This is a genomic window from Dyadobacter sp. CY356 (assembly GCF_021440195.1).
Classification (GTDB): domain Bacteria; phylum Bacteroidota; class Bacteroidia; order Cytophagales; family Spirosomataceae; genus Dyadobacter.
On the sequence record NZ_JAJTSZ010000010.1, the window covers coordinates 1 to 57,671 of the forward strand.

Sequence of the window (57,671 nt, forward strand, 5' to 3'; positions counted from 1 at the left end):
TATGAACTAATCTCATCACTCGTTTTTCCGGTAAGATAAGATCAAAATGAACCGTAAAAATTTCCACTGATATGACTTTAATTCTCATAGAGAAAAGCTAGCCCTTACGTTCAGCATGTTTTGAAAAAATAGAAATACAAAAGATCTTATTGAACATAAAAGTATATTAACTTATTTTCGGGGAACTACTTACAGCAGTTTTGGGGCGAGACTCAGTATGTTAACCAATAAACTTATATGCCACCTTGTCTCAAAAAACGATAAAAGTGACACGCTGTCACTTTTACAATAGTCTCAAAAAACGAATACAAGTTCGGTTGTCCGGAATACTACATTTCAGATTAGAATTTTTATAATGAAAATGTTTAACACCAGCTTTAAGTGACAGGCTGTCACTTGTAAACGATAGTCTCAAAAAACGAAAGGGATTAATTACGATAGTCGTTCAATGAAATTCAAAATAATGCTAGACGTATTGTACTATGTAGTGCTGAGATATTACTCTCAAAAAACCATACTGGATAAGGCGGTAGACCAGCCTGGCATATTATGTATGTAATTATAGCTACAAATAAGATCAGCCCGGAGGATAAATTATTCAGGGCTGATCTTAAAGAATCTTAAAGTGCCTGCCATTTATATTGCATAAGATGTAACATTTTATGCCAAAAGTCCCTCCATTCCAAATGCTGTCAAAGCATTTGAATACTCAACATTGACAGCGTCGTTGGCTCTTTTAATAAATGCTCCTGTGGAGGGGTCAACAACTGTTCTTAACGGCCTTTGCCCTTTTGGCAAATTGATCAGCTGTACCACTGCATCTGCCACATCCTGCGGATCGGGTTTGACAGTTTCAAAAATCTGACTGATGGCAGCTAACATTTTATTCGGATAGTCCAATATCGCTTTGTAATCGTCGACGACAGATGTGTCTGAGCCAGACTGTATTTTCTGGGAAATTTCGGTTGGAAAAGTGCCGGGTTGAATAATTGCTACATCCACTCCCAGAGGTCTTAGTTCGTAATGCAGCCCTTCGCTTAATCCTTCCAAACCAAATTTAGAAGCACTATATACCGTAGAAAATGGAAATGAGACTGTTCCAAATCCACTTGAAACATTGATGATCAAACCATCTGACTGCTTGCGCATGGCTGGTAAGACTAACTTAATCAGTCTCCAAGGGGCGAAAACATTGATATCGAACATTCGCTGTACATCAGCAGTAGTAGAGCTCTCAGCCACACCGAACATTGCGGCACCTGCATTGTTGACAAGCACGTCAATCGCGCCTTCCGCTGCAATAATAGAATCAATGGCATTATTTACACTCGCTTCGTCTGTAAGCGATACATCCAGAACAGTCACGTTTTCTATTTGTGCCAGGGCTTTGGCTTTATCAGCGTTTTTTCCTTCGGTATCTCTCATGGTTGCATAGACTTTGTGCCCCAAAGCTGCAACACTATTTGCTGTAAGCCATCCAAAACCGCTATTTGTTCCTGTTATTAATACGACTTTTTTGCTCATTATTTTATTGATTAAGTTTATGATGCAAAGGTCGGCATCAAAAAGGGCCCACCTTTTACCAAATGGTAAAAAGTGACTTTAACGGATGTTTCTTCTTATTCTGCTTAGTGATTGTTGTGTAATTCCCAGGTAAGAAGCAATATGAGAAAGCGGAATGCGATTGAGAAGACCGGGGAATTGTTCTATGAAAGATAAATAACGGGTGGTGGCATCTTCTGAAACCAACGGACTCCTTCTTCCGATCGTTTTTAGCAAACAATTTTTTAGGATCAGATTTGCAATCGCCTCCCAGCCAACGATTGTATTTCCGATCTGGTCCCAATCTTTTTTTGAAAAAACAAGCATTTTGCAATTGGTGACTGCCTGTATATACTCGGAAGTTACCATTTGTGCCTCAAATTTTTGCTGGTCCGAAACAAAGTTGTTTTCGTCAACGAAATGATGCGTGATCTCTTCTCCTTTATTGTTGTAATAACAAAAGCGGACGACACCCTCAGTTAAAAATCCAACGTACCTTGGGACCTTTCCGGCCTCAGAAAAATATTCTTCCTTATGAAGTTCCAGCATTTTTACTTTACTCATAATGAAATCTGTTTGCTGCCTGTTCAGATTCCCAAACTGTAATATGTAATTGATGAGCTCTTCCATAAATTAAATTTCGAAATTGTTGCGGATTTTTCATTTACCATATGGTAAAAAGTTCAGTCAGCGATTCAACCCATTATCTTTTCAAGTCGGCAATTGTCTGTTGTTTTTAGAATATTGCTCAAAATTTATACCGTGATTCAGAATAATAATTGAAATTTCGGTTTTAATATCCTTTTTAAGCATCGGGCGTATACGCCCCTGCTTACTTGCGAGATATAATCGGCATGTAAATTTTTGGTTTGAGCAATTCTTCTTTTGCGTAACTTGCCTTTATTCTGTCTATCGCTGGTTAGTGTCTACTGCTTATTAGCTAAATGATTACAAATGATTAGCCCCATAAGTATCATTTGCAGCATGCCCGTTGTATGGCATCCACCTGGTCAAATTCGTAGATAAGACTTGCAACAACAGGTTAAGTGTTTTTTCTGACCGTTGAAACAAAGCAATGAACATTGTTTCAATGGAGAATAAAACAGAAAGCCCATGCAGCTCACTTCAAATCATGATCGACAATGCAGTGAAAGTACCGTTTAAACTGACAGGTAATGATCTGCTGTTCAAGCTTTGTATGGTCAGGTGCCGTCCACTGGCAGAAGTAGGGTCATCCTAGTGGAATTTCATTAGAATAATGAATTTATCTGAGATTTGCGTTTATTTATAGCCCAAGATTGCTTTAAACAGAGTGTTTTATGATACATTCATTAGTTTGCATATTTTGTTAAAACTTCACAAACAAAAATCTGATCTGTTATGTTGCGAACTAGCCCCTTTCTTTTGTTTGATGGTAACTGCGCCGAAGCAATGAGTTTCTACCATCAGTGTTTAGGTGGAGCATTGACACTTTCCAAGACAGGTGATACGCCTATCAAAGATCAATTTCCTGAGCAGAAACACGAAAGAATTATTTATGCACAATTGAAGGGGGATACCTTTGATATCTCTGCTGCTGATTGGATGGCTTCGCCTGTTTTTGAGCCGCAGCAAGGTAATACTACAGCTATATACCTTACCGGCAGTTCCTACAAAGAACTTAAACCAATATTTGATAGTCTTGCGGATGGAGCGGATAAAAATGAACAAACCTTTATGGAATTAAGAGAAGTTCCCTTTGGGGTCTATGGCCAACTCACAGACAAGTACAACGTCTCTTGGGTTTTTAGAGCAGAAGCGTCCTGATTTTTCACTTAAATTTTATTTACCGTAATAGATGTCCATTTTCATGCATTTATTTGGTGTTTTTTAGTGTGACTTGCTAGAAGGCTTGCAGCTTTGGTAAATTCTATTGAAGTAAAATTTAAGCTTTATTGTTCATTCGTTTTATATACAAAGTAAGTTAATAGAATATATAGTTATAAAAAATCATCATTAGTTAATATTCTTCCAACTTTTTATCTTAAATTGTGTCTGGTATTTTGGTAAGTAATGACCAGATAGTGACTTGTACGCAGCCTAGCCACAAACGATATGAAAAATCACTTATACTTCACTTTCATAGCCGTGCTTTTCCACAATGTATCGATTAGTTTTGCTCAAAGATCGGCACAGCTGGCTATTGACCCTTTGACAAATGCGTATAGGCTGATCAAAATCAAGGATCGCCCGGCAAACGCCAGAACTGCCGATTTCAATATAGTACAAACCGTGACACCATATAGTGTCCGGCCGGAAAGTATGATTAATATACACCTGAATTTTGGCCTCGATTTGGATATAAACAATGTGTCTACCATCGACTTTAACCTGTCACCGGATTGTGGAGAAAATTGTAATGCCCAATCATTTGCCGACTCATGGCTTTCATCCAAGGCAGTGAATAAAACAGCCAGGACAGTTGATTTTGTAATGGGTGGCATGCTTCCAGGCAAATCTTACCGCTTGCGGACCTTTATCTTTGGCCTGGAAGGAATGCCATGCACGGGAACCGAACTTCCGATTATCACTTTCAGCACCCACCCGGCTGGCTTTTCTCAAAAGAAAATGCTGTTGGTAATTAACCGCGAATGGGAAAGTACTGCCTCGGTTCAAAATAAACTTGACCAGTATATTTCAGACGTGCAAAGCGCAACGGCAAATTTGATCGTTCAGAAGTATTATATTGATAACAACAGCACCGACAAGATTGGACTTTATGAGTACATTAGGCAACACTTTTTGACAGATAACATTTCGTACCTGTTTTTTATCGGGGATAATGCTTCTACATACTCCTTCCGATATCTTCTTGATGATCTAGGTAATGTGGCCAATTCTTCTGGAACCATCACTTTTCAGCAGTATACCCACCCACTTTATCAACATTACACATATGATCCGGCATACTATTACCTTCAAAGCTGGAAGTATCAAAATACTTGTTTTGATGCACCTGAGGAGGTAAGGGATGCTGTTTTTCAGCAGCGCAATTCGCTGATGTCGGTCGGGATGGTCATACCGGCATCTAATCTTACACCGGAAACCAAGGCAGAATATCTTGTGAATTATTTTGAAAAACTGCATCGTTACCGGCGTAAAGAAGTCACATTTAATAAGTCTGTTTTATTATCTGACGGGTTTGCCAATGAACAAAATGCAGTAGCGATGGCAGAGGCAAATGGCCGTTGGCAATCGGTCGAAACTTTAAGTTTTGGACGCCCCAAGGATAGGGATTATTCGGGTGAAGATCCTGTCTGGAAAGGAGATTTTCTAAATAAACTGGAAAATAATTCCTATGAAATCTTGAGTTTGAATTTGCACGGAGCTCCTGATTATCAGTCTTTTGGTGTATACAAACAGGATATCAACAACCTGACAAAATTAAATACGCAGCTGATCAGTCTGAGTTCATGCAATATTGGTAATTACAAGGCTTACAGTTATTTGGGAGGAGAATACCTGGGTAAAGGAAATGTGATGAATGTGCACGCATACTCTGATTTCCTTTTTCTGTTTACATCAGATGATGATAGCGGATTGGAATACGAATACAGAACCAATGGCGCATTCCCACTGATGGCCGCCGGGCATACCGTAAGTGATGCATACCGCTATGCGGCCGGGTACGCGGAAAGTGAGGTGATCCTGGGAGATCCACTGGTCAAATTTCAGGATGCAGTTCCGCTGCCGGCCGTTCTTGCAAATTTCACCGCGATTAAAGAAGGGCAGGCCGCGCAGCTAAACTGGTCTACCACTTCTGAAAACGGCAGTGCATACTTTCAGATTGAAAGAAGTACGTCGGGCACAGACTGGAAAGTACTAGGCAAAGTAATGGCAGGCGGAGCTTCGGGTTCGAATAGCATTTATCGTTTTTTAGATATATTTCCACAAGCTGGCGAAAATCTCTACCGGCTTAAATTGGTCGACGGCGATGGATCATTTGCCTATTCACAACTACGCCGCCTGATCTTTGAAAAGAGCTTTTTTGTATACCCAAACCCGGTTTCAGATCGCATCCTTTTCAGTCCAGCATTGCGGGATAGAGCCATCTCAGTGACAATAACCGACAAATCAGGAAATATGTTGCTGCAAACATCGAATATACCCAATGAGGGGATTTCTGTAAAGTCGATTGCATCAGGTCTTTATGTGCTAACAATCTTCTATGACGACGGCAGTGCTGAGGTAAACAAACTTGTGATAACAAGATGAATAAACAGGATACTACCTGTTACCCGCAAATTTCCTGAATCCAGGCTGTTAACGCAACAGTTATTTAGACCGGAATCAAATGTCTGGCTCCCTTTATGCTTCGAATCGTTATTGTCAAGAACTTATTTCTGATCCTATAAAACAGAATTACAAAGAATGGCTAACAGGACTTTCTTAGAATATACGTATTAGTGAGAAGGCCAGAGGATAGGATGCTTGCAGGCAAAACTTATCAATATACAAAGCAAGAAGGGAGCACAAGCAAAGCCTCAGAAGTGCTAATTGATATTGGCTTTGCTTTTTTTATCAAGGCAACATACGAGCTGCAAGGGTACAGATTTAATCAAGGATGGCTTCTGTATCCTGAAAATACAAATGTGTTTTGGGGGTGGTGACTGTTTATTTCACATTTAATGACATGTCAAAGGCTTTGGAATTATATTATGATGAATGAAGCAAGAATCCTGAAAATTTCAATATTCTAACAGACATGGCTACTATTTTTATGAAAAAATATTATCAAGGTGGAGACTGTAAACTGAATCGTGTCAATTTTTGCTGGCTAGTAAAAGATAATTTATTAATGAACCTGCATACGTCAACCTGGACAATTCCAAAATCCGTCTCAAAAAGACGAATATTTAATTTATACTTTTCCGATCTGGCTAGAAATTGGAAAAAACTAGTAAGTAGTTCGTGAAGTTTTTAACTGGCAAATAATAAATAGATTTCCGTAAGACAATCCAGCCGCACGTTTACCAGTTAGTGCAAACCAAAGTTACGAAGTGAAAAATGACGGTTTCAAGCCTTCACTTCGTCATCCGGCTATTTACCGCGGCCTGCGGTCGCTCCTTAAACCGCCGTCTGGGCCTGAATCCTAGGGGGTAAACCCCGTCATTTTTAATTCGAGTGGGACATGCGATTGCCCTTTGGCACAAAGCCGGGGCGGCCCAGCCGGGCTTAGCTAATTCAAATGTTTTCACTCATGAAAAATCAAGCAAACAATCCAAAAATTTATGTAGGTACCTATGGAATGTACAATTCAGGATCGCTTTTCGGACAATGGTTTGATCTGTCAGATTATGCTGATGCAGAACAATTCTACAAAGACTGCTATGATTACCATAGAAATGAATTTCTCAGCGACGGCTGCCGTCCGGAGCTAATGTTTCAGGATTGGGAATGTATTCCAGGCTTTTTGATTTCAGAATGCAGTCTGCACGAAGATACTTTCAGATATTTTCAAGCTGTTTCGGAGATGGATGTAAACAGCGCAGAGGCTTTTGAATTATACTGCTCAAATATCATATCCTGGCCAGCCAATGGAAATGATCTGGAAGAAACACTTGAAGGTTTTAATGAGGCCTATCAGGGATATTATGGTGGAGTAATGAAAGATCCGAAAACCGAATTTGCTTACCAGTATATTGAAGACATTGGCCTTTTGGAAGGAGTGCCACAGATGTTGGAAAGATATTTTGATTATGAAGCTTTTGGAAGAGATATGTTTTTAGGAGATTACACCGAATACGAAGGTCATATTTTCCTTGATATATAGGAAAGATTATAGAGTCTGACGGCAAAATCGTTGTCAGACTCTATTGATTGTAATTTTCGTAGCGATTGAATATATCATTTGATTTTTCATAAACAACTACTTTGCTGGTTGACAATTGAGCAAAAAGCTAACATTTATCGAAGTGAACGGCTTGCTTTGGGCAAATAATCATGCTGACCGGGCATAGCGCGCTTCTTTTAACAATTAAGTAGCGTGATATTCTCAAACAAACAGTTGTATGATTTGGTCTGGCCCAGATTCTGTGGCCGCTTTTTCGAGGAAATATTTTATTTAAGATAATGGATTTGGAAAGGCCTTTCATACCTGTGGGTAGTACTCTGCCGGACCAGGGCTGTCTATAACCGATATCAACAGGCCAGGCATTATTTCGATCCCTGGTTACAGCAATTTCTTAGTTGAAAAATTCTCGCAGTTCTTTGGCTTTTAGGGTCATTATGACTTATTGAGCTAATTGACACCAAACATTAAGCTTGTTCTGATCCTTCGCGCAGCTCCGGTTGCGATGTTAGTAAAAAATGTCTTTACCTAAATTCACTTTGGTTTATTATAATAGATTTTCAATCACCACGCGCCGGTCTGGTATGGCTTAACGCGTGGTGAAATCATTTGCAGCCTACACTATTCTTTGAGAAGCAATCCAGGATACAAGGTGCCATCGGCAGTTGGCAAATCCAGTTTTAGAAGTTTTGCAACTAGGGGCGCTATGTCCTGCAAACCCATTTCCGGAACTACTGCGCCTTGCTTGATACCTTTTCCAAAAGCAACGAATCCGGTTTGTATTTCTTTAAAATCCGGGAAAAACCCGTGGGTGCCTCCGCTGGCTGCACGCATGAAATCGCCGGTGGCAGCGCCGCTAATCGTAATGCCCTGCACAGGGGCTATGGCCAGTGAAGCGTTTGGATCCGAACCAACAAGATCTAATGCAACGCGATCTTTTACTGCGAAAAGACTTTTTTGGCTAACAGGCAACTGATCCAGGATCTGCTTTACTTTTTCAAGCGTTTTTGTATCATTTTTATCTTTTAAATGTAAAAATGCAGAGCCGCCTGAGCTGTGGAAATAGGCTTTCCAGTTTGTCTTGTTATTCGGATCATAAAGTCCGGCTTTTGCCAGCAGAATGTTGGGAGCAATCGCGGTGTGGATGTTGACAAATCCGTGATCGCCGGTAATGATAAAAGTAGTTTTGTCTTTAATGCCGGCCTTTTCCGTAGCCTCAATAATGGCCTTAATGCCGCGGTCAACACTTGATAACGCAGCCCTTACTTTGTCACCGTCGCGGCCCTGCTCATGTTCGAAATGATCAACCGCAACCAGGTGCACAGCCAAAAACGAAGGTTTGTACTGGCGGATCAGATAGCTGCTGATCCTTGACATATTGTCGTCAATGCTCAGATAATCGCCATCGAAATCAATTTCTTCAAGCTTGCCGGTCGCATTTTTCTGAATTTCTTCGTAAAGGCCTTTGGGAAATGAGTTTTCGGAAAGCGCTTTGCCCATGCTGCGTTTTCCGCCTTTTGTTTCAGGCAGATACCAGAACTCTGGAATGTTATAGGTGGCGGGGCTACCCACAGAAACCGGCCAGAAAACCGAAGCTGTTTTAAGTCCTTTTTCTTTGGCAACACTAAAAATCGTAGGTACTTTGATCGTGCTGTAATCCCAGATCCATTTCCCGGTTACTTCAAGTGGTTCAGATGGGGTATTGTAGTAAACACCATGTTTTATAGGTTTTACACCTGTAATGATGGTTGTGTGCGAGGGGTAGGTAACTGTGGGAAAAACGCCTGTAACGCCGTCAGAATAAGCACCTGTCTGCATGCCCTGGCGCAGGTTTACCATCGACCAGTTTGCGTCTTTGTAAAATTCAGGTCTTAACCCGTCAATACTGATCAGGATTACGTGAGAATCCTGGGCAAAAGAAGAAAAGGACAGGGCGAAAAGACCTATTGAGGCAAATATCTTTTTCATTTTACAGATTGGTTATTAGAAAGAAATGTTGCCGGCCACAATGACCGGCAACATGTAATAAAAAAAGCTTATTTTAAATTAAAACCCGTATCTCAAACCAAGCTGAATCTGGTAAGGGTTACCGTTCAGGGTGGATACACCTGTTCCGGCGCTCAGGTTGTACACATATTGGTTTGTGGCCTTATCGAAGCTTTTGATCGAGTAAAGATTTTGTTTGCCAAGGTTTTTACCAACGCCCCAATCTTTGTTCAAAAGGTTGGCAACATTGAAAATATCTACCGAAGCTTCCAGGCCATGATTGCCAAACAATTTAAAACGTTTCGCAAGACGAAGGTCAAATACGCCGTAGAAACCATTGATACCACCATTACGCTCAGCCATTTTGCCTTTGTCGCGGTTGATATAATCCTTAATACTTTGCTCAGCGTCCGGATTGTCCAAAATAGCCTGAAGTCCTTTTTTGATATAATCAGGTGTAGAAGAACTATTTGGATCATAAATATAAGCCAGGTCATTTGAGGATACAAAGTCACCGTTTATATTACCATTAACTGCCATAGAATAGCGCGTCCCACCAATTCCTGAGTAGCGAAGACCAATCGTCACGCCATAAATGCTTGGTGCAGTACCATAGAAAACGACCTTGTTTTTGAATTGGTTGTTGGCATAAGCCATCTGGCTCAAATTACGCGGATCGTCAGCAACCATCAAGTCAAGTGTTGCAGTGTTGGCTACGTTTCCGTTGTAGGAAGTATTGTCTTTCGAATCGTTCCATGTGTAAGACGCAGTAATTTGTCCGTCTTTGAAGTAACGGAATGTTCCGTCTATCACGACTGCATATTGATTTTTCTTTCCGTCACTGGTCAGTTCAAGAACGCGGCCAACATTTTTCGTTTTACGTCCGTTCAGCCAGTTTGTTGCGCCATTGCTCGCGTTAATACTTGAAGCAGGTACAAAAACGCCACGATTAGCTTCGGCTGCAATTCGGAAAAATGGATCTTCAACCATATTGCGGTCCACATACATATAATTGTTACGAGCCCATGAAGCATAACCGCTCACACCTACACGCAGACGGTCGCTGAAAAAGTGGTTATACGAAAGGTTTGTTTTGTAAAGAACAGGAATCTTGGCATCAACATTGTTCATGTTGATTGTCACCAAACGCTCTACGCCAGGAATGTTGAATAAATCAGCGCCGGGAGCCGTCGAAGGATCTGCACGGTAGCCTGGGAAGTTTGGTTTTGGCACCAGACTGCCCTGCAATTCAACCGAGGCAACTTTCGTACCATCAAACAACATGTTGTTGATCATCGAGTACGGGTTTAGCTGTGAGCCAAAAACACCTGCACCAAAACGGACGATATCTTTGCTGCGCTCATTTACGTCCCAGGTAAACTGTACACGAGGCTGCAATTGCGTTGTGTTAATTTTGTTGTCTGTACGAAGGTTAAGTTCGTCATATACTACCTGGCTGAAATTCGCTTTATTCAGGTACTGCGTATTATCCAGACGTAATCCCGCCATCATTTCAAGACCGCGTGCGAGTTTGGTATCCATTTGGGCGTAAAGGCCAGTTGCCAGAGAGTTCACGATCGAGCTTGGATCAGCACGAAGGTTGATCTCTCTTGCGTAACGGTATGGAGTCTGGTTATTGAAGTTATCCAAACCTGTGAAGTAGAAACGTCCATTCATTTCACTACCGTAAACCGACTTCATGCGGTTAAACATTAAGTCAATACCGAAAGTAAAGTTGATTTTTCCAGTGTTGTAGTACAGGTTGTTGACAGCCTGATACGTTTGCCCTTTAAACCATTCAGGCGAAAAACGCTGACCACCGATCTGGATTGAAGTGTTGTAGTTATTTGTTCCCGCTGTCGATGCTACGTTTTCAACAATCGCGCGTGGAATGCTGGCCGATGGCAACTCCGAGCTAGGGATAACCGCTTCATCCTGATAGAAATGCTGCAATTTCAACTCGTTCGTAATTTTTGGACTTATAATCGTTCGAAGGGACGCCATAATGCTGTTATTGAAACGCTTACGGTCGATATAAGATTCGTACGCATTAATGGCCGTGTTGTCGCCTTCCGAGAGTCTGTCCATTTCTTTAATAAAGTTATTGCGGACCGTCAAAAGGTTTTTCGCGTTCAGCTGCCAGTCAATTCTTGCGAAAATAGCATCAGTTCCTTTTTTCTTTGGAAACGAACCAAATTGCGGGTTGTCCGACACACCATATTTGGTTCTTGCAATATTCAGGAAGTTATCCAGCGTCTGCTGTGTAACACGGTTAGCAGCAACATCTGCGTCTGATTGCAGGTTTGCAATAAGAAGAGGACGCTTATCAGCCTGGTGATCCCACGCTACAAAGAAATGCGCTTTGTCTTTTTTCAGTGCTCCACCCAGCGACATACCGAACTGGTTTGTAGAGAAATCCTGTGTTCTTTTGTTTCCTCTCAAATCATATGGACTTGAAAGCCAGTCCGCACGCATAAAGTTAAATACGCTACCGGTCAATTTGTTTGTTCCCGATTTGGTCACCGTGCTGATCGTACCACCGCCCGCACGACCCAGTGTAACGTCGTATTCGTTGGTTATTACCTTGAACTCGCGGATTGCCTCCATTGAAATTGCGTAGGCACCTCCGGTTTCGCCACCGGCAATTGTGCTCCGTGAGCTCATACCATCAATGGTGTAGTTGGTAGAAGATCCCAGCTGCCCGCCAAGGCTGTTACCGTTGCTCAATGGCGAAAGTTCAATAAGCGAGGTGAAATTCCGGCCGTTTACTGGTAATTTGGTTAAATCTTTCGCCGTGATTTGCGTTGATGCGCCCAGCGTTACGATTGTGTTTTTAAGTGAGTTTGCCTTGATGTCAACAGCCTGCAGTTCAGTTGCGCTGCTTTCCATTGCAAAATTCAGTCTGAGCTGATCTCCCTGATTCAAGGCATAACCTGTTTTCTTTTGTTCTCCAAAACCAATAAACGAAACAGTTACCGAATAGGGTGAGCCTAGTGGAAGCTGTTTGATAATGTAGTCACCGTTGACATCGGTAACCGTACCGGCTTGAAAACCGGTAGATTCATTTCGTACCAAAACGGTCGCGCCCGGTATCGGGCCTGCACTTGCTTCTGATACTTTTCCAATGATTGTTGCTTCATTTCCCTGGGCGTTAATGTCTGGCGAGCAGAGCAGCATTGCAAGGGTCACGATGAGTCCTGTAATTAATCGTTGCATTTTGGGTGAGTTAGATGAGTAATAGTAGTTTTTAAAGTTCTTTAAGGGTTTTTCAAGCATAGACAGTTGCGCAGCTACTATGGATGAAGGGGGGAGGGTTACTGGGTGCAAAAGTAGGTAGCCAGTGTTAAGGCTACGTTAAGGGTGGATTAACCAACAATTAACCTTTGAGGTTTTTAGTATTAAACCAATATTGCCATTTGCCTGAATCATGGAAAAGCCATTACTTCGGCCTCTACATATCTTACCTAATGCATGGAAAGCAGACCATATCTCAGAGAGATCCAACTACCACCTGATGCAGTTCCGTCCTTAGACATGTATCCGTTTTCCTTGCCGGTTATCAGAACCTTTTCCTCTTTGCAGTTTCATCCGGATATGACTTTTTTTGTAGGTGAAAATGGAACCGGCAAATCCACGTTAATCGAAGCCATTACATTAGCCTTTAGCCTCGAAGGTGGGCCAAAAAGTATTCAACATATAACGCACGATAATGCCTCGTCACTATTTATGCATTTGAAGTTGGTTCGAAGCTTTAAATTGCCGAAAGATTATTTCTTTCTCCGGGCAGAAAGCTTTTATAACATTGCGACTTGCATGGAAGAAATGAATAATCCTGATTATCTCAGGGGTTACGGGAGAACATTACATGGACAGTCTCACGGAGAGGCGTTCCTTGCTGTTTTAACGCAAAAATTAAAAGGTAACAGGCTCTATATTTTTGATGAACCTGAGGCGGCATTATCACCCAACCGGCAGATGTCTGGCCTGGTTGCCATTGATCAGCTCTTTAAAAAACGTTCTCAGCTAATAATTGTCACCCATTCACCTATATTATTAGCATACCCAAATGCTAAGATTTACCATTTAGACAAAAATGGGATAAGGGAAATGGCTTATGAAGATAAACCTCAATATCAAGTTACAAAAGGGTTTCTAAACGATTATAAACGAATGTTAGATATTCAATATGATAGGTTAATCTGAGTTAAACAAAATAATTAAGAAATACTTACTTATATCTAAACGAGAAAGGAAAGAATGTAATCACATTTCGGCCGTCCCGAACTAAACATCTGCCAGACATTAAATATGAAATTAGAAGAACTACAAAAGAGTTTTTTACCAAAAGAAATATTTTTAAAACTTGTTCGCGACATTCCCAGAGAAAACTATGCTGAAAAATTAGAACTATTGGATGATTATATAAATCAGGTAAAAGATTTCTTTGATCCGGACATACTATTTGTCCGATCCAATAATGAAATAGGATTTATCTATTGGGAAGCTGAAAAATATGATCTAGCCATCATACATTATGAAAAAGTATTAGAGATTCTTGGCCCTGCTGATTACCCATTCTTATATTTTAATATCACATATATTTTAATTGTGTGCTATCGTTCATTAAAACAATTCAGCCCTTCGATGCAGTGGGCCGATATCGCTATAAATAACCTGACTTGTACAGAATCTACATTTAGTGATAAGCTAAGTACTTTGTCTGCGTATATGGACTTACTAAATGACGCTGGCAGGCCTTTCAATGAAAAATACACTCCAATAATTGATAATGTAATCCAGGAGATGGAGTTTCCACCAGTTTCTGTTGTTGACCCATTGGAGAGGATAAAAATAATTAGCCAGGAACACAAAAAGTGGAATCAACGATTAATGAAGGTGAGCCTAATGAGTACGGAAAACAAAGAAGAAAATATAACTGCTCTAAAAGATTATATTGCTACTTGTGAAATTGGCTGGTATAAAAAGTATGCTGCCCGGAAACTTCAAGAAATAGAATATATAAGCTAATCATAAACTGAAAACACTCAGATATTGCGTAGTGAATAATGGCAGACCCATGGATATGGATGTGTATGATGCAGTCACGTGGAGCTCAGTTATACCATTGTTCGAAATTTCTGTAAGCAAAGGAAATATCCCTGTAAAAATTCCCTGATTTACCCGGGGAAGATGGAAGGAAGGCCGCGAGCTTGCCATCATGAAAAGCATTTGATTAACACGTCTACAGACTGCATCTTACCCCGTTGATGAAAGTTAGCGGGGTAAGATGATCGTTTGATAATTGTCAGGCCAGCATTAATATGTAGTGGAGCTTGGCATTGTTTTATGACACACAGATGATTAATTGATAATCATGGCTCTGCCCTTTTTAAGCAAAGAAAAACACTATTTAGAAAGATTTCTGCATGCAAATTTTGGTTGCATTTACAATTAAGGGTCTTTTCTAAAACATTTTAATTCTTTTTCCCTTATTATTTATTGGCAGATACTAAATGATTCAAAACCACTGTCATTCATTGTTTGATGATCGTTAAGTAGTGCTATTAACGCTGTAATTAGGCATTTATCTGTAATTAAATTTCTTTCACAGATTTCAGTTTTGTAAAATGATGCATGCAAGATGTTAATAGCCAAGACCTTTCAGAAAGTAGGGTTCGATAATGTAAAGTTTGAATAAGTTAATATTCAAAGATGATTTTACTTGATGAGCTCAAAAAGAAAAAATTCTTTGATTGATTCCTCAGTCTGTATTGTTACCATTAATTTTCCGAATCTAAAACTGTATTCAATACCTAATTCTTTCAAAGCCTTAGTCGTCTCATTTAGATTCAGGTTCGAAAGGATATTTTTCTGATAATATTTTAATACTTTATCTTCCCAGTCCGGATCTGTGAATGTATTTAAATATAGAAGATATTTCGTACTATCAATCAGGCCTAAAATCTTCTCCATCTCAGATTGTAAATTGATCAAACGGCCTTCGCTTACTGATAGTGTTTGTGCATGCTCTTTGGCTGGTTTTTGCTGCTGATAAGGCGTAGCAATAAATCCCTTCTTTTCAGCAATGCCTGGCCATTGTAAGCGCTGAACCACCAGATAGCAGGTTTTATTCCGTATTAAATCTTTAAACAGCGGAAGATTTAAAGGCTCAAATGGGTTGTAGGGCACCGACATAATGGATTGTTTATTCTAAGTTCAAGCGTCAGCATTTAATTTTTCATTTATTTGAAGTTTCGGCCAGAAGGGAAAATCTCGGTTTGTACCGGCTTTCGTACCTGTGTTTTCCGGTTGACAGCCTGGGAAGCATACTCGTCTTTTTCATCCGCTCGTGAAAGTGTCTGTACTGGTGGATCTATGTTGGTCTGGTTCATTTCTCTAAGAAGATGTGACATATCAAAACAACTCCTGACGATCACATGCGTTACTTCACCCTCCCTTTGCAGTTTACCTTCCACCATAAGAAGTCTTGCCCTCAGTATTTCCTTTCGGTAAGTTTCAAAAAGATTCTGAAAAACCACCAGATTGGCAAAACCTGTTTCATCTTCAATGGTAATAAAACAGACCCCGCCCGCTGTGCCGGGCCTTTGTCTGATAAGCACAAGCCCTGCAACACATAGGATCATTCCATCCCGGTAATTAGCCAGGTTACCGGTAGCGACTGCATGCTGAGCAGAGAGTTTTTCTCTGACAAAGCTGACCGGATGCGCTTTTAACGAAAGCGAGGTTGAAGCATAATCCTGCACCACGTGCTCGGATGCGCTCATCTTAGGCAGCTGTACCGTAGGTTCGAACAGGCTCTGCGACTGCTGCCCGCTGAAAATTCCCATAGGCCTGTCAGCCAGCGCGGAGGCATCCCACATCGCTTTTCTTCGGTCCATGCCCATGGATCGGAAAGCGTCCGCATCCGCCAGTTTTTCAAGTGTAACCTGAGAGACGCCCGCATCCCTTATTTGATGAATACTTTCATAAGACTGGTCTCGGCAGGATAAAAGTGTCCAGATTTCATCTTCACGGAGCCCTTTGACTTGTCTGAAACCAAGACGAACAGCGTGGTACTTTCCAGCTTTTTCTTCGAGCATATTATCCCAAACTGAAAGATTTACATCTACGGGCCTGACTTGCACTTCATGCTTTTTGGCATCGATGACAATCTGTGCTGGCTGATAAAATCCCATCGGCATGCTGTTTAAAAGTGCAGCGGCAAATATTTCAGGATAATAGCATTTAATCCAGCTGGAAACATAGACCAAAAGCGCGAAACTGGCCGCATGGCTTTCTGGGAAACCATAACTTCCAAAGCCTTCAAGCTGTTTAAAAACCCTGCGTGCATATTCTTCGGTATACCCGTTTTTAACCATGCCTTCCACCAGTTTTTTCTCATATTGCATGACCATACCTTTAACCTTAAATGTTGCCATACTACGGCGGAGCCCGTCGGCCTCTGCTGGGGTAAAACCCGCCGCCACAATAGCAATCTTCATGGCCTGCTCCTGAAAAAGGGGAACCCCAAGGGTCCTTCCCAAGATATCTTCAAGCTCTTTAGAAGGGTAGGTAACCGCTTCCTCACCATTACGTCTTCTCAGATAAGGATGCACCATATCACCCTGAATGGGCCCGGGACGAACAATGGCTACCTCAATGACAAGATCATAAAAGCACTTTGGGCGCAGCCTTGGCAGCATCGACTGTTGGGCGCGGCTTTCAATCTGAAATACCCCGATAGTATCGGCCTGGGTAATCATCTCATAGACGGCCGGGTCGTCCTGCGGAACGTTGGCCAGTGTCAGATCCTGGTTATAATGCTTTTTGGCCAGATCAAATGCTTTGCGGATACAGGTCAGCATGCCGAGCGCAAGCACATCTATTTTTAAAAATCCCAATGTGTCAATATCGTCCTTATTCCATTCAATGTTGGTCCTGTCGGGCATGCGGGCATTAATGATCGGGCACAGATCGGTGATCTTTCCCTGGGTAATTACAAAGCCGCCGGTATGCTGGCCAAGCTGCCTTGGAAAGCCCATGAACTGCGAGGTCAGATCCAGTACTTTTCTTAAATGCGCATCATCGGGATTAAAGCCGTGCTCACTGATTTTTTTTCCGTCAAACCACTCGTCAGTAAATTCCCATATTGAATTAGATAATCTGTTAATAGCATCAACAGACATACCCATCGCTTTGGCCACATCGCGGATAGCACCCTTCTGATGCAGCTGGGTTACTGTGGCCACAATCGCAGAACGGTCACGGCCATACTTGCTGTAAATATATTGAATAACCTCCTCACGGCGTTCATGCTCAAAATCCACGTCTATGTCCGGCGGCTCGTTTCTTGCCGAGGAAATAAAGCGCTCAAAAAGAAGGTCAAATTTTGTAGGATCGACTGAGGTGATACCCAAGCAAAAACAGACGGTGGAATTTGCCGCTGAGCCGCGTCCCTGGCAAAGGATCCGCTGCTGCCGGGCAAAACGGACAATATCATATACCGTAAGAAAATAGGCAGCATAATCCATTTCTTTTATAAATTCCATTTCATAATGGATGGAAGAGACGATCTTTTCTGGCAGTACATCACCATAAATTTCTTTTGCGCCTTTCCAGGTAAGGTAAATAAGTTCTTCCATTGGGCTCCGTCCTTCGCTGGTGATTTCTTCGGGATACTCGTATTTCAATGAGTCCAGTGAAAACATGCAGGCATCAGCAATCTGGCGCGCGCGAAGAATGGCATCAGGATATTTACGAAACACCCGCTGCATTTCCTGACTGGTCTTCAAATGACGCTCGGCGTTCTGATGAAGGCGGAAGCCGGCATTGTAGATCGTGCATTTCTCGCGGATGCAGGTCATCACATCCTGGAGTTGCCTTCTGAGCGGATGGTGGTAATACACATCGTTTGTTGCGGCCATTGGAATATCAAACCGCTGGGATAGTTTGTATAAGCGGTAGAGTATTTTGGCATCATCACCCAGATAGCAGCGGCTTGCCCCCAGAAACAAACTGTCTCCCAGTTCTTTCTTATAACGCCTTAGACTTATTTCAAAGGAAGGGGCCAGCTCAAAATGTTCGTTGAGATGATCCGGTGGAAGTACGATAAAAAGCATCCCTTCGGCATGCGCATACACATCTGTCTGATACAAATCACATTTTCCTTTTTCAGTCCGGAGATTGCCCAGTGAGAGAAGGCCACTGAGCCGGGCGTATGCATCCTTATTGGTAGGGTAGGCCAGAAGACTTGGCCCGTCAATAAGATTAAGCCGGCACCCGACAATTAACCGGATATTTTTAAGCTTGGCTGCCGCGTGAGCTCTGACGATGCCTGCCAGCGTATTGTGATCTGTGATTGCGATCGCATCATAACCAAGCTCTGCGGCGTGCTCGACAAGCTCCTCGGGATGTGAGCCGCCTCTTAAAAAGCTAAAATTGGATGTGACCTGAAGTTCAACGTAGCTCATAACTTATAACTTATAGCTGTTAATCATGAGAAAAATCCGTGAATAAACCACTCAGGGTTGTGCTCGCCATAATTACCTAACCTGAAAATCCAAAAGCGGGCACCGTCCTGATCCTCGACGCAGTAGTAATCTCTGTGAAGGCCTTCCTGTATCCACCATTCCTGCTCGATCCGCTCTGGTCCATCTGCTTTTTTGATGTGATGAATCTCTCCTTTGTACCGGAATAACATGGGCGGATAATCCGGTACAGGTGCAGTCACTTGAATAATTTCTGGCTTAGCCAGCAGACTTACAGGTCTTGGCCGGTCGGTTCGCCAGTTGCACTGGGGTTTTTCTGCCAGAGATGTTGCTGTTTTGATAGCGCGCTCAGGCCAGTAATGCTCCTCTGGTAAGTAACGGTGGACAATATCCATTCCGCCGCGCCCGGTCAGCCGGTCAAGAAGCTCAGAGATTTCAGTCAGATCGCTGGTGCCTGAAATGTTCCAAAGTGTTTCCTGGACAGCATCAAGCTGCTCGGTTACAGGTGCTTCCAAAATAAAAAGCTCAAAACCAAGATCTGGGCGAAGGGATGAAATTTTAAGCTGGAAAAGTTTAAAAAGGTGTTCCAGATTACAGCAGGCATTATTAGTACCGATCTCGATAAGCTGCTGGGCACCATCCATCCGGAAACCTTTGAATACAGCCTTTCTCAGCCCTTTATTTTCAGATGTAAGTCTGGTGCAAAGCGCTTCGAGCAATGTTCTAAGCGCGATTTCAATGCTGGAAGCAGTCCGGATCGGTTCCAGACAGGGAAGCCTGTGCTGGTAGGGAACAACCGGGCAAATAGGTTCAATAGTTTCCTGCATGTAGCCAAGTGCCTGATCAAGGCGGTTCAGTAACTGCTGACCAAAACGGCGGCGTAGCACCGAGCGGGGCATGTCAATAAAACTTCCGATCTGGTAAAACCCAAGCTTGTTCATACGATCAAGCGTTACTTCTTCCAGTCGAAGGGCTGCGGGTGGGAGTGCAGAAAGGGCATGCTTCTGGGTGTGTGATTCAATAACCGGTGTGATTCTTCCGTAGCGGCATATCGCCCAGGCTGTTCCGATGGTATCTGCAGCGGCGGCTCTGACATGATAACCAGCACCACGGAGACGACTTGTGATATCTTTCAAATAGGCCCTCTCACTTCCCCAAAGATGCGCGCATCCGGTAATATCAAGAATCAGCCCACTGGGCATATCTGTTGCTACAACAGGTGAGTAGCGAAGACACCACTGAGCAAGCCCTTTTAAAAGTTTTCCGGCAAGTTCAGGTCTGTGCTCAAAGACCTGCAAACCTGGCAGAACAGCGCGGGCATCAGCCAGCACCATACCACAGACAATGCCCTGTTTTTCTGCTTCTGAACTAGCTGCTTGGATGAGCATTCTTCCGCGTTCAGGGGATGCCAGAACAAATGGCATGTCCTTTTGAGCCGGGTTGCGGATCACCCAGCGGTCTGTTAACAGATGAGAAAACCAGATTGAAACATAGCGCCTTGTCATATCATCCCGTTTTTAATAGATCCTTGTCCGGCGCCGTTTGCACTGGCTTCTCTACATGATCAAAGCTTCCGGATGTCCACTGGATCTGCCAGTGTCCTGGCTCCCCGTTGCGTACTTTCAAAAGCTGTACATCCCAGCGGAAGAATCCCATTCCTGGCATGTCCTGCTCCAACGCGCTTGCAATAGGTGCGACTTTCCATCTTGCCGCACAGGCCGTACTGCCCATCGTTCTTGGATTCATGCGGTGCAAAAGCCCTGTGACCCGGCTCTTTTCAACGGCTAGCTGCAAACGCCGTGACGCGGTCAAATCCATATCCTTGATTTCGGCGATGACTGCCGAAAGTGCCTGGCATTTAAGTGCCTCTTCGCTCATCCAAAGCAAATCCTTTTCATTATTTACATCAATGAAAATAACCCGGTCAGGATCAATCCCAAAAAATTTAAGAGCAGGTGGGTAAAGTGTTCTTTTCTGGCTAATCCAAAGAGACAAACCGCCTCCTTGCATCAGTTTACCTAATAGTGCGGCCATAAACCCGGTTGTGGCCGCAGCATCCACAGGGGAGCTGCTGATTAGCTCATGAACAGCGCCTGTTGGGAAGATCTGGTTTGGGAAACTATTCTCAATGAATCCCAGCCCAAAATTGACGCGTTTGCCCTGGGTAGGCGCAGTGAAACCCTGCAAAGAATAAATCTGTTTTTGCAGGGTTTCAAAAATGTCGTTTTTGATGGCTGGCTGTTTCATAAGTTGATTATTTAGTTTACATTTGATACGATTTGTATCAAAGTGATGATTGTAATGATAACAAACTAAAAATGAATAGTCAAAAAATATTTTTCGGCATTAACATTAAATTCCTCAGAGAGAGGCGTAAAATGAACCAGGAGTCGCTGGCTGAAAAGCTGTCTCTGACGCGCTCAAAGCTGAATGCATTAGAAAATGGGCATACCAAAGCGCCTCAACCGGATGACTATTTACGCTTCTCGGATTTCTTTAAAATAAGTGTGGATAGTCTGCTGCGGGTTAACCTTGCCAAGCTTTCTGAGCTTAAACTCCGGGAGCTGGAAGCGGGAAATGATGTGTACATGACCGGCAGTAATATCAGGGTTCTGGCCATTACAGTCAATGATCAAAATAAAGAGAATGTAGAGTACGTGCCTGTGAAGGCAAAAGCCGGTTACCGCAGCGGATACAGTGACCCGGAGTTTCTGGCAAAACTTCCCAGGTTTAATCTGCCTAACCTTCCAAAGTCAGGAACATTCCGGATGTTTCCGACAGTGGGTGACTCGATGCTTCCCATACCCGAGAAAAGCGACATCATCACAGAGTATGTGCAGGACTGGAAAAGTCTGAAACCTGATACGCTTTGCATCGTCATTCTTAAAGGGGAGCAGGATTTTGTTTTTAAGCAGGTTACGGTAAATGAGGATGGGACTATACTGCTGCGCTCTATAAATAGTCTTTATCAGCCTTATACAGTTTCAGCACATGATATTATAGAGATATGGAAGTACCGCAGTTTTTTAAGCCAGTCCATACCAAATGCGACCACAAATCAGGATCAGATGATGAAAGTTCTTTTGGATGTGCAGCAGCAGATCAGCAGGATTAATAAAAGAGGGTAAAAGGTTGTTTCCATGGTAATACTGCATAAATTTTAATTGAAATCTATCTGGTTAAATGTTGCACAGATGTTAGCCAAAGTTAATTACATTGACTATAACGATGATTGAAAGCCGTTTTGGTATGGTTCAGTAAATTATTACGCTTGGTTTTTGGAAGTATCGTACTTAGCAAGCTATTAATAGCTTGCTAAGGTAATTGAATGTACTTACTGTCTTAATTATAGCGGACTAGTTCTCCATGTAACTAATGATCATATTCACTTAAAAACCGCGGGTGAGCTCTTATCTGGCGGCAGCGGCTGCAAATCTTTACTTTTGTTCTTATGCTACAACGGCCTGGTTTGTGTTGTCTTTAAATTTTTCTGCCTGCAAACTTACAACATCTTGTGCCAGGCTCGGCCGCCGGACTGCTTACAATGAAGCCAGTATTTTCTTATCTGCAGATTTAAATAACCCGGTTTTCTGACTAAATGGTTTGCAATAGGGGAGGTGAAAAAGTGCCGCTTTTCCTTTATAAAATAGTGATTATATCATCATGCCAATCAAATTTAAATGATATAGATGCAGGGTGAACTTTACATTATAGCGTCTATATGATTACCCGCAACGTGCCGGGTAAGGCTGTTAAACTGCAATCAGAGCCTGTCTTCAAATAGTTTATTAACTCTACTATAAATCCGATGTATCAGCGGTACAATATGTTGGTCAAAGCAAATGTACAGACTCTAATTTTTTTGTTATTTGTTCACTGCGCACAGGCCCAAAAGGTTGCCCAGCCTGTTCTTGGATACCGTTCTGTAAAAATTTTGAAAGAACGCGGGCTTACCTTTAAAGACCTTAATAAAAATGGCAAACTGGATCGTTATGAAGACTGGCGGCTTGCTGTCGATACACGGGTCCAGGATTTGCTTTCCCAAATGAGCCTGGAAGAAAAAATAGGTTTTATGCTGATCAGTACAACCCGTATGGTTGGTGATAATGCGTTTCAACAAAATGCGCCCAAAACCGGCCCGGTAGAAATCACCAGTGATTTTAATGAAGAGGATCTGATACAACCCAACAATATATTCACAAGAAAGCCGCTTACTATACCGATCATGTCTGCTGCCGGGACAACAAAAGGGGTTACACAGTATCATCTGCGGCATTTTATTCTCAGGGCCAACCCTCCGGCAGCCATTATTGCCCAGTGGGCTAACCGCCTTCAGCAGCTTTGTGAAAACGATCATTTGGGCATACCCGCCATTGTCGCTTCCAATCCCCGCAACCATATTACGATTGATGCCGCTGTGGGGCTGAGTGTGGGAACCACTGCATTTTCAAAATGGCCCGGAGAGCTGGGCCTGGCAGCCATGCGCGATTTCAAACTGACCCGCGAATTTGCAGATATTGCACGGCAGGAGTGGACTGCTGTGGGATTGCGTAAGGGCTATATGTACATGGCTGACCTTGCCACAGAACCCCGTTGGCAGCGGATCGAAGGTACCTTTGGCGAGGATGCGGATTTAGCTTCCCATATGATCCGCGAGGTGATTTTAGGTTTTCAGGGGATGCGGCTTGGAACAAACTCAGTGGCCATGACCACAAAACACTTCCCGGGCGGAGGGCCTCAGGTGAATGGTATGGATTCTCATTTTGACTGGGGGAAATTTGCACATTATCCCGGCGGCAATTTTGAGTATCACTTAAAACCGTTTAAAGCGGCTATTGCGGCTGGCACTTCGGCCATTATGCCTTATTATTCAAGCCCCAAGGGGAAGGACTTTGAAGAAGTTGGCTTTTCATATAATAAAGCAATCATTCAGGATCTGCTTCGGGGAAAGCTTGGTTTTAAAGGCATTGTCAATTCTGACACCGGTCCGATAGAAATGATGCCCTGGGGGGTTGAGAATCTATCGCTGCACCAGCGTTATCAAAAGGCATTAACTGCCGGTGTTGACCTTTTTTCAGGAACTGCGGACCCTTCCATTTTATTGGAAACAGTCAGCCAGGGTCTTGTGAGTGAAGCCCGTATTAACGAGTCGGTTCAAAGACTACTCAGAGAGAAATTCGAGCTTGGGCTTTTTGAAAACCCGTATGTGGATGTTGAAAAGGCGAAGGAAATTGTTGGCAGTACTTCGTTTCAAAAAAAGGCAGATCTGGCCCAAAGAAAATCGGTTGTATTGCTTCGTAATGATGCAAAACTTCTTCCTTTGAAAGCCAAAACCAAGCTGTACTTTGAAACTTATTATGACAACGGGCGGGCTTCTGGGCCCATAACCGTGCACAAAGCTGCCGAATCCTCTGCATTTGAATTTGTTTCAAGTAAACAAGAAGCAGACGTCGTGCTGGTGTGGATTATTCCCAATGCCGGAGGTTTGTTTGCTTCGGGTAATAAACCGATTGAGCTGAACTTGTCAAAAAATAAAATAGATGTGCCTCACATCAATGAGCTGATCAGTAGCAAACCAGCTGTGCTTGTCATCAATTTTTCCAGCCCCTGGGTGCTCGATGAGATCGACAGTAAAGCAGCCAGCACGATCCTTGCTACTTTCGGTACAACGGCTGATGCCGTTCTGGACGTAGTAAGCGGGCAATTTAACCCAACAGGCAAACTGCCATTTACCATTCCGGTTTCAAACCAGGTCGTTACCGATAACAAATCTGATATTGCGGGCTCTATGGAACCGAAAGGTTACGCCTTGTTCAGTTTTGGTGCAGGTCTAAGTTATTAACCATCATTTCAAAATAAAAAATAAACCCTGCACCGCCATGAAACCATGGCAGTGCAGGGTTTTCATTTTTTTAATCTTTTCGGCCGCTCACCAGGTGCCTCTAGTATTTTACTGTTCCGGTATAGTCTGAACTCCTTTGAAACAACGCCAATCGGCAACAGCTGGTCACAGAATCTGACAGTTTACCGTTCTTTTTATATCAAAATATATACAAAAAGCGGCTACTTATATACAAAATGCCTCACCCGCTGGTTCAGATTCAGTACCGTCAACATATTCCATGTTGTATACCACCGGGTCCACCTATGATTTCACTTTTAAACGGCAAAAAAGCCTGGTTACTTTTTGTTTTAACATCCAGTGTCATTTTGCCCTCAGTAGCACAGCGGGTATTCGTTCAAAATATTGAGGGGATCAACAGAAGCTATTTATTTTACAGCAATACAAGCAACTACGATCGTAACAGCAACAGACCTGTGATCATTGTGCTGCACGAAAATGGTCAAAGTGCCAGGGATGCATTTTCAAAGGCGCCATGGAAATCGATCAAAGAGCCCACCATTTTTATTTTTCCAAATGCTGTAAACGGAACCTGGAACTGTAAAGATCAAAGTTCAGCAGCGTCGGATACTAAATTTATTTCCGCTATTCTCTCAGACCTGTATGTCAATTATCATAACGACAGAAACCGGATTCATATTCTGGCAAACCAAAGCGCTGCTTGTCTGGCAGAAAAGCTCAAAAGTGAAAATTTATCAATCAGTGCAACCTTTAATGGTTCGGACTGGAAAAGGACAGATTCGTTGACTGTGATCAAAGACATTGAAAAGGTCTTAAAAACCAAGGTTCAGGCCGATACAACCTTTAATCTCTGGGAAGATCCCCTGTATGTAAAAAAGATCAGCCCGATCGATTCGCTTAAAGGTTACCGGCTTCATAACCGGGCGGTTCTGGAAGTACGTTACGGCACGTTTGCCATGCTTGGATCTGTAAGGACCGGCATAAACGATGGGACCTATACTGACTTTTTCAAATCACATTCTTTTATAGATATCCATTTTACAAAATGGATGAATGATTCGATTGCCTGGTTTGTCGATGTGGGGCGTCTGAAGGTTCCCATGAAACAAGACCCAAGCAGTGACGGTGTTATTCGAAGCGGAGGCGGGATGATCATTCCTGTTACGGTTGGGCTTAAATATGCATTTCCAAGATTAAAAGGCAGGCCCTATCTGATGTTGGGTACCGGTGTTATCCAGGCCATGGCATTTGGCGGAAAAATACGGCCCGGAGCAATGAGCTCGGGAGCCAGGCCCAATTTGGATGCCGAGGTAAGAATGGTTTTTCATACGACCATTGGAACCGGGGTTGACCTTCGTTTTTCCAAGCGATTTATGGTTGGCGCGCATCTGCGGTACCTGCATTCAGCACAATTCAAAAGCGCTGCCAAGGTCGATGCGATCAGAGGTTTTAATCTGAATTTCGGGCTGGCCTATATCATCAACGCAAATAGTATCAAGAAACTGCCGTTTCCATTAACTTCAAATAAATGACAATTTTTATATTCTGCCGGAAAAAAAAGATGACGAAAATCACCATCGTGTTTTTTCTTTTTGCAAATATTCTCGCTTATGGTCAGAATAATTTTACCATCAGCGGAACGATCAAGGATCGTTCAAATGGTGAAATGCTTATTGGAGCCAGCGTTCTTGTATTAGAAAATAAAACAGCTGGCGGAGCGGTTACAAACACCTATGGCTTTTATTCGATGACTCTTCCCAAGGGCAAATACACGGTTGAATATAGCTACATCGGTTTTGAAAAGATTGTAAAACAGATCGATCTGAATACCAATCTTGTCGTTGACATACCTTTGGTGCCTTTGTCAAGAGTGCTTGATGAGGTAAAGATCGTCGATCAGAGCCGTATTTCTGGCGCGCGTAGTTCTGAGATGAGCGTAAACAGGCTTGATATTAAAACGATACAAAAACTGCCGGCATTAATGGGAGAGGTCGATATTGTAAAAAGTCTTCAGTTTCTGCCAGGGGTTAGCCAGGTCGGTGAGGGCTCCTCGGGCTTTAATGTCAGGGGAGGAAGCGTGGGTCAAAACCTTGTTTTGCTCGATGAAGCGCCGGTATACAACTCCTCGCATATGCTGGGATTCTTTTCGGTATTTAATCCGGATGCTGTTAAGGATGTCAAATTGTATAAAGGGGCAATCCCGGCCGAATATGGTGGCAGAGTCAGCTCGGTTCTTGATGTAAGGCTTAAAGAGGGCAATAACAAAAAAACCGAAGTGGAAGGCGGTATCGGGTTTATTTTTAGCAGGCTCGCCGTGCAGGGCCCTTTGATTGAGGATAAATCATCTTACCTGATCGCGGTCAGAAGATCCTACGTAGATGCATTGTCGACGCTGCTGACCAGCAATAATTTTGGTTTGAATTTTTACGATATTACCGCGAAGACAAATTACATAATCAACCGTAAAAACCGTCTTTATTTGTCTGGTTTTATAGGACGTGATAATTTTGGGCTGTCCGACGAGGCAAAATTTAATTGGGGTAATAAATCAGCCACGCTCCGCTGGAATTCACTGATCAGCAGTAAATTGTTTTCTAACGTTTCAGCTGTTTTCAGCAATTATAATTATCAGCTTGGTTTTAATCAGGATGCAAACAATAAATACGACTGGCGTTCATCGATTACCAATTACGTTTTGAAACCTGATTTCAGTTATTTTATCAGCAGAAACTCGGAGCTTAAATTTGGCCTTGAAAGTTCCTACTACCGGTTTAATCCGTCCAACACAGTGGGCACAACCAACGGAGAAACAGTCGACAGCAGTCAGCCGCTAAAATATGCTCTTGAAATGGCGGGGTATATCAACCATAAGCTGACGGTAAGTCCAAAACTTGAATTACAGTACGGGTTGCGTTTGTCCTATTTCAATTACCTGGGGCCGGGTACGGCCTATCAATATAATGATACCATACCGGGCGCAAAAAAGACAGTGGTCTCAGAGCGCTCCTATAAAAGCGGTGAATCAATTGCTTCTTACAAAAACCCGGAACCCCGGATATCTGCCAAATTTCAGGTGGATGAGAAAACCTCGATCAAAGCCAGTTTCAGCCGTACCGCCCAATATGTACATTTTATTTCCAACACCAGCGCGTCAAATCCTTTGAACATCTGGACACCCAGCACCAATAACATCAGACCTGCGGTGGGAAACCAGTACACGCTGGGCTACTTTACCGATCTTGGAAAAACGGCCAACTATGAACTTTCAGTAGAAACATTTTACCGCAACACTTCCAATGAAATTGACTACATCAACGGTGCCGAGCTTTTGAATAACGACAGACTGGAGGGTGATCTTCTCAGTGGGAAAGGCAGGGCCTATGGTCTTGAACTGTACCTGCAAAAAAAGAAGGGGCTGATCACAGGATGGGTCTCCTACACACTAAGCCGGTCGGAATTAAAAGTAGACGGCATCAACAAGGGAGCCTGGTATCCGACCCGTTTTGATCAGACCCATAACCTGAAAGTGGTAGGTTCTTACACGATCAATGAAAAATGGTCAACCACAGCGGATTTCGCCTTCACAACCGGTACGCCTACAACGTATCCCAACCAGCGTTACCTCTCGCAAGGCGTTTTGATACCATATAATTCAAAGGATTCGCGCAATGATGCCCGCCTGTCGCCCTATCACCGGTTGGATCTGTCGCTGAGAATGGAAGGGAAAACCAAACGCAATGACGGTACACCCAAGAAGAATACGAGCTACTGGGTGTTTTCCATCTACAATGTTTATGGCCGAAGAAACGCTTTTTCAACCTATTTTACCCAGTCATCTGACAGGGTCACTGCCCTGCAGCCTATTCAGACACAGGCATACCGGGTTTCGATCATCGGATCGATGGTGCCGTCGGTTTCTTACAATTTTAAATTCTAATCTCAGCATGTTTAGCAAGGACAAAATCAGATCTTCGGCCCGGCTGTTACTTATTTCACTATCCGTTTTGCTTTGTGCCTGTGAGGATGAGGTGACACTTGATACCGGATCGGCCGAACCCATTTTAAATATTGATGCCTGGATCAACAACAAAGCTGAAACCCAGATCATCAATCTGACACTCACACAGGATTATTTTGATAATGACAACCTTCCGCCGGTGGCTTCGGGTGCCAAGGTGCAGATCACCGATCAGGATGGAAAAGTCTTTGAATTCATCGAGGATTCCACCAGCAGGACCGGTGCTTACCGGTGGGAGCCTGTCAATGGTCAGGTGCTTGGCGTGGTAGGCAACTCGTATATTTTGGAAGTGAGCTATAAAGGTAATGTTTACACGGCCAGCTCCACCATGAAGCGTGTTCCGCCTGTTGACAGTATGACACTTTCTTTTGAAGAAGGAAGCGGAATGATCGATGATATGTACAGGGCAGAGTTCTGGGGCTCAGATTTCGCAGGTAAAGGGGATACGTACTGGATCAGAGCATATAAAAATGGCCGCTTACTGAACAAGCCCAGTGAAATAACCACAGCCTATGATGCGGGTACTTCTTCGGGCAGCGGATTTGATGGTGTTACCTTCATCACACCGGTCAGGCTTGGTGCAAATGCCAATGATTTGGATGATGACGACAGGCCCAAGTCTCCTTTGGTAAACGGTGATTCTATCTATGTTGAAATTCACTCGATTAATTTGTCAGCATTTCAGTACCTGGCAGAGGTCGTTACCCAGGCTGACAGACAAGGTGGTATTTCTGAGCTTTTTACTTCCAGCCCTCTGGCCAATGTATCGACCAATATCAAAAACAAAAGTGCAGGTTCGGCTGCGGTCGTCGGATTTTTCAATGTTGCCGCAGTTTCCGGGCGGGGTAAGAAATTTTATTTTTAGGATTACCATAAACTCATATTGCAACAATATAGGCTTGTTGCGAGTATTAGATGCCGTACTTACCTTTTGATCCCCGATGTCTGCCAGGTTGTTTGATTTGAAGGCCATATCTTTTCCACACCAGCGTTTCTGGCTCCATGTATGCGGCTGGCTGGCATTTTTTGCCACTCCGTTCATTTTGCCCGTACCTGTTTTTAAACAGCTGCCGGCTTATCTTTTTTACTATTTGGTCATCACCAAAATTATCTTCAATTTGGTGCTGATTGTTATATTCTATTTAAACCTGCTGGTTTTGGCACCGGGCCTGCTGCGGACAAAATTGTCGGGCAGGTATTTCACATGGCTGGCTGTATTGTTAACCGGTGTTATTCTTCTGGACTATGGGTTTATATGCGGTATCCGCGATGATCTGTGGGGTTTCTTCTCACGTGAGCAATTGTCTGATCCGGTTCTTCGCAACGTTTGGAGCAGGGATTTGTTTAACCCTTTTCATATAGTTGCAAACCTGATCCTTTTTTCGCTTGTCATTTTAGCCAGTTCGCTGCTGGCCGTATTATCTGACCGATCTGAGCAGAAGGCTTTCAGCCAGCAGATTCAGCTTGAAAAAACGAACACAGAACTTTTAATGCTCAGACAACAGATAAGTCCGCATTTCTTTTTTAATACGCTCAATAACATCCGGTGGCTGATCAGACAAAAATCAGAAAGGGCTGAGGACTCGATCATGGAGCTTTCTGATATTTTAAGATATATGCTCTACCAGACAAGCCACGATAAAGTAGAACTGGCCGGCGAGATTACCTATCTGGTAAGATATATTAACCTACAAAAGCTTCGACTGCATCCTGAGGCAAAAGTAGAATTCTGTTTTCAGACTGATTTTAACAGCATTGCCATCGCACCGCTTTTATTTTTGCCCTTTGTTGAAAATGCATTCAAGTATGGAATCGATCATGAGCAGCCCTCCTTGATATCGATAATTCTGACCAGATCCGGAACCGATTTATTGTTTAGCTGTACCAATCAGATTTTTCATCCGGCAGCTGTATCCGGCTCTGAATCAAAAGGAATCGGGCTTCAAAATGTTCGCCGCAGACTGGAAATGTATTATCCGGATGCATACGAGCTCAGCATCAGCGCGCCTGGCGATTACTACGCGGTGGAATTGACCATTAACAATCTGATACATGAATAAGCTCCGCTGTCTTCTGGTGGATGATGAGCCGTTTGCGCTGGAAATTTTAGCGGACGACATCAGTAAGATCCCTTATCTGGAACTTGTGAAAAGTTGCAGGAGTGCTTTTGAAGCGGCAAGAGTCCTTGAACTGCTCAGGATCGATCTGGTTTTTTTAGACATTCAGATGCCCGGGCTTTCGGGCCTGCAGTTTCTTACCCAGCTCAAAGATCCACCCATGGTCATTTTTATAACGGCCTTTGAGCAGTTTGCCGTAACGGCCTTTGAGCTCAATGCGGTGGATTATATTCTCAAACCTGTCCGTTTTAAACGGCTTCTTGCCGCTTCTCAGAAGGCGTTAACATTACATCAGCTGCGTCTTGGTCCGCCTGCAAGCCAGCATGATCAGCAATATCTGCTTGTAAAATCAGAATACAATTCAGTCAGGATTCCATACAACGATGTTTTATACATCGAAGGAATGAAAGATTATGTGAAAATATTTTGCGCCTCCAGAAGCCAACCCATTTTAAGCAGGATCAATGTAAAAAATATACATGCGCTTTTACCCGAAGAACTATTCTGCCGTGTTCATCAGTCATTTATTGTTTCTGTTGGCAGGGTCAACACATTTCAAAAGAAAAAGTTGTGGATACAGCAAAAGGAAATTCCGATCGGAGGCCGGTTTGTAGATCAGGCCAAGCGGTATTTTGAGATAAAATTAAGCTAGGCAAAAATACAGATACTCAGATTTGTTTGTGCTGTTACCCGGTTATTTACCGGCACCATTAACCAATATCACAAACGGAATCTGTTTATTGAAGTCGGGTCTGAACGGAAGCTGGTTTAAAAAACCCTGCGCATAATTTCCCAGGATAATATCCTGGTCGCCGTCACTGTCGTAATCCGCTACATCCATGCATATCCAGCGTCCATATTCGTTAATTGGAATCGCAAAAGGTGTAAAACTGAGCTTATGATTATCGGGTTTTTTCTGTTTAAAATAAAGAAAAGTCTCCCAGGGATTATTTTTTAAATCGGCAAAAAAGGAAATGAGGGCAATGTCGGTAAGACCGTCTTTGTCAAAATCTGCCGCTAGCGCTTTTGTGCTCCCGTTAACCGGATAAAAATAACTTTTTTCAAACTTGAAATCTCCCCGGTCAGAATAAATGTAAAGACCGTGGTATGGTTTTAAAACTTTGGAATAATCGCTGTTATCGCCGCTGGTATAAATAATCTCGCTCACTCCGTCCTTGTCGATATCAACATAATCAAAGCTGCTGCTGCCAAATACGGGAGGAAATCTAAGGATGTTTCGCTGGGTAAATCCACCTTTTTTGTCATTTAAAAAAAGCCAGATCCCTTCATCACCATGTGCAAAAAGGCTCATGATATCCAACCAGCCATCGCCATTAAAATCACGGATAATGCTCTGGGTCGCTCCGGGAACCTCCCTTACAGCAGACCTTATAAAGGTCTTTTTCTCAGATTGTAACAGCAGATAAAGTCCGCCGGTTTCGTGCCCGAAACTACTTACCAGATAATCTTCCAGCCCGTCTTTATTAAAATCTGCCCTGAGCGTTTCAATGGGACGAACAAATCCTTTTGCTACCTCTTTCAACCCGCTTTGCGGCTGGCTCGTAAGCTGCTGAACGGAACCGGCGGCCAGATCCACAGCCTTCATCTGCCCGATTAGCGTTAGTACAGGATCCTGATCTTTGGCCAAATTCATGTGTGTGGCAGGGGAGGGAAGCGCTGTAATTTTATAATCAGTCAGATTGTTCTGCCACTGGAATAGTCTTGATGTGGCCGCATCGCTGGTATAAAGAAGCTTTTTATAAGGATCATAACGCACCAGTGTCGTGGTGGCTACACCAGATAGGTTTGCCAACGGCTTTTTTAAAGAAAAACCTGCCCAGCTCTGCAATGGTTTTGCCGGCCGCTGTTCTACGAGCTTTGCCGGAGCCAATGAGTCATAAAATGCTACAATTTTTTGCCAGTCCTGAACAGAAATAGCGGATTCTTTTTTTGAATAATAAGACGGTCCACGCCAAACGCCCAGGCCTAACTTTTTGGCCATTGCCGGTAGAACATGTTCTTTCCAGGTTTGTTTATCGAGCATAGAAGGCTCCACTGCAAGATGACACGAGCCGCAGTGCGTTTCAACCAGCCGCTGCTGTTCTGTAACCATTTCCAGCTTCTGGGTTTTAGTGCAGCCTGCAAGCAGCAGCCAGCACAGCAGCAATGAGAACAAGGGCTTGCCTGAAAATAAAACGAAAATCTTTAAAAAGCCGGTATTCTTGGAATAGTGCAAAATGATAGCCTTTTTAAAAGAGCGCATACGATAAGGTTATTGAAGGAAAACGGTGCTGAATGGATTATAAATGAATATATGGTTACAAGCCAGACAATCTATGGTGAATTAATTTAATGCCAAAAATAGCCAGGCATCATACTATACGTTTTTACCATGGGCAGGACATAGTTTATACGTCTGATTTTTTGGGATCAGTCAGGATGGTTTTTCCTTGATACGCCAGAATTTTGTCAAATGATGCATTTTTTCAAAAAAATAAAAAATGTAAGATTAAAAGTAAATATTTGATGTCACTATTTGTGTATTTATCAACAGATCACAATTTATACATGAATATATACCAAAAAGTAAACCTGAGTCGTTGACAAAATGTAATAAAATTAAATTTTTGTTATTTATTTTATTAAAAATAACCATATTTGAGTCCTATTTTCAAAGGCTCACGTAATATAAGTCTGGAAAAGAAAAAATTAATATTATACTTAAAATAATTATAAACACGATTGATGCCTATGTAAAAAAAGAGTGCCCTTAAACAGACCCGGATCATGCTACCAACATTTCCGAAGTTTGTCAGAATACTCAGGCTGTTGTCGAAAAAATATCCTTTCGGAATAAAGGGAAATTGACAGTCTTACCAAATCTAACCAAAATAAAACATCATTTCTATGACCAAAAGCTCTAATGCTAAATTATGGCTAAGAGGGGTGCGTTATCCCGTCATGCAGTCCATGCTGGCCCTCTGTACGCTATCCGCAGGTGCTGCAAATGCCGCCGCCGCAAAGACGTTTCCGTCTGAAAAAACAAGTTTAAACAGTAAGAATAACAAAGCTGAAAATTTTCTACTTCCAAGTAAAAGCGTAAACAGTTCAGTATTATCCGTCTCGCCGGGTGTAGGCGTTGAGCGGACTATTACCGGAAAGGTACGTGGTGATAAAAACGAAGAACTTCCGGGCGTAAGCATCATTCTGAAAGGTACCCAAAAGGGGACCACTACGGATGTGAGCGGGAATTATTCCATCGTTCTTGGCGATGAGCCAAATCCTGTATTGGTATTCTCTTTCGTGGGCTCTGCAACGCAGGAAGTTGCCGTTGGAAACAAAACCGTGGTGGATGTTGTGCTGGTATCAGATGCCAAAGCGCTTAATGAGGTTGTTGTCGTAGGTTACGGAACACAGAAGAAAAAAGATCTGACCGGCGCGGTAGCGATTGTGAACGTGTCTGAAATGCAGCAGCAGCCTACTGCGCAGATTACAAGCCAGTTACAAGGCCGTGCATCTGGTGTTACCGTACTGGGTTCTGGTCAGCCGGGTGAGGCCCCACAGATCCGTATACGCGGTATCAACACCTTTGGAAACAACGCGCCGCTTTACGTGGTTGATGGAGTGCCCACGCAAAACATCAATGATATTAACCCGAATGATGTTGCTTCCATGCAGGTTTTAAAAGATGCCGGATCAGCATCTATTTATGGTTCAAGAGCAGCCAACGGGGTTATTATCCTGACAACAAAAAGAGGAAGCGGAAAAATCAAGGTGCAGTATGATGCCTACGCAGGAACGCAGCGTCCGCAGTCGGGAAACGTATGGAATCTTCTGAACCCGCAGGAAACTGCGCAGCTTAAGTTCAACGCGCTTAAAAATGTAAATCCAAATGATCCGATCTCGGATCCTTTATACGGAAGCGGAACTACGCCGGTGTTACCCGACTATATTGCGCCCCAGGGACTAAAAGAGGGAGATCCGCTGACAGACCCGTCGCTTTATAACGTGAATCCAAACTACACGAGCACGGACGCTTATAACAGCTTTTACAGAATCACCAAAGCCAATAAAAGCGGTACTGACTGGTTTCATGAAATTTTCAAGCCGGCTTCCATCACCAGCCATAACCTTTCGGTAAGCGGTGGAGGTAATCAGGGCAGTTATCTATTTTCGGTTAACTATTTCAACCAGCAGGGTACGCTTCTGAACACGTACCTTAAAAGATATACTGTCCGCTCAAACAGTACCTATAACATCACAGAACACATTCGTGTGGGTGAGAACATCGCATTTTCTGTGACAGATAACCCGCGCGTGAACTCTTCTACCGAAGGAAGTGCGATCGGGATGGCTTTCCGTCAGCAGCCGATTATTCCTGTTTATGATATTATGGGTAATTATGCGGGTGGTTATGGCCAGGGACTTGGAAATGCGAAAAACCCGGTTGCCATTCAAAACCGTACGCGCAACAATTCCGGACAAAGCAACCGTCTTTTTGGAAATATGTATGCTGAAATTGACTTTCTGAAAGACTTTACTTTGAGATCCAGTTTCGGAGGCGAGCTTTACTCGGGAGCATACCGTTCTTTTGCTTACCCTGAATATGAAAACCAGGAAAACAATACGATCAACTCATACACAGAAAATGCCTTTAACGGATTTAACTGGACATGGAGTAATACGGTCAATTACCAGCACGTTTTTGGTGAGATCCATGATGTGAAGGTACTTGTAGGGGTTGAAAATTACAGAAACCGTGGAAATTACCTGGGTGGAACCACGACAAGTTATTTCACTTTTGATCCTGACTACACAACGCTTTCCACAGGCTCGGGCACACCAACCAATTACAGTGCAAGATTCAAGGATGGACTTGCCTCGCTGATCGGAAGGATTGATTATGGCCTGATGGATAAATATCTTTTGGGAGTAACAATTCGCCGTGATGGTTCTTCAAGATTCAAAACCTACCGCTACGGCTGGTTCCCGGCTGTGAGCGCAGGATGGAGAGTATCCAAAGAAAAGTTTTTGCAGGATGTGAACTGGCTAACGGATTTGAAAATTCGCGGGGGATATGGTGTAATGGGAAACCAGCTTAATGTGGATGCTGCCAACGCCTACACAACCTATGGCCAGGACCGTACTTCTTCCTTCTATGATGTAACAGGGTCGAATTCGACAACCATGATGGGTCTTCAAAGAACGCGTATTGGAAATCCGGACGCTAAATGGGAAAAGAACATTAACAGCAACGTGGGTGTGGACGCCACCTTGTTTGGCGGAAAACTGGATCTTACCGTGGATTACTATCGTAAGGAAATCCGCGATCTTTTATACAACCCTGAACTTGCAGGTACTGCCGGACTTGGAACTGTTCCCTATATCAACATTGCCCGCATGAGAAATCAGGGTATCGATCTGGCCGCTTCAACGAATCTGAAAGTGACCAATGATCTTAAATTCAATGCTACGCTGACTTTCACTACCTACAACAACAAGATCATTTCATTGACTGACGGGGTTGATTACTTCGATCAGGAAGGAAGAAGATTTAGCGGTAGTTACGTGGTTAGAAACTCGGTTGGGCATTCGATCGGTCAGTTCTTTGGCTATAAAGTGGATGGCTTCTGGAATTCTCAGGAGGAAATCAATACAGCCAACGCCCAGGCGCAGCAAAAATCCGGAAATTCTGCAACCGTTTATCAGTCAGATGTGGCTGTGGGACGTTTCCGTTATGCGGATACAAACGGTGATGGCATAGTGACTTCCGATGACCGTACCTACCTTGGAAATCCAAATCCTAAATTCAGCTACGGCATCAACCTGGGTGCTAATTACAAGAATTTCGATTTCAGTATATTTCTATACGGCTCGCAGGGTAATGACATCTGGAACAACGTGAAATGGTGGACTGATTTTAATTCAAATTTCCAGGGTGCCAAATCTCAAACAGCACTTTACGATTCGTGGACTCCGGAAAATCACAATGCCAAGGCGCCGATCCAGGAAACGGTTGGATCTTTCAGTACTTCCAATGTTCCTAATTCCTACTTTGTTGAAAAAGGTTCTTACCTGAGAGCAAAAAACACGCAGCTTGGATATACATTCCCGGCCGGGGTGCTTAAAAAGATCAAGATCGAAAAACTACGCGTGTATGTGCAGGCGGCCAATTTGTTTACGATCACCAAATACTCTGGTCTTGATCCTGAAATTGGTACAACTTCGAACACCAACAATACCTCGGGCGGAAGTTCAAACCAATCGTTTGCAACAAGCACTTCCTTTGGTATTGACGAAGGGGTTTATCCAAACCAGCGCCAATTCCTGATCGGTCTGAACCTGACTTTTTAACATTTAACTCGCAAAGACATGAAAATCAAACATTATATATTAGCATGCAGTATTCTGATCAGCGGCGTGATGCTCGACGGCTGCCAGGGTGATCTTGATATCGCTGCGCAAGGTGCTTTAAGTGAAGAGCAGCTTTATAACCGGGCCGGTGTTGACGCGCTTCTGGTTGGGGCATATGCTGCATTGGATGCGCAGTATTATGGAAATGGCAGTGCTTTGAACCTTGCTGGCACAAATGCCTGGGAGGCCTCTCCGGACAACTGGACCTTTGGCAGTATTGCCGGTGGTGATGCGCACAAAGGAAGTGACGGAAGTGATCAGCCAGCCATTGATGCGATCGCCAAATTCTCGGCAGACCCAAGCAACAGCTATTTTAACAGCAAGTGGAGATCTGTTTATGAGGGTATTAACCGAGCTAATTCGGTTATTCGTGTGCTTGCGCTGGTGCCTGAGATCTCGGAAGCAGACCGTCTGAATATAAACGCTCAGGCGCGTTTTCTTCGCGGACACTATTATTTCGAGCTTAAAAAAATGTGGAACAATGTGCCCTGGATCGATGAGACGATCGCAACGGCCGACGCAGCTTCTCAAACCAATACGGTAGATATCTGGCCGAAAATTGAAGCAGATTTTCAATATGCTTACCAGAATTTGCCAGCGACACAGTCGGAGGTTGGTAAAGTGAACAAATGGGCGGCGGGTACTTATCTTGCCAAATCATATTTGTACGAGAAAAAATATCAGGAGGCAAAAACGCTTTTTGATGCGGTAATTGCGCAAGGTGTGACAAGCAACGGTTTAAAGTACGCACTTACCAAACGTTTTGAAGATAACTTCGATGCGGCAACAGATAACAGTTCAGAATCTGTATTTGCCATTCAGATGGTAGCCAACGACGGGACCAACAACATTGCCAATGCCAACCAGGGCGATATGCTAAACTTTCCCTACGGTGACAGCCCGTTCCGCTGCTGCGGATTTTTCCAGCCAAGTCAGGATCTTGTCAATTCATACCGCACAGATGCTAGCGGGCTTCCATATGTGGATGATTACAACACGCATGCTGTGAAAAGTGACCAGGGCCTTGCCTCAACGGCACCTTTCACACCAGATGCCGGTACGCTTGATCCTCGTCTGGACTGGACGGTAGGACGCCGTTCGCTTCCTTATCATGACTGGGGATATCACCCTGGCGCATCCTGGATCCGTAGCCCGGGCGGAGCTTATGCAGGTCCTTATTCACCAAAGAAGAATATTTACTGGCAGGCTACTCAGGACATTTATTCAGATCAGAGCTCATGGGCACCTGGTACTGCCATTAACTATAATGTGATCCGTTTTGCCGATGTTATTTTAATGGCCGCAGAAGCAGAGGCTCAGCTGAACAATCTTACACAGGCTGAAACCTACGTTAATTTGGTTCGCGCAAGAGCTGCTGATCCGGTAAATTACGTATACAAATATGCCAACGACAGCGATCCTGTGGCAGGTTTCTCGACCACGCCGGCAGCCAATTATAAAATTGCACTGTACCCGTCAGGATCGTTTGCCAGCCTTGGTCAGAGCGGTGCTTTGAAGGCAATTTATTTTGAGCGCAAACTTGAACTTGCCATGGAAGGACACAGATTCTTTGACCTGGTACGCTGGGGAACTGCTCAGACGACTTTAAATGCTTACTTTACTTATGAAGGTACTGTGGCAACCGATATCAGAGGGGGAAGTTTTTCTGCTGCGAAAAACAATTATTACCCGATCCCACAGCGCCAGATCGATTTAAGTACCCAGAGTGGCAGCTCATCGCTTACGCAGAATGCAGGATATTAAGTTGCCTTGCATTGCACAGTGACATAGAAAAAGCATAGTTAGATTTTTATAACAAAAGAGGATATCTTCAAAAGATGTCCTCTTTTGTTATATATAACGGTGATTTACTTTATTATTTGAGCCCATTTATGATCTGAATAATTTATAAATTCGGCTATTTGGTGTTTTTGAATCCGCATATTCTGAAATTTAAATTTTAAATTCAATATCAACTTGCTAGACATTGGGCAGCACCCTAAAATCATTGGCATTGACCTGACCGGTTCCGAGCAAAAACCATCCGGATTTTGCCTGCTCGAAAACGCTCATGCAATCACATACAGGATTAAACAGGATGAGGAAATACTTAACCTCGTTCAGAGCCATAAGCCTTCTGTCATTTCACTGGATTCTCCCTTGTCTTTACCTTTTGGCCGGATTTCGCCATTTGATGATGATCCGGGCAGAAAGATTTATGGCATCAACCGTTCCTGTGAAAGGCAGCTGCTCGCGCGCGGAATAAGATCCTATCCGCCACTGATTCCCAGTATGCAAAAACTGACCCAAAGAGGAATAAAACTTGCCGGGATTCTGCGTGGACTGGGTTATACAGTCATTGAAAGTTACCCGGGAGGAGCTCAGGATATACTGGGGATACCCAGAAAAAGTAAGGGGCTTGACCAGTTAAAATCCGGATTACGCATGCTTGGCATTTCAGGAGAATTTATAAATGCAAAGGTGTCGCATGACGAAATTGATGCGGTAACCTGCGCGTTGGTTGGGCTTTTTTATCTAAACGGGCAATTTGAAGCTCTGGGTAACGAGCAGGAGGGATATCTGATCATTCCTAAATTAGTTTGAAGATGACGCTTATTGGGAACCATGTAAAAGAAAAAAATCTCAGCTGATTATTCTATTGATAATCAGTTGAGATTTTTCAAATAGTTCTAAACACCTGGTCAGTTATTTTGTTTTAAGAATCACCTGACCATCCGGATAGTTGATGTCCGCTTTGTTTTCTGCGGTAATAAAAAAGCTTTCCGGCTCAAAAGGAGTGGCCGTATTAAGCTCACTTTTTAGTCCTTTTGAAAATAGGCCGGATTCATTTTTTAGCTGGCCAAGGTTTTTAATGCCGTTCCCTTTTGTATTGGCCCACAGCACATAGGTATTGCGCGATTCAACCAGATTATCTGCCGGTGCTAAATTTTTCACCGATAATTTAACTTCATAGTTGTCGTTTTTATCTTTTTTCATTTTAATGCTTCCTTCCGCAGCAGGAACAATAGCTGAGTTATTAAATACAAATTTCTTACCGCAAGAGGTAAAAAACAGCATCATGGCGAAAAAAACGGAGTAATATAAAAAAGTGGATTTGAATGATTTTTTCATTTCTGTAATATTAAAGAATAGCTTAAAATGGTGATGATATTAATTATTTGATCATCACGCTAATTCAGTCTTACTATTTTTATGCCAGAAAATGTTTGGGTGCTATAAAGGATTCATGCACAAAAAGAAAAGCCGCTACGAATTTTCATCGTAACGGCTTTTCTTTTTACTATAAGGTCAAATCAAAAGTTTGAAGCCTTGCCTGTATCCCACCATAGGCGTGATGCAATATCATCTTTTGCTCCCGTACCCATTTTAGATACTGCATCTGTCACAGCAGCGGTATTACCGGTTCTTTCCGCATTCACAAATGGCATTCTTTTGATCCATTCATTTGCAGGAATAACGCCCCAGTCGCCATTGCTGTCATTTTTTGCGACAACAGGTATTTTAGGATAGCCGGTTCGTCTGAAATCTACCCATGCTTCCAACGTGTTGGTGAAAGTGTTCAGGTATTTTTGTGTGATGATTTTTTCAAGTTTCAGCTCGTTTGAGTCTGCCTCGTTCCAGGCCACAGTTATGGTTGAAGACGCAGTGAAATTGTTACGCGCATCAATCGGATCTACATAATTGATAGGTTTGCTTGTCGCATCGGCGATATAAGCATCCACGCCACTGGCACCCCAGTCAGCGAAAGATAATTTGATACCATTTTCGTAATTGGTTTTTGCATCACCTGCGCCTGCCCAGCCTCTCAGACTTGCCTCTGCTTTAAGAAAAGCTACTTCTGCTGCCGTAAAATTTCTTCTGGTCTGAACAGTTTGGAAACTTTCTGCAACTTTTGAGAAAGGCACGTGATCCGCCTTGGCTTTGATGTATGCACCATTGCGTATCCCTTTGTAAGGCATTGTTGGGTGATCTGCATACAAGGCCGCGTTGGCTGATGACATAGGCGCATAATATTGTGAGATCCTTCCGTCTTTCAACCCGATCAAAAACGATTCCATCGGTGCGCCCATGCGCGTATCATCCCATTCATAACTGATCTGGGCAACAGGTATTTTATTCCCGTTCAAAGAATTGATAAAATTGTCAGAATTGGCGGTTATCAGTCCGGCAGGATCACTCAGCGCTTTTTCACCTTCTATTTTGGCAGTGGCCGGATCAACTTTTGAAATACGCATAGCCAATCTCAAACGCAGCGAATTAACAACTTTCATCCATTGTGGTACGCTTCCGGCATAACTTGTCGGATCAAATTTTTTGAAACCGGTATAGGTTTTATTAGCCCCAAGATCTGTCTGGATAGAATCAAGCTGTTTGAAGAAAACCGGGTACAATTCAGATTCTTTATCATAAAGAATTGAATTGGCAGTGCTTCCGTATTGAGAATAAATGATCGGGCCGTGAACAGCTGTTAATTTGGACATAGCCAAAATACGGATCAATTTAGCCCAGGTTGCAAACAATGGTAAATTATTGTCTTTTGCCAGTTGTATTACCTGTTTGGCCGGAGACATTACACTACCATATTCGCGTCCCCAATAAGAGTTCCAGCGGATATAATAGGTTGTGTTATTGACATTACCCACAAAATCGGTAGGTGTACCCATGAATCCCATCCAGTTGTCTGCGCACAGATCTTCCTCTACCTGGTGGCCGTTCAAATTGAAGATCATGTTGGAAAATGGAGAGCCTACCAGGTTAAAATCTTCTTTAAGCAGCTCATCCGAAATCTGATTCGGGTTCTGGTTTGTCTCGACAAAATTATCCGTGCAGGCTGCCAGCGCAACCAGGGATACCAATGCTATAAATATCTGTTTCATGTCAATGATTTTAAAGTTTTTAGAAAGTAAACTTCAGGTTCAATCCGTAAGATCTTGTCGATGGTAAGCCAAACACGTCAGTAGACTGCAAAGCGTTGTTTGTACTCATAGCCTGCTCAGGATCGAATGGTGCTTTTTTGTAGAAGAAGAACAAGTTGCGGCCTACAAACGAAAGAGAAGCATTTTTGAACACCGGGTTGCTGCCTTTGCTTTTGAATGTATAACCCAAAACAAACTGTCCTAATCTTACGTTAGTCCTTGAAAATACATAAGGCTCCATAATCTTGTTTCTGTCACCAATGGCAGAGTAATAAGTATAAGGTGCAATGGAGGTAACAGCTGCGCCTTCAGGTGTAACCGCATTGATCGGAACTGTTCCTGCATCTCTTGCCTCAGCAGATCTTTCACTCACACCGTATGAATCCAGAAATGCTTCTGTTTTAGAGAATGCAACACCACCGAATTTACCATTTACCAGTACGCTTGCAAAGAAGTTGCCATAATTCAGGTTGTTGGTCCATCCCACAAGAAGTTTAGGATTCACATTACCCACAAGTGTCTGGGTTGCTGCTTTGGTTGGAACACCATTTTTGTCAAGAATAATTTGCCCGGCATCATTGCGGGCAAATTTGTATACGTAAACATCATTGAAAGAACCACCCGCTTTGATGATTGATGCAAAACCCTCGTTATCGCCGCCTACCTGATAGGTTGGATTGGAAGCGATCAGCTCAACAATCTTGTTTTTGTTCTGGGAAGCATTCAGCGTCGTATTCCATGTGAAATGATCGGTACGGATCGCCTCTGCATTCAGGGTCAGCTCAAATCCGTGGTTTTCAATTTTTCCTGCATTAACATAATAAGTTGTGTAGCCTGAGCCGGATGGGGCAGTCAGTTCAAGGAACTGGTTGGTACTGGTGCCGTTATAATAAGTGAAATCAAGTCCCAGCTTGTTATGGAAGAACTTAGTTTCAAGACCGTACTCGTTGGCTACGATTTTTTCAGGCTTCAGGTTTGTAAAAGGTACCTGTGTTGGTCTGTTGATACCACCAATACCGCTTGGCCCGCCTGCGCCGCCGATAGAACTTAAAGGAAGCACTCTGTTATAAGGCACTTCGTTGGCTGTTTGTGAAAACGATGCCCTTACTTTTAACAGTGAAAAAGCCTCAGGCAAATTAAACATCTGGCTGATTACAGCAGATCCACCCACAGATGGGTAAAAATACGACTGGTTGCCGGTAAGAGCCAGTGTAGATGCCCAGTCATTACGTCCGGCCAGATCAAGGAACAAAAAGTCTTTGAAGCCCAGCGACAAGTTGGCAAATACGCCTTGTTTGATCGTATTGCTGTAATCCGGAATGCTTGTGAACATTACATTGTAAGGCATGTTGGCAAACGTAAATACGTTTGGATATTGCAGCGATACTGTACCATTGTTTACTGTGATACCATCATAGTACTTGTTTTTCTGATAACTGGCACCCACAAGCGCGTTCACGCTGAAATCACCAAAATTCGTATTATAGCTCAGAATACCGTCAGAATAAATGGATTGGTCTGTGTATTTACTGTAAGCCCAAGTACCGTTCGGGCTAACGCTTACAGAGTTACCACCGGCTGCGTAGCGCTTGTCATCCAATACATTGTTGTAATCCATATTCGCCCGCACGTCAAATTTAAGATTTTTTGCGATCTCATAAGACAGTTTCACGTTGGCAATAATACGGTTGTAAGTTTGCAGTTTTGGGTCTTTGTGAAGTTCCCAGTAAGGATTGTTCTGCTTCTCTTCGGTCGAATACCAGTTCATTTTATCCATGTTCCGGTCCGGGTTGAAGACTGCATAATTTTCCTTGTAGCTATTAAAGTCGCGGTCTCTTGCAAAAAGATATAAACCAGTCAGCGGGTTGTTATAATAACCTGCACCCGGGCGGTTTTTAGATTTTTCAGAAGACAAGATAATACCAGAGCTTACTGTGATCTTGTCATTCATCAGTTTGGTACTTTGTCTGAACGAAAAGTTATTTTTACGGTAAGTATTCGTTGGCATTATACCATTGGAAGAAATATTGGCATACGAGAAATAAACATTTGTTTTGGCATTGCCGCCGGTAATGCCAACCGAATTGGTAAAGGTTGCACCAGTATTGAAGAAATCTTTGATGTAATCCTTCTGATAACTGTCAGATTTAACCTCAGCTGTTCCGGTTGGGGTCCAGCTGTAATCTCCACCCACAGATCCGTAACGGTACTGGAATTTAGGAAGTCCGGATACTTTTTCAAGTACTGCGCTTGAATTGAAATCCACAGATACCTTACCTTCCTTACCCTTTTTGGTCGTAATCAGGATTACCCCGTTGGCACCCTGGCTACCATAAAGAATGGATGCATTGGCTCCTCTAAGAATGCTGATACTTTCGATGTCAGCAGGGTTAATGGCAGAAAGACCATCACCACCATCTGTACCGCCGTAAGAACCCGGCTGCGCGCCTTTGTTATTTACCATCGGAATACCGTCGATTACATAAAGGGCTTCACTTGACCCTTGAAGCGACTTGTTTCCTCTCAATACTGCCCTTGTAGAACCACCGGCTCCGGAGCTGCTTACCTTGATGTCAATACCTGCTGCTTTACCATTAAGGGCATCAACAAAGTTAGTATTGGACGCTCTTCTTAATTCTTCGCCACCAATCTGCTGTGTTGCATAGGTAAGCGCTTTTTTATCTCTTTGGATACCAAGTGCCGTTACGACAACTTCACCAAGCAGCGCAGAAGATGATTCCAGAACGATGTTCAATATACTGAGTGTTCCAACCGGTACTTCCTTGGTATCATAACCGATGGATGAGATCGTCAAAATAGCTGCATCGCTGGTGATCTCAATTGAAAAGTTACCTTCTGCATCCGTAATTGTACCTTTTTCGCTACCTTTTACGATGATGGTAGAGCCTGGTATTGCTTCACCTTTGCTGTCGGTAACTTTACCTGTGACAGGTCTTACTGCGATTTTTGATTTGACTGTACGCGTAGAAACAGCTCCCGCTTTCATCGGTGCAGCGGCAACCGAAACATTCATGGAAGCTGTAAAAAACACAATTTGGCAAAAGGCAAGTTTCGTCCACAAGGGACACTTTATTTCCTGCTTTTTCATTGTTCGGATAGTTAATTGGTTAGGAAAATTTTGACATAGAGACTCCGTTCATTCAGGAAGAATGATTAAATCTGTGAAACCTGTAAGCGTCAGTGCAGAGGTTTCTTTGCGCGGCGGGAATTTAATGTAGAGGGTTTAGGGCATAGGCATTAGCATAGGTTTTATGAAACAGCTATTTTATTTGGCTATTTTCACAGTGAACAGATAATTGATTTTGTAATTTTTTTCAAAGTAATCATTTAATTAGGTAATTATCATATTCTGTAAGGGATTAATTTTTATTTTTTTTTAATTAATTGATTTTAAGCATCTCAGAGCATTATTTTGTGAATATAAATTTATACTATTCCAAGTTGTACTTTTACTGGTCATTGCAACACCTGAATTTTTTTGAATCATAGATTGACTATGCGGCAGTTCTGCTGCACGCGGTATAAACCCTATGAATCTATTGTCTGGCAGGTCAGGAACCTATGTTCCTATACGAGATTAAAAGCGGAGTGCTATTTTTTGTTTGAAGATATCTTATTATTGAAATATTACTATTTTAATCTTTCAGCTGATGCGCCAACTTCGTTTAATTACTTTTTATAAAAGATAGATTCCAAACCAGCTTCGGGGGCGGAAAAGATATATTACCTGGTTATGTTAAAAAATTTAGCCCGACGGAATTTTTCTTGCAAACAAGAAAGGAATAGTTATTTTTGCATATTAAATCTAGCAACTAACTAGATTACTACTCATCCATAACAAATTTTAAATAGTCAAGTTTACCCATGAACACCTGTTTATTTTCTTCCAAGTATTTTCTTACTAATTATTTCAAGTCCGGCTGCCACAAGCGCTGTTGAACCTGATCAACTTTCACCCTGCTTCAAATAAAATTTCCGGATCGTTATATCTAGCAAGACCAAGGTCCGGCCAGACAGCTCATGGATAATTTTTTCTGAAAGCTTCATCCATTCATTTATCCATACTGTAAACATGAAAAAAAATCTAGTCTATTTATTACTGGTACTTTTCGCCGGGACACTCAGTCCTGTCTTAGCCCAGAGCGACATAACCGTTACCGGTCAGGTAAGATCACAAGTTGAAAATGAAGTTTTGCCCGGAGTTTCTATTTTAGTAAAAGGCACATCACGCGGGACGGCCACCAATGCCGAAGGGAATTATGAACTTCAGGCGGTACCTGGCGCAACGCTGGTGTTTTCCTTTATTGGTCTTAAAACAACGGAGCAGCTTGTTCCTGCTGATGGGAAACTGAATGTGATCCTTGAAAGTGATAATACGATTCTTCAGGAAGTTGTTGTTACGGCCCTGGGGATCACCAAAGAGAAAAAATCGCTTGGTTATGCGGTGCAGGAGCTTAAAACCAAAGACCTTGCCGAAGCAAGAGAAGGCAATCTTGTCAATGCACTTTCTGGGAAAATTGCCGGTGTCAACATTACCAATAGTCAGGGAGGCATGGGTTCTTCACGGATCGTTATTCGTGGCGAGACCTCGATCGCCGGCAATAATCAGCCTCTTTTTGTTGTAGACGGTATTCCGGTAGATAATTCCCAACTGGGTGCAGGTGCGAACGGATCACGGGATTTTGCAAACGCAATTTCTGATATAAACCCTTCTGATATTGAATCGATCAGTGTTCTGAAAGGGCCTAATGCCGCAGCTTTATATGGGTCCAGAGCTTCCAATGGCGTTATTTTGATAAAAACCAAATCGGGAAGATCTGCGCAGAAAGGTCTTGGCGTCTCACTTAATATCGGCTATACCTTTGACAAACTTCTGGTGCTGCCAAAATATCAGAACGTATTTGGCCAGGGTACAGGCGGACAGTTTTCATACAAAGATGGAAAGGGTGGCGGAATAAATGATGCCACAGATGAGAGCTGGGGCCCTAAAATGGACGGTCGTCTGATCCCGCAGTTTTTCTCTAATGGCCAGGCTGTTCCCTTTGTAGCGCATCCGGACAATGTCAAAAATTTCTTTGAAACAGGCCATACCCGTTCAACTGGTGTTTCAGTATCGGGATCAAATGAAAAAATTGATTTCCGTTTTTCATTCAACAACAGCAAACAGACCGGCGTTATACCTAACACGGACATTTCCAAAAATTCATTTGGTGTAAATTCCACTTACAGGATTAACGATAAACTCACCCTTTCTACAAGCGCTAATTTTATACGCACCGCATCAGATAATCTTCCCGGAACATCCGGTCGCGGCAGCAGCGTTATGCTCCAATTCTTATGGTTTGGACGTCAGGTGGATACCGGGCTTTTGAAAGATTACAACAAAGGCGGATTTGATTATAACTGGAACCATAGCTATTATAGCAACCCTTATCTGCTGCAATACGAAAATACTGTGCAGCAGCGTCGTGACAGATTCTTTGGTAATGTAAACCTGAACTACAAGATCACCGACTGGCTAACTGCCACTGTGCGGACCGGTAATGACTTTTATACAGACAAGCGTAAATTCAAGGTTGCATACGGAACCAATGGTACGCCATTCGGTTCGTATACTGAGGATGGTTATGTTGTAAATGAAAATAATACGGACTTTAACTTCAACCTGCATAAAAAACTGGGAGCTGATTTTGAAGTGGACTGGCTTGTGGGGGGAAGTCTGAGAAGCAATTTCAACGAACAAAATTATCAGCAGGCACCAAAGCTGGCTGTAAGTGATCTTTATACGCTGAATAACTCACGTGATGCATTGATATCTTATAATCTGCTAAGAAAACAAAAGGTTTACAGTGGATTTTCATCAGCTCAGATCGGTTTCAGAAACTATGCTTTTTTAAATCTTACTGCAAGAAATGACTGGTCTTCAACGCTTCCGGCTGGTAATAATTCTTATTTTTATCCTTCGGTTAATGCCAGTTTTATAATCACTGATGCGTTTAACATCAAAAGCAACGTGCTGACCTTTGCAAAGATCCGCGGTGGCTGGGCAGAAGTTGGGAAAGATACCGATCCATATCAGCTTATCAATACCTATCCTTTCAATCAGCCCTTTGGCAGCAGCCCGCTACTTACGGTTTCTGATGTGCTGTTAAATTCAAATTTAAAACCGGAGATTACCCGTTCCACAGAAATAGGACTGGATCTGGCTTTTTTCAGAAACCGGGCGCGACTTGATTTTAGTTATTACAATACCAATAGTTACAACCAGATTTTAAAGGCCGATGTAAGTCCGACAACCGGTTACAAGCAAAAACTTTTGAACGCAGGCCATATCAATAACCATGGCATCGAAGCGATGCTTACCGTAAAACCGGTTGAAACAGCATCAGGTTTTAAATGGGATGTGGGTATTAACTTTTCAAAAAACGTTTCCAAGGTGATTTCTTTGGATGATGAAGGTTTTTTGAATGACTATAAACTGGGTTCGAATGGTTCAGCAGCTGTTTATGCAAGCAAAGGGCTTGGCTATGGTGCCATTTTTGGAACTGCTTTTTCAAGGGATGCCGCAGGGGATATCATCATAGGAGCCAACGGGCTGCCGGTTCGTGATGCAAATCTGAAAGTACTTGGCCATTACACGCCAAAATGGATAGGGGGCATAACCAATTCGTTTTCTTTTAAAGGATTTAATTTAAGTGTGCTGATCGATACCAAACAGGGCGGATCGCTTTATTCCGCAACGAATGCAACCGGAAAATATACCGGTGTTCTGATTGAAACGCTGGAAGGCAGAGATGCTGAACACGGAGGCTTGACTTACTATTTTCCAGGCAATAACAAAGCTGCGGCACCTGTGCAGTTGGCTGCCGGCGGTTCTGCGCCCGGGAATGCGGTTGTATACGAGGACGGCATCATTGCGAAGGGCAATACTGCGGATGGTAAACCAAACACAGCCATTGTTTCGGCTGAGCGTTATTACAAAGGTGTTTACAGCAACAGTGCCGGGATTAACGAAGCCAGTGTTTTTGATGCTTCTTTTATCAAGTTAAGGGAAGTAAAACTTGGCTATACCATTCCACAGTCTTTGGTAAGCAGATATAAATTGCAAAATGTGACTATATCTGTTTATGGACGCAATCTGGCCTTCCTGCAAAGAAAGGCAACAAACATAGATCCGGAAACCGCGTTCAGTACGGCCAATACCGGACAGGGGCTTGAATCACTTCAGCTTCCGACAACCAGTTCCTACGGTTTTAACCTGAACATAGGATTCTAATTTATTCGCAAAGCGGATCTCTCATTTTAATAATTGAAACGATGAATAATAAACATATCATTTTAAAAAGTGCTTTTGTCTTTGTTTTAGCCGGATTGCTTACAGGCTGCTCGGACGATCTGGAAGACATTAATAAAAATCCAAATGAGGCCATTATTGCACAGCCTGATTATTTACTGGCCAATGCAATCAAGTCCAATGCGGACATAATCCTGGGATCGGATGCAAGTATGGAAACAACCACATTGTATGTGCAGCACTGGGCCAAAATCCAGTATACCGACCCGGATAAATACACGGCCAGTCTGACTAATATCCAGAATGTGTGGACTAATTTTTATTCACAGGGGCTTACTGATTTTGCGACCATTATCGAACTGGGAGAAAAGTCTGGCAATACCAACTATCAGGCTGTCGGTTTGATCCTTAAATCGTGGACTTTCCAGCTGTTAACAGATCTGTATGGTGATATTCCTTATTCTCAGGCAGGAAAAATCGAGCAGTATCTAACACCAAAATATGACGCGCAAAAAGATGTTTATATTGGTCTGCTTGCTGATTTAAAAAAGGCTGGTGAGCTGATCAACACAGCTTCAAACCCGATTGCTGGTGATCTGGTATACGGAGGGAATTTAACCAAATGGAAAAAGTTTGCCAGTTCGCTCAGGCTCAGGATTGCTTTAAGGATAGCTGACAAAGATCCTGCTACTGCAAAATCAGTGATCGCTGAATTAGCAGCTGATCCTTCACAGCTGATCGCGGGTAATGAGGAGATTGCACAGCTGGTTTATCTGAGTTCCCCGAATCAGAATCCTGTTTCAAAAGACCGCGAAACACGTGACGATTACCGCGTGAGTAAAGCCGTCATTGACAAACTTCTGGAATTAAAAGATCCACGTCTGGCTGTTTTTGCTAATAAAACCGTCGATACAACCCCTTTGGGTTATGTCGGTGTCACCAATGGTTTGCCAGCTGATTCCGCTGCAAAGCTCGGCTTTACAAAAACGTCAAAACTTGGTGATTACTTTACCGCCGCGAGCTCTCCAGCCGTATTTTTAAGTTATGCTGAGGTTTTATTTAATCTGGCAGAAGCGGCTCAAAGAGGTTTTATTTCTGAGAATGCGGCTGTTTTATATCAAAAAGCAGTCACGGCTTCTTTGCAGCAATTCAAGGTAGGCAGTGCCGATATCGCACTTTACCTGGCGCAGCCCGCTGTGGCCTATGATCCTTTAAATTATAAAAAATCAATTGGGGATCAAAAATGGCTCGCCTTATTTAGCCAGGGTCCGGAAGCTTACGCAGAATGGAGAAGACTGGATTATCCTCAGCTAAAACCTGCTTATGCTGGTGTGCTCGGGGGGAAGTTTCCTGTAAGATTAACCTATCCAACCGGCGAGCAGGCTTTAAACCTTGCAAACTACAAAGCTGCGGTAGCCAGCCAGGGTGAAGATAAATTAACGACCAAACTCTGGTTTGACGCGCAGTAATATGGCAATGCAGGGACGGGTTAGCACCGTCCTGTCATATTAAAAAATCTCAGGCACCAGCTTTTATTTAGTAAAATAAATAAAAACTGTTGGCTGAGATTTTTATTTGCGGATGTTTAATCCCGCAGCTTATTGAGGCGAATCGAAATAAAAATCGGACTGCTCTTCTGTCCAGTCGGTAGTAATTACATCCTTAATGGTCTGTCTGTATTGGTCCATAGATGCAGGTTTGGTGATGTAACCATTGGCTCCCAATATTTTAGACTGAGATACATGGTAATCAGTATTGGAAGTGGACAGCATGATCACAGAAACGGGCAATGACTGTTTACGTATTTCGGTCAGGCATTCCAATCCATTCATCAGGGGCATATTAATATCAAGAAAAACGATGTCAATATTTTGCAGCGTCGTCAGCAGTCTGATGGCTTCAACACCATCTTTGGCAACGTGCAGATTTATTGTAATTTGAAAGTCAGAGATAACTTCCTTGAAAACCAGAACATCCTCACTGTCATCTTCGGCCAGCAATATGTTGAGGGTCTGTAAACTGAATGATTGTGTGAAAATGTCCAAATGATGTTGAGCTAGATTGGCAGTAATAAAAGTACTAAAATTAAAACAAGTTCCGAAACTTAATCAGGATTTCAGCGGGATTGTTCCGTTAAAGGTTTTAGTCATGCACTGATGGTGGAACATATTTTGTATTGATCATTTAAACAAAAAAATATCGTCAACCCTGATCAGGCAAGTTCTGGTTTACAATGATCTGAATTATCAAAATGTCTATTTCTGTTTTAACTATTGTTAAATCCCGTCTGCCGGCCCTGGTTAATCTTTTGAAAGGCCTGGAATTGAATACCACTTTACCGCAGGAACTGGTTGTGGTGCATATGAATGAAAAGAAATCAGATCTGAAATCGGATCTGTTTGCTGTCCGCAGTTTTGAGCTTTGGTCTGATGTTGCATTACCACTGGCAGAAGCCCGTAATTTTGCCAGGCAAATGTCAGCTTCCGAGAATATGATCTTTATCGATGTTGACTGCGTCCCGGCTGGCAATCTTATCCGGATTTATTCGGAGTCCTTTTTAGCCAGCAATAAACTTTGGGCCGGACAGGTAAGGTATCTTAAAAAGTCTGCTACCCAAACGCCTGGTTTTTTAGAAAAACTCGATGCGTTAAGCACACCTGATCCTGTCAGAAGTAATATTGATCAGATGAGTTATGAATTGTTTTGGTCTTTAAACTTTGCCTGCAATAAAAAAACCTATGATCGTATTGGTGGATTTGATCTGGGTTTTCAGGGTTATGGGGCAGAGGATACAGACTTTTCATTTTCAGCCAGAGAGGCCGGTGTGCCAATAGAATCTTCCATGTCCGTGGTTTATCATCAGTATCATCCGAGTTATGATCCGCCTCTGAATCATTTTAAGGACATAGTAAAAAATGCACTGCGGTTTTATTCCAAATGGAAACACTGGCCGATGGGCGGATGGCTTAAAAAATTCGAAGCTTTGGAGCTGATTCGTTGGGAAGATGATAATATTACAATTCTCCGTTCACCCGACGAGCACGAAATTCAGCTGGCGCTCAAAGTCTGATTTGTACCGGTTTTTTTTCTTGTGAAAAGCATATCCCACTGACAGAAAAGATGCTTCGCAATCAGTGATAAAGCATCAGGATCGATCACACCTTCCCAGCAATTGTCAGGAAGATTTTGTGCTTTTAGAATTAAATCCTGCCAATCATACGTTGAAAGATTTTCGTGGGAAACGACAATGGCCATATTGTGGGCTTTTAGTAAAGCGCCTTTACAGATCTGTTCTTCAAAGGGCCGCTCTTCGGTGATGCAGATAAACTTTTTGTTTAATTCTGCCATTTCCATCACCGTATTATGACCAGCGTTTCCAATCACAACATCAGCCTCAGCCAGCAAGCTGACCGGATTTTCTATCAACCCATGAAAATACAGATTTTTTGGTAAAGAATCGTGTTCATGTTCGGTTAGATTTCCAAGAACATCAATCGCTTTTTGCGGACATTGTGAAGCAAGTTCGATTAAAAATGAAAGGTCTATCGAGGTTCCTCCGGCCCCTGTAATAACAGCGATCTTACCTGTTGACCTTTTTGACGAAGGTATTGTAAAACCTGAAAAACGAGAAAATCCGCCGGAAAAAAATGTCTTCTCGTTTACCCAGTCATTGGATGGCTGATCCATTAGCTTCTGCGGTCCGGGTGATATAAGCAGCTGTGCACCCTGATAAGCATGCACATGCGCTAAATCATCTCTTTTTCCATTTTGTCTGATAACCACAGTAGGTATGCCGCAGAGCGCAGCCAGCATCGCTATTTCCACAGATACATCAACAATCAGCAGGGCTGGATATGATAATCTTAATGCCCTGATGATTAGCTCGTTGCGTTCAGGTATGGTCTGAACGTTTAATGGTGCGTAATGAATAAAATCCAGCCCGCGTGTTTGGGCATATAGATCCGACTGGGCAATAGTATCCTTTGGTAAGTGCATACAATTGATATCTGCCGGAATTATTTGCCTGAAACGTTTTAAGTCCGTACCAAGAAAGGTTACATGAGCATCCTTCAACTGCCTGGCGATGGCGATTGAACGCATCAGATGGCCCGATCCATGGTGATGGATATAAAATGCGAAGTTAGTTTTCACTGGAAGTCAATTTAACTGAATTTGTATTTTCGACCAGTTGTTCAAATAATTCCTCATAGCGATCAGTCATTATCTCAACATCCAGATATTTTTCGGCCCTGTCACGACAATCCTTTCTGTTTAATTTAGCAGCCAAAAGGATTTTTTCAGCAAGGTCTTCGATGTCATTACCCATTGAAAGGCAACCTGTTTTCTCACATACCAATGTAGGCAAAGCTCCACGTGCTATGCCGGCAACCGGCGTTCCGCATGCCAGAGATTCTGCCACCACCAGGCCAAATGGCTCTTCCCAGCACGGTGTTATCAAACTAAGTTCAGCATTACCAATCAGCTCATTGAGCATATTGTGATCGCAGTGCCCCACAAATTCAATTGATTCATCAAACAGCGGGACAATGTGTTCGCGGTAATAAAACTCATCGCTGATAGCACCTGCTATTTTCATTTTTTTTCCGGCGAGCTTCACAGCCTGAATGGCCAGGTGAAGGCCTTTGTCGGGATGGATCCGGCCAAACCACATCACATATTCCTTATTGTTTTCAGGATAATATTTCCAGTGTTCCAGATCAACGCCATTTGGGATTACCCCGCAATCAGGCGCATAGGCTTTCCAGTTGTCGGCATTGGTAGCAGATACGGATATGTATTTTATTTTTTTGTAACTCTGCTCCTGGCGAATGGCGTTTTTCAGCTCAAAGATCGGTGGTGTGTGCAGCACCGTGACCATAGGAGCCGATACCAGTGCTGCCATCATGATGGGCACGTAGTTCAGACTGTTATTGAAAATGATATCCAGTTCGTCATTATCAATCTGCTGCATCAGTTCAACGTACGCATGATGGGTGGCTACAAACTCCATGCAAAGCTCCCTGGAAGTAAACTCTGATGATACAATAGGGTTGTGGTCCTGCTCGGATAAAATGGGACGGACATTTAGAATCGGATCTGAGGCAGCACATGCATAAAGCAATACATCATGACCTCTTGCAAGAAGTCGTTGGCAAATATCATAGGTAAATGCTTCCAGTCCGCCCTGGAAAGGCTTTGAAATAGGGTATTTCAAATGTGCAATAATTCCAATTTTCATAACAGATCGAGTAAAGGTTTGTTGATGGCAAGTAAGATTAAGTTTTAAGTGTGGAATGTTGTAGTCTTGTAACGTATAGTAAAAAATTGTACCTCAGAGTTTACCCGGTTTTTGTATTTCTGTGTTTATTAGTACTGATTCAATAAGTAAAGCAAAGTCTGTTTAAACCGATACCCAGGTTAAACAGACTTTGCTTTACGAAGCCGAGGTCTTATATGTTGAAACGGAGGCAGGATTAAGTATCCCGTTTTTCTTGAAATATAAACTGTGATATTTGGGAAGCGCATCAGTACAGTGATCGGTAACAACGATCAGTCACTGTCGGGTGGAGATTTTAACGTTTTGCAGCCAGTCTTTTCCGGATACGGCTAAGCGAGGGAGCTTTGACACCTACATAGCCGGCGATATAATATTGCGGGATTCTTTGAACAAGGTCAGGATATTCAGATAGAAATTTCAGATACCGGTTATCCGGTGTGTCGGTGTATAGGGAGACCACCTGGCCAATTACATTGACAAAAACGTATTCAATGGCCAGGCGGCCAAACTTTTCACCGTTTGTTACCTGGCGATAAAACTGCTGGATCCCTTCCGAACTGATTTGATAAACGACCGTATCTTCCAGTGCCTGTATATTGACTGTGGATGGGACTTGTGGTAAAAAACTTATATAATCACAAACAAATTCACCTTCTTTATTAAAATAATGCGTTTGTTCTACACCATCATTGTTGGTATAATACCTGACCAGGCCACGCTCAATAAAGATAATATTTCTGCAAACTTCGCCTGCCGAAAGAAGATGCCCGCCTTTTTTTAGCAACTTTTTATGAAACAGACTTTCAATAACGAGAATATCTTTCTCTGTTGTTTCAATCTGATCTTTAATTGTTTTAATCAAAAGCTCCATAAAATTAAACCAGTTACTCAGGCAACTCTTCAACATTTAAATTTGTGCGCTTCAAGATAATACATTGAAAAAGTAGTTTCCTAATTTCCACAGATTATCACGCTTAAAATCAATAAAAGCATGGCGGCAGTTAAAAATGCAGCTCTGTAATTTATCACACTTTCCCAGCGGATTTGCAGCGCCCGGATATTATCCGGATAACTGTTTTTTACCGCAGCTTCTGACATCATTTGATTAACAGGCTTTGCAACATTCATGTATATGTTAAGATGAGATAACAGCATGAAAAGGGCTGCACAAAGTAAACCCAATGTATATACGTTTACAAAATTGATGATAGCACAAATCAATGTGGTCACGATGCTGGTAATTCCAAAGGCCGGCATGCGTTTATCTGCAACCAAATGTGTGTGTCCGATTAGGTCAATCAGTGAACTGTCTTTACTTAAAGCAGTGGCTTTTCTGACCACAACCGCATGAAACATATCTGTTCCATAGATCACACCTGTACTTAAAATTGCGATCGTCAGTAGTATCTGACTTATAATGGCAGTATTCATATTAGTTGTTTTTTGATTGGTGGAGAAGGCCGTAAAACAAAAGAAAGCTGGTGGTGGCCATGACCAGGGCGGTTATACCATGGATCAGCAAATGAGCGGCATCGCTGCTTCCATTGTAAAATAAAATGATCAGAAAATCAAAAGCCGGAACGACAATTGAGGCGGTAAAAACCCATGCAACGGCCTTACGCATCCGCATCCATAGAAGCGGTAAAAGTACAATGCCCGAAAAAATATCGCGGATACCTTTGATTTGTCCATAAGCAACATCGCTGTTATTTTCAAAAGCAATGCCATATCCCAACGCTCCGGTTTGCGGGTGGATTATGAAACGAATTCCAATGAAGATTATGGCCGATGCCAAAAGAAGCACACTCCAAAACGACACTGATTTTATTCCCCAGGAATGCTGACTGATCTGTGTTTTCATATTTTCTAGATTTTTGATATGCAAAAATCCTATATAAAAAACTGCGAATCGTTCACCTGGGTTAATAAATGATTCCTGGCAGAAAGAAGTGTTGTAATTTGATTTGTTCCACCAGCCTTTCAATGAATGCCTTACATTGCCGGGCTGAAATAATCGTGTTAAATCCTTCTAACCCGAACCACATTAAAAGCACGTATAATGAAGGAATTTAATTTTAAATGATATTTTTTTAATATTTATTTTGACGAAGAAATACCTGGAAATACTGTTTTTAATGCGGTCAGGAAACAATTTGCAATTAAAAACCAGTAAATGAAACTACCCGATCATTTTTAATTTGAAATAAATATGTCACCGTGGCAAGGTTTTTAACCTACAAAAAGATATTAGCCACAGGATTTTATTGCATCTATTGTTTCCCCGATGTGACCAAAAACCAGAATTCCATTTTTGAAGATTGATTTAATACAAAATTACAAATCCCGTTTATTAGCGATGATACAACCTAAACCCATCTTAATTATTGTGTTATGCTTTGTTTTTGCCTTCGGCTGCCAGAGCAATCAACAGGAACGGGAGCAGCTACTGGTCCAGCGGGAACTGGCGATATCAAAAAGGGAAAAGGATTTCGCTCTAAAACAGGCAGATTATAATGCACTGATAAGATTAAGAGATAGCTTGCTCGTCAAAAAAGATACGGTAATGATTAAGAGCTGGCCTGAATCTTTGCACGGGCTTTGGAGCAGCCGGTCGGTATGCCGCGAATCCAATTGCAGCGAATATGTCATTGGCGATCAGCGGGCCAATCAGTGGGAATTTGTAAGTGATTCATCGGGGCTTTTTACCCGTGTTTCAGATAAAGACGGAACCCTGGTTCGTATCTATTCGGCCAGCTATGACAGCACGGGTATAAAACTGCATTTTTCCAGCGATTCATCTGCCGCCAAAAATCTGGCCATCCATGTGGATCTTGGCCAGGCCAATGCGGACTTATTAAAAGGTATGCAAACGATTCAGGTTAA

38 protein-coding genes (1 of these 38 running past the window's edge) are annotated in these 57,671 nt (G+C 42.8%); 20 read left to right on the forward strand and 18 right to left on the reverse strand.

Features of this window, described 5'->3' with window-relative positions; genetic code table 11:
- Window positions 1-660: 660 nt before the first annotated feature.
- A complete protein-coding gene (locus LXL81_RS25115) occupies window positions 661-1,524 on the reverse strand; it encodes an SDR family oxidoreductase (RefSeq protein ID WP_234650108.1) in 864 nt (287 codons plus the stop codon).
- Window positions 1,525-1,602: 78 nt separating this feature from the next.
- Window positions 1,603-2,172: a Crp/Fnr family transcriptional regulator gene (locus tag LXL81_RS25120; protein ID WP_234650110.1), complete on the reverse strand. Its 570-nt coding sequence runs from the start codon at window positions 2,170-2,172 to the stop codon at window positions 1,603-1,605.
- Between the two features lie 460 nt (window positions 2,173-2,632).
- Here LXL81_RS25120 and LXL81_RS25125 point away from each other — a divergent pair, with 460 nt between their 5' ends.
- From LXL81_RS25125 to LXL81_RS25140, 4 genes are all read left to right on the forward strand, one after another.
- Window positions 2,633-2,782: a hypothetical protein gene (locus LXL81_RS25125; RefSeq protein WP_234650112.1), complete on the forward strand. Its 150-nt coding sequence runs from the start codon at window positions 2,633-2,635 to the stop codon at window positions 2,780-2,782.
- A 140-nt stretch (window positions 2,783-2,922) separates the two neighbouring features.
- A complete protein-coding gene (locus LXL81_RS25130; RefSeq protein ID WP_234650114.1) occupies window positions 2,923-3,348 on the forward strand; it encodes a VOC family protein in 426 nt (141 codons plus the stop codon).
- Between the two features lie 288 nt (window positions 3,349-3,636).
- Entirely contained in the window at window positions 3,637-5,796 is a 2,160-nt protein-coding gene (locus LXL81_RS25135; protein WP_234650115.1) for a T9SS type A sorting domain-containing protein, read from the forward strand.
- Window positions 5,797-6,781: 985 nt separating this feature from the next.
- Window positions 6,782-7,354: an antirestriction protein ArdA gene (locus LXL81_RS25140; RefSeq protein ID WP_234650118.1), complete on the forward strand. Its 573-nt coding sequence runs from the start codon at window positions 6,782-6,784 to the stop codon at window positions 7,352-7,354.
- Between the two features lie 639 nt (window positions 7,355-7,993).
- Here LXL81_RS25140 and LXL81_RS25145 read toward each other — a convergent pair.
- Both LXL81_RS25145 and LXL81_RS25150 read right to left on the reverse strand, forming a co-directional pair.
- A complete protein-coding gene (locus LXL81_RS25145; RefSeq protein ID WP_234650120.1) occupies window positions 7,994-9,340 on the reverse strand; it encodes an alkaline phosphatase family protein in 1,347 nt (448 codons plus the stop codon).
- Window positions 9,341-9,418: 78 nt separating this feature from the next.
- Window positions 9,419-12,574, reverse strand: coding sequence for a TonB-dependent receptor (locus LXL81_RS25150; protein WP_234650122.1), 3,156 nt, complete (start codon window positions 12,572-12,574; stop codon window positions 9,419-9,421).
- 255 nt (window positions 12,575-12,829) lie between these two features.
- Here LXL81_RS25150 and LXL81_RS25155 point away from each other — a divergent pair, with 255 nt between their 5' ends.
- Together LXL81_RS25155 and LXL81_RS25160 are read left to right on the forward strand one after the other, a co-directional pair.
- A complete protein-coding gene (locus LXL81_RS25155) occupies window positions 12,830-13,561 on the forward strand; it encodes an AAA family ATPase (protein WP_234650124.1) in 732 nt (243 codons plus the stop codon).
- Window positions 13,562-13,666: 105 nt separating this feature from the next.
- Entirely contained in the window at window positions 13,667-14,386 is a 720-nt protein-coding gene (locus tag LXL81_RS25160) for a hypothetical protein (protein WP_234650126.1), read from the forward strand.
- Window positions 14,387-15,076: 690 nt separating this feature from the next.
- Here LXL81_RS25160 and LXL81_RS25165 read toward each other — a convergent pair.
- Genes LXL81_RS25165 through LXL81_RS25180 form a run of 4 tightly spaced genes read right to left on the reverse strand, consistent with a single transcriptional unit; the run spans window position 15,077 to window position 21,093 of the window.
- Window positions 15,077-15,553 carry a hypothetical protein gene (locus LXL81_RS25165; RefSeq protein ID WP_234650127.1) on the reverse strand — a complete coding sequence of 159 codons (477 nt, stop codon included), beginning with the start codon at window positions 15,551-15,553 and terminating at the stop codon, window positions 15,077-15,079.
- Window positions 15,554-15,600: 47 nt separating this feature from the next.
- Window positions 15,601-18,828, reverse strand: a complete 3,228-nt coding sequence (locus LXL81_RS25170) for an error-prone DNA polymerase (RefSeq protein ID WP_234650130.1) — start codon at window positions 18,826-18,828, stop codon at window positions 15,601-15,603.
- 23 nt (window positions 18,829-18,851) lie between these two features.
- A complete protein-coding gene (locus LXL81_RS25175) occupies window positions 18,852-20,351 on the reverse strand; it encodes a DNA polymerase Y family protein (RefSeq protein WP_234650131.1) in 1,500 nt (499 codons plus the stop codon).
- 1 nt (window position 20,352) lies between these two features.
- Entirely contained in the window at window positions 20,353-21,093 is a 741-nt protein-coding gene (locus LXL81_RS25180) for an ImuA family protein (RefSeq protein WP_234650133.1), read from the reverse strand.
- A 71-nt stretch (window positions 21,094-21,164) separates the two neighbouring features.
- Between LXL81_RS25180 and LXL81_RS25185 the strand changes: the two genes are divergently transcribed.
- From LXL81_RS25185 to LXL81_RS25215, 7 genes are all read left to right on the forward strand, one after another.
- A complete protein-coding gene (locus tag LXL81_RS25185; RefSeq protein ID WP_234650134.1) occupies window positions 21,165-21,974 on the forward strand; it encodes a LexA family transcriptional regulator in 810 nt (269 codons plus the stop codon).
- Window positions 21,975-22,672: 698 nt separating this feature from the next.
- Complete coding sequence (locus LXL81_RS25190) at window positions 22,673-24,688, forward strand: glycoside hydrolase family 3 N-terminal domain-containing protein (RefSeq protein ID WP_234650521.1); 2,016 nt, start codon at window positions 22,673-22,675, stop codon at window positions 24,686-24,688.
- Between the two features lie 305 nt (window positions 24,689-24,993).
- Complete coding sequence (locus tag LXL81_RS25195; protein WP_234650136.1) at window positions 24,994-26,241, forward strand: hypothetical protein; 1,248 nt, start codon at window positions 24,994-24,996, stop codon at window positions 26,239-26,241.
- Between the two features lie 29 nt (window positions 26,242-26,270).
- A complete protein-coding gene (locus LXL81_RS25200) occupies window positions 26,271-28,646 on the forward strand; it encodes a TonB-dependent receptor (protein WP_234650138.1) in 2,376 nt (791 codons plus the stop codon).
- 7 nt (window positions 28,647-28,653) lie between these two features.
- Complete coding sequence (locus LXL81_RS25205; protein ID WP_234650140.1) at window positions 28,654-29,592, forward strand: DUF4249 domain-containing protein; 939 nt, start codon at window positions 28,654-28,656, stop codon at window positions 29,590-29,592.
- Window positions 29,593-29,668: 76 nt separating this feature from the next.
- Window positions 29,669-30,787, forward strand: a complete 1,119-nt coding sequence (locus LXL81_RS25210; RefSeq protein WP_234650141.1) for a sensor histidine kinase — start codon at window positions 29,669-29,671, stop codon at window positions 30,785-30,787.
- Window positions 30,780-31,496: a LytTR family DNA-binding domain-containing protein gene (locus LXL81_RS25215; protein WP_234650143.1), complete on the forward strand. Its 717-nt coding sequence runs from the start codon at window positions 30,780-30,782 to the stop codon at window positions 31,494-31,496. The genes LXL81_RS25210 and LXL81_RS25215 overlap by 8 nt, the downstream gene beginning before the upstream one ends.
- Window positions 31,497-31,538: 42 nt before the next feature.
- Here the strand turns inward: LXL81_RS25215 and LXL81_RS25220 are convergent, their stop codons facing one another.
- Complete coding sequence (locus LXL81_RS25220; protein ID WP_234650145.1) at window positions 31,539-33,107, reverse strand: VCBS repeat-containing protein; 1,569 nt, start codon at window positions 33,105-33,107, stop codon at window positions 31,539-31,541.
- A 644-nt stretch (window positions 33,108-33,751) separates the two neighbouring features.
- Here LXL81_RS25220 and LXL81_RS25225 point away from each other — a divergent pair.
- The 3 genes from LXL81_RS25225 (at window position 33,752) to LXL81_RS25235 (ending at window position 39,862) form a co-directional block, all read left to right on the forward strand.
- Window positions 33,752-37,198: a TonB-dependent receptor gene (locus LXL81_RS25225; RefSeq protein WP_234650146.1), complete on the forward strand. Its 3,447-nt coding sequence runs from the start codon at window positions 33,752-33,754 to the stop codon at window positions 37,196-37,198.
- A gap of 18 nt (window positions 37,199-37,216) precedes the next feature.
- Window positions 37,217-39,022 carry a RagB/SusD family nutrient uptake outer membrane protein gene (locus LXL81_RS25230; protein ID WP_234650149.1) on the forward strand — a complete coding sequence of 602 codons (1,806 nt, stop codon included), beginning with the start codon at window positions 37,217-37,219 and terminating at the stop codon, window positions 39,020-39,022.
- A gap of 213 nt (window positions 39,023-39,235) precedes the next feature.
- Window positions 39,236-39,862, forward strand: coding sequence for a DUF429 domain-containing protein (locus tag LXL81_RS25235; protein ID WP_234650152.1), 627 nt, complete (start codon window positions 39,236-39,238; stop codon window positions 39,860-39,862).
- Window positions 39,863-39,964: 102 nt separating this feature from the next.
- On the opposite strand, the gene LXL81_RS25240 is transcribed toward LXL81_RS25235, so the two are convergent.
- The 3 genes from LXL81_RS25240 to LXL81_RS25250 form a co-directional block, all read right to left on the reverse strand.
- Window positions 39,965-40,390 (reverse strand): hypothetical protein, encoded by a 426-nt coding sequence (locus tag LXL81_RS25240; RefSeq protein ID WP_234650154.1) that lies wholly within the window; start codon window positions 40,388-40,390, stop codon window positions 39,965-39,967.
- Window positions 40,391-40,572: 182 nt separating this feature from the next.
- Window positions 40,573-42,156: a SusD/RagB family nutrient-binding outer membrane lipoprotein gene (locus tag LXL81_RS25245; protein WP_234650156.1), complete on the reverse strand. Its 1,584-nt coding sequence runs from the start codon at window positions 42,154-42,156 to the stop codon at window positions 40,573-40,575.
- A 19-nt stretch (window positions 42,157-42,175) separates the two neighbouring features.
- Complete coding sequence (locus LXL81_RS25250; RefSeq protein WP_234650158.1) at window positions 42,176-45,304, reverse strand: SusC/RagA family TonB-linked outer membrane protein; 3,129 nt, start codon at window positions 45,302-45,304, stop codon at window positions 42,176-42,178.
- A gap of 984 nt (window positions 45,305-46,288) precedes the next feature.
- Between LXL81_RS25250 and LXL81_RS25255 the strand changes: the two genes are divergently transcribed.
- Together LXL81_RS25255 and LXL81_RS25260 are read left to right on the forward strand one after the other, a co-directional pair.
- Window positions 46,289-49,492 carry a SusC/RagA family TonB-linked outer membrane protein gene (locus tag LXL81_RS25255; RefSeq protein WP_234650160.1) on the forward strand — a complete coding sequence of 1,068 codons (3,204 nt, stop codon included), beginning with the start codon at window positions 46,289-46,291 and terminating at the stop codon, window positions 49,490-49,492.
- A 41-nt stretch (window positions 49,493-49,533) separates the two neighbouring features.
- The gene (locus LXL81_RS25260; protein ID WP_234650162.1) at window positions 49,534-50,979 is read left to right on the forward strand and encodes a SusD/RagB family nutrient-binding outer membrane lipoprotein; all 1,446 of its coding nucleotides are present in this window, start codon (window positions 49,534-49,536) and stop codon (window positions 50,977-50,979) included.
- Window positions 50,980-51,108: 129 nt separating this feature from the next.
- Here LXL81_RS25260 and LXL81_RS25265 read toward each other — a convergent pair whose 3' ends face one another.
- The gene (locus LXL81_RS25265) at window positions 51,109-51,555 is read right to left on the reverse strand and encodes a response regulator (protein ID WP_234650165.1); all 447 of its coding nucleotides are present in this window, start codon (window positions 51,553-51,555) and stop codon (window positions 51,109-51,111) included.
- 206 nt (window positions 51,556-51,761) lie between these two features.
- On the opposite strand from LXL81_RS25265, the gene LXL81_RS25270 reads away from it, so the two are divergent.
- Window positions 51,762-52,580 carry a glycosyltransferase family 2 protein gene (locus tag LXL81_RS25270; RefSeq protein WP_234650167.1) on the forward strand — a complete coding sequence of 273 codons (819 nt, stop codon included), beginning with the start codon at window positions 51,762-51,764 and terminating at the stop codon, window positions 52,578-52,580.
- On the opposite strand, the gene LXL81_RS29195 is transcribed toward LXL81_RS25270, so the two are convergent.
- From LXL81_RS29195 to LXL81_RS25295, 5 genes are all read right to left on the reverse strand, one after another.
- The gene (locus tag LXL81_RS29195; RefSeq protein ID WP_234650169.1) at window positions 52,559-53,662 is read right to left on the reverse strand and encodes a glycosyltransferase; all 1,104 of its coding nucleotides are present in this window, start codon (window positions 53,660-53,662) and stop codon (window positions 52,559-52,561) included. The two genes, LXL81_RS25270 and LXL81_RS29195, sit on opposite strands and share 22 nt — an antisense overlap.
- A complete protein-coding gene (locus LXL81_RS25280; protein ID WP_234650171.1) occupies window positions 53,652-54,749 on the reverse strand; it encodes a glycosyltransferase family 4 protein in 1,098 nt (365 codons plus the stop codon). The genes LXL81_RS29195 and LXL81_RS25280 overlap by 11 nt, the downstream gene beginning before the upstream one ends.
- Before the next feature lie 334 nt (window positions 54,750-55,083).
- Window positions 55,084-55,659 carry a Crp/Fnr family transcriptional regulator gene (locus LXL81_RS25285; protein ID WP_234650173.1) on the reverse strand — a complete coding sequence of 192 codons (576 nt, stop codon included), beginning with the start codon at window positions 55,657-55,659 and terminating at the stop codon, window positions 55,084-55,086.
- A gap of 80 nt (window positions 55,660-55,739) precedes the next feature.
- Window positions 55,740-56,219, reverse strand: a complete 480-nt coding sequence (locus LXL81_RS25290; RefSeq protein WP_234650174.1) for a DUF1772 domain-containing protein — start codon at window positions 56,217-56,219, stop codon at window positions 55,740-55,742.
- Window position 56,220: 1 nt separating this feature from the next.
- The gene (locus LXL81_RS25295) at window positions 56,221-56,649 is read right to left on the reverse strand and encodes a DUF4267 domain-containing protein (protein ID WP_234650177.1); all 429 of its coding nucleotides are present in this window, start codon (window positions 56,647-56,649) and stop codon (window positions 56,221-56,223) included.
- Window positions 56,650-57,144: 495 nt separating this feature from the next.
- Between LXL81_RS25295 and LXL81_RS25300 the strand changes: the two genes are divergently transcribed.
- Window positions 57,145-57,671 carry the 5' portion of a hypothetical protein gene (locus LXL81_RS25300; protein WP_234650178.1) on the forward strand. 55 nt of this gene lie beyond the right edge of the window, so only the first 527 of its 582 coding nucleotides appear in the window; it begins with the start codon at window positions 57,145-57,147; the stop codon falls past the right edge of the window.

Excerpts from the sequence above, each read along its gene's own strand:
- LXL81_RS25115 (WP_234650108.1), bottom strand. The coding sequence starts at position 1,524 with ATGAGCAAAAAAGTCGTATTAATAACAGGAACAAATAGCGGTTTTGGA.
- LXL81_RS25120 (WP_234650110.1), bottom strand. The coding sequence starts at position 2,172 with ATGGAAGAGCTCATCAATTACATATTACAGTTTGGGAATCTGAACAGG.
- LXL81_RS25125 (WP_234650112.1), top strand. The coding sequence starts at position 2,633 with ATGGAGAATAAAACAGAAAGCCCATGCAGCTCACTTCAAATCATGATC.
- LXL81_RS25130 (WP_234650114.1), top strand. The coding sequence starts at position 2,923 with ATGTTGCGAACTAGCCCCTTTCTTTTGTTTGATGGTAACTGCGCCGAA.
- LXL81_RS25135 (WP_234650115.1), top strand. The coding sequence starts at position 3,637 with ATGAAAAATCACTTATACTTCACTTTCATAGCCGTGCTTTTCCACAAT.
- LXL81_RS25140 (WP_234650118.1), top strand. The coding sequence starts at position 6,782 with ATGAAAAATCAAGCAAACAATCCAAAAATTTATGTAGGTACCTATGGA.
- LXL81_RS25145 (WP_234650120.1), bottom strand. The coding sequence starts at position 9,340 with ATGAAAAAGATATTTGCCTCAATAGGTCTTTTCGCCCTGTCCTTTTCT.
- LXL81_RS25150 (WP_234650122.1), bottom strand. The coding sequence starts at position 12,574 with ATGCAACGATTAATTACAGGACTCATCGTGACCCTTGCAATGCTGCTC.
- LXL81_RS25155 (WP_234650124.1), top strand. The coding sequence starts at position 12,830 with ATGGAAAGCAGACCATATCTCAGAGAGATCCAACTACCACCTGATGCA.
- LXL81_RS25160 (WP_234650126.1), top strand. The coding sequence starts at position 13,667 with ATGAAATTAGAAGAACTACAAAAGAGTTTTTTACCAAAAGAAATATTT.
- LXL81_RS25165 (WP_234650127.1), bottom strand. The coding sequence starts at position 15,553 with ATGTCGGTGCCCTACAACCCATTTGAGCCTTTAAATCTTCCGCTGTTT.
- LXL81_RS25170 (WP_234650130.1), bottom strand. The coding sequence starts at position 18,828 with ATGAGCTACGTTGAACTTCAGGTCACATCCAATTTTAGCTTTTTAAGA.
- LXL81_RS25175 (WP_234650131.1), bottom strand. The coding sequence starts at position 20,351 with ATGACAAGGCGCTATGTTTCAATCTGGTTTTCTCATCTGTTAACAGAC.
- LXL81_RS25180 (WP_234650133.1), bottom strand. The coding sequence starts at position 21,093 with ATGAAACAGCCAGCCATCAAAAACGACATTTTTGAAACCCTGCAAAAA.
- LXL81_RS25185 (WP_234650134.1), top strand. The coding sequence starts at position 21,165 with ATGAATAGTCAAAAAATATTTTTCGGCATTAACATTAAATTCCTCAGA.
- LXL81_RS25190 (WP_234650521.1), top strand. The coding sequence starts at position 22,673 with ATGTTGGTCAAAGCAAATGTACAGACTCTAATTTTTTTGTTATTTGTT.
- LXL81_RS25195 (WP_234650136.1), top strand. The coding sequence starts at position 24,994 with ATGATTTCACTTTTAAACGGCAAAAAAGCCTGGTTACTTTTTGTTTTA.
- LXL81_RS25200 (WP_234650138.1), top strand. The coding sequence starts at position 26,271 with ATGACGAAAATCACCATCGTGTTTTTTCTTTTTGCAAATATTCTCGCT.
- LXL81_RS25205 (WP_234650140.1), top strand. The coding sequence starts at position 28,654 with ATGTTTAGCAAGGACAAAATCAGATCTTCGGCCCGGCTGTTACTTATT.
- LXL81_RS25210 (WP_234650141.1), top strand. The coding sequence starts at position 29,669 with ATGTCTGCCAGGTTGTTTGATTTGAAGGCCATATCTTTTCCACACCAG.
- LXL81_RS25215 (WP_234650143.1), top strand. The coding sequence starts at position 30,780 with ATGAATAAGCTCCGCTGTCTTCTGGTGGATGATGAGCCGTTTGCGCTG.
- LXL81_RS25220 (WP_234650145.1), bottom strand. The coding sequence starts at position 33,107 with ATGCGCTCTTTTAAAAAGGCTATCATTTTGCACTATTCCAAGAATACC.
- LXL81_RS25225 (WP_234650146.1), top strand. The coding sequence starts at position 33,752 with ATGACCAAAAGCTCTAATGCTAAATTATGGCTAAGAGGGGTGCGTTAT.
- LXL81_RS25230 (WP_234650149.1), top strand. The coding sequence starts at position 37,217 with ATGAAAATCAAACATTATATATTAGCATGCAGTATTCTGATCAGCGGC.
- LXL81_RS25240 (WP_234650154.1), bottom strand. The coding sequence starts at position 40,390 with ATGAAAAAATCATTCAAATCCACTTTTTTATATTACTCCGTTTTTTTC.
- LXL81_RS25245 (WP_234650156.1), bottom strand. The coding sequence starts at position 42,156 with ATGAAACAGATATTTATAGCATTGGTATCCCTGGTTGCGCTGGCAGCC.
- LXL81_RS25250 (WP_234650158.1), bottom strand. The coding sequence starts at position 45,304 with ATGAAAAAGCAGGAAATAAAGTGTCCCTTGTGGACGAAACTTGCCTTT.
- LXL81_RS25255 (WP_234650160.1), top strand. The coding sequence starts at position 46,289 with ATGAAAAAAAATCTAGTCTATTTATTACTGGTACTTTTCGCCGGGACA.
- LXL81_RS25260 (WP_234650162.1), top strand. The coding sequence starts at position 49,534 with ATGAATAATAAACATATCATTTTAAAAAGTGCTTTTGTCTTTGTTTTA.
- LXL81_RS25270 (WP_234650167.1), top strand. The coding sequence starts at position 51,762 with ATGTCTATTTCTGTTTTAACTATTGTTAAATCCCGTCTGCCGGCCCTG.
- LXL81_RS25280 (WP_234650171.1), bottom strand. The coding sequence starts at position 54,749 with ATGAAAATTGGAATTATTGCACATTTGAAATACCCTATTTCAAAGCCT.
- LXL81_RS25285 (WP_234650173.1), bottom strand. The coding sequence starts at position 55,659 with ATGGAGCTTTTGATTAAAACAATTAAAGATCAGATTGAAACAACAGAG.
- LXL81_RS25290 (WP_234650174.1), bottom strand. The coding sequence starts at position 56,219 with ATGAATACTGCCATTATAAGTCAGATACTACTGACGATCGCAATTTTA.
- LXL81_RS25295 (WP_234650177.1), bottom strand. The coding sequence starts at position 56,649 with ATGAAAACACAGATCAGTCAGCATTCCTGGGGAATAAAATCAGTGTCG.